Genomic DNA, 56,658 nt, shown 5'->3' with positions numbered 1-56,658 from the left:
GATTTCGCGGCCCGTCGCGTGGCGGAACTGGCCGAGGCGAACCTGTGCGGCTTCATTTTCAAGGCCAAGTCCCCGTCCAGCGGCCTGACCCGGGTCAAGGTCTATGGCGACAAGGGCTCCCCCGTGGAACGCGGCACCGGGCTTTTCGCCAAGGCCTTCCTGGACGCCTTTCCCCTGATCCCCGCGGAAGACGAAGGCCGGCTGCACGACGACAAACTGCGTGAGAACTTCATCGAACGCATCTTCACCTTGAGCCGCTGGCGCGAGGCCCTGGCCGGCGATGGCCGCCGCAGCCTGCTGGCCCGGCTGATCGCCTTCACCGCCAGCCACAAGCTGCTGCTGATGGCCCACAGCCCGGAGATGGCCCGGCAGCTCGGCCGGCTCACGGCCGAGGCCAAGGCCTGGCCCACAGACGGCCTCAGGATTTCCTACGAGACCGTGCTCATGCGCACCCTGGCCCTGCCGGCCACCACCGCCAAGCACGTCAACGTCCTCGAACACATCGCCGGCTATTTTAAAAAACACCTCGATGCCGGGGACAAGGCCGAGCTGCGCCAATGCATCGCCACCTACCGGGCCGGGCACGTGCCGCTGATCGTGCCCGTGACCCTGTGCGCCCACTACGCCCGCAAGTTCGAGGTCGCCTACCTCCTGGGCCAACACTACCTGCGCCCCCACCCCGTGGAGCTCAAACTGCGCAACCACGCCTAGGCCAAAGGACCCCCATGCTCAAAGCGCTGCTGTTCGTGTTCGTTTCGGCCTGCCTAGTGGGCCTTTCCCCGGCCGTGGCCCGGGCGGCCAAGCTGCCGAGCGCCCGGGCCACGGCCCATGTCGTCGGAAAATTGACGGAATCGGGCCGCATCCACGGCCTGGTGGTGGGCTACGTCAACCCGTCGGGCCGGGTGACCTACGGCTTCGGCCGGGCGGGCGCGGACAAGCGGTCCAAGGCCCCGGACGGGCGCACGCTTTTCGAGATCGGCTCCATCACCAAGGCCTTTACCGGCCAGATGCTGGCCCAGGCCGTCATGGAAGGCCGGCTGCGCATCACCGACCCCATCCGGCTCTACCTGCCCCAGGGCGTCATCGACAAGGATTCGCCGCTTTACTGGGTGAGCTTCCTGGACCTGGCCACCCACACCTCGGGCCTGCCCGAGGCGCCGGACAACCTGCCCTCCACGGACCCGCGAAACCCCATGGCCGGCTATTCCACGGCCCTGCTCCTGGACTACCTCAAAACCGCCACGCTCCTGTCCCCCGTCGGCCGGGACTTCTCCTACAGCAACACCGCCGCCGGGCTCACCGGCTACATTCTGGCCCGGCTGTGGAATTCGGACTACGAGACCCTCGTCAAGACGCGGCTTTGCGCCCCCCTGCACATGACCGACACCACCATCGCCCTGTCCCCGGAGCAGGCGGCGCGCATGACCCGCGGCCACGCCACCGACGGCCAGGTGGTGCCCAACTGGGAGGTCACGGGCCTGGAGGGGGCCGGGGCCTTCCGGTCCTCGGCCGAGGACCTGCTGACCTTCGCCGCGGCCAACATGGGGCTTGTGCCCACGCCGCTGTTGCCGGCCATGAAGCTGGCCCAGCTGCCGCGCAAGCACGTGCCGGCCATCCCGACCCTGTACATCGGCCTTTTCTGGAACGTCATGAACTTCGGCGGCAAGGAATTCGTGCTCCACGCCGGCCGCTCGGGCGGCTATTTCGCCATCGTGCTGCTGTCCCCCGAGGACCAGGCGGCGGTGGTGCTTTTGTGCGACACCGAGGGCGACTTTTCCGACCAGGCCTGGAAGCTGCTGTCCCTGGTGGCCGGCAAGCGCCTGCCCTGACACGCCGGCAAGGGTGGAACCGATCTTGCATTTTCGCCCCCGGCACCGGCCCGCCGGCCGGGTCGCGGCCGGCCCTGGCCCCGGGGCGCACCCTCGGGGGGAACAGACGTCTATTTACATGCAACATCCAAGAATCATTACTTTCCCTTGAACAATACGACCGTCTTTTTCAAGGGGACGTAACACGTAGGGAGAAACGGATGGCCGCACAGGACGATTCGGAAAAGCTCGTCGGCGTCAGCGGCGAATTGGCCTCGCTGCCCCTGGAACAGGCCTGCCGCTACTACCACAACTACCTCGACGCCTTCCAGATCGACCTGCCGCTGGCGGTGTCGTTCGTCAACCGGATGCTGGCGGAAGATATTGCCGCCGCGCCGCCCCTGGCCCGCCGGCTCCTCGAACAGGCCATCCGCTCGGCCGTGCACCTGGCCCCCCTCGACCCCAACGTCCTGGGCCTGGGCATCTCCTCGGGCCTGGCCCCCGGGGCGGACCTGATCGTCAAGGTCCTCGAAGGCACCCATGCCGAGCCGGAGGTCTTCGATACCCTGCGCAAGGCCACCTTCAAGTTCCAGGGCGAGGAGATCCGGGCCATCTGCGAGAAGGTCCTGGCCCGCCACCCCATGGCCGTGCGCTACGCCGACCTGCTTTTAAACCTCGATTTCTACGAGGGCCGGCCGCCAAGCCAGGCCCTGTCGCGCTTTCGCTGCCCCAAGGTGCTCGCGCCGCTGTGGCACAAGCGGCTTTTCGGCCACCACGCCGCCATGGGCGACGACGCCGGGGCCTGGCCGCTGTGGGAGACGGTCAAGCCCCTGGCCGACGATCCCTTCACCCAGGTCCGGGCGGCGGAGATGTTTTCCCGGGCCGGCGACCTGGAGGCGGCCCTGGCCCTGTACGACCGGGCCATCGCCGCCGAGCCCCTGCAACGCCCCTTGGCGCTGCGCCGGGCCGAGCTGGCCGCGCCTTTTCGGCCGGACCACGGCCTGGTCGACCGCAGCAAGGTGTGCGTGTACCTCTACAGCTTCAACAAGGCGGCCATCCTCGGCGAGACCCTGGACAGCCTGCGCGGCTGCGCCATTGGCCCGGCGCCCATCACGATCCTTCTCAACGGCTGCACCGACGACAGCCTGACCGTGGCCGGCCGGGCCAGGGAGCTTTTCCCGCAAAACCCGGTGGAGATCATCAACCTCCCCACCAACGTCGGCGCCCCGGCCGCGCGCAACTGGCTGCTGGCCCAGCCGGCCACCCGGCAGCACGAGTTCGTGGCCTTCCTCGACGACGACGTCTACCTCCAGCCGGATTTCCTGGCCCACATGCTCACCGTTGCCGCAACGGATGCGCGCATCGCCAACGTCGGCTGCAAGGTCGTCTTCCCGGGCCGCTTCCCGCTGCTCCAGTACCTCTACCGCCACGTCTCCCTGACCCATCCCGAAGCCATCCGGGTGAGCCTGCCCACGCCGTATCAGCAGTACGACATCGGGCTGTACGACGTGATCCGGGAAACCCGCGTGGTCATGGGCTGCCAGCACCTGCTGCGCACGGCTTCGCTTGCCGACGCGCCGCATTTCGACATCCGCTACTCGCCCTCCCAGATCGACGACACGGACCACGACCTGCAACTGTGCCTGGCCGGCTGGAAGGTGGCCTACTGCGGCACGGTGACCTGCGTGCACCGCCAGGGCTCGGGCACCTCGGTCAAAAGCCGCCTCAACCTGGCCAGCCAGGGCAGCATCATGGGCAACGACCTCAAGTTCCACTACAAATGGCTGGACCGCATCCGCGAGATGGAACGCCTCGACGCCCTGTCCCTGCACGCCTGACCCACCGCCAGGCGCCTGGGCGCCAAGGGGCGCCAAGCCGGCCCCGGGGTCGGGCCCGGGGCCGACGCCCGATGGCGCCGCCTGGACCGGCGTCGCATCGAACGTTGCCCCCTGGAGGCGGGCGAAACGTCCCGCTGCGGCGCTGCGGCCCCTTCCCCGCAAGCGCCCCTGCCGCCCTGTCCGGCCGGCCGGGCGCGGTGGCGGGCTTTTGCGAAGCCCTCATTATTTCCGGCAGGTTACGGAAAAAATACGATCCAGCGCAATTTTCCGGTTGACGGGCCGGCCCGGATTTGGCAGTTATGCGCCTCGGCAACGGCGGCCGCCCCGCCGCTCCGGACCGGACGGAAAAAAGATCGAGAAAGAATTTGACAACCGGGCCGGACGCAAGTAGAGAAGTTGGTCTTTGGTAACGAGGCGGCATAGCCAAGTGGTAAGGCAGAGGTCTGCAAAACCTCCATTCTCCGGTTCAAATCCGGATGCCGCCTCCACAGCCGATCCCGAGCGGGAATAACTCAGTGGTAGAGTGCAACCTTGCCAAGGTTGAAGTCGCGGGTTCAAATCCCGTTTCCCGCTCCAACGAATTTCAAAGGCCGGCCCCAAAGCCGGCCTTTTTCTTTGCCTCCGGCCCCACTTTGCGGTAGGCAGCGCATTGCCTACCAAAACGGGAGTCAATCGTGAGCCGCAGCCTTTCCCTCGACGCCCCCCTGGACAACCTGCTCGACCAGGCCCGGTCGCGCTACGACGTGCGTTTCGAACCCGTGACCATCGACGGCCAGACCCTGGAGATCCTCCAGATCGCCGACCTGGAAGCCCTGCTCGACCGACTCGTGGCCACGGCCGGCACCGGCCCCATCGAACTGCCCTACTGGGCCAAGATCTGGCCGGCGGCCATGCTGCTCGCCCATTTCCTGCCCCACCTGGGGCCGGGGGAGGGCCGCAGCCTGCTGGAACTCGGCGCGGGCCTGGGCATCTGCGGCCTGTTTGCCGCCAAGCGCGGCTTTCGTACGCTCATCACCGACATCCACCCCGACGCCCTGCTGTTCGCCAAGATCAACATCCTGCAAAACGGCCTGGCGGACACGGCCGACGTGGCCAGGGCCGATTTCTCCGCCGACCGCCTGGGCCGCCGCTTCGACGTGGTCCTCGGGGCCGAGGTCCTCTACCTCGAGGACCTCTACCGGGGCCTGTCCAAGTTCCTGCTCGCCCATCTGGCCGCGGACCCGGCGGCCGAGGTGGTGCTGGCCAAGGACTACACCCGCAAGGCCACCCGCTTCCTGGGCCTGGCCGACCGGGAATTCCACATCGCCGAGCGCGTGGTGGGCTACAAGGAAACCAACCCCGAAAACGGGGAGCCCGAGCGCAAACTCTGCCAGATTTTCCGCCTGCGCCCGCGCAAGCAGGCGTGAGGCCCCATTGGGAAGCTTCCCGGCCACGATCCGAGCGAAAGCCTCCGGCGGCCAAAGGGCTCCCGCCCTTTGGAATCCCTTCACCAAGACAAACGGCTTTGGCCCCGTGTCGCCCCATCGGGCCGACGCCTTCCCCACCCCTGCCCCCGAGAGCCAACCATGGATAGCAGCCGTATGAAAGGCCTGACCTCCCGGCCCAAGGGCCATACCCTGGAACAGGACAAGACCTGCCCGCCGGCCGCGACCGTGGCCCGGGCCCGCCAGGCCTTCGCCCGCCTGGGCCGGGGCGTTCTGGCCGAAACCCGGCGCATCGACACCGGCCGGCTGGGCATTCCGGTCTACATGAGCCTGTGCGGCGAGGCGGCCAAGGCGGTCATGCCCACCCGCAAACAGATGGGCAAGGGCGCAACCCCTGTCCAGGCCGAGGCCTCGGCCCTGATGGAACTGGCCGAGCGCTTCAGCTTCTTTTCCTATTTCGCCGACACCGACCGCTTCGTGGCCGCCACCTGGACCGAGGCGCAAGCCCTGTTCGGCGAGGCCCTGTTTCCCCTCGAACTGATGCTGCGCAGTGTCGACGACGCCCTGGACCCGGCCGCCGCCCGGCGCGTGCTCGACCTCGTCCCCTGGGACTTCGTCCTGGCCCGGGACCTGGCCGGCGGGCGCGAGGTGGCCGTGCCGCTCAACTGGTTCAAGCTCCTCAATGAATTCAACGGCTCCTCGGCCGGCAACTGCTACGAGGAATCGGTGCTGCAAGGGGCCTGCGAACTTATCGAGCGCCACGTCTGCGCCGTCATCGACCGGGACCGGCCGACACTGGCCACCATCGACCCGGCTTCCTGCGCCGACCCGGTCCTGGCCGGACTCCTCGCCGCCTTTACCCGGGCCGGGGTCAAGGTCTGGCTCAAGGACATGAGCCTGGGCCAGCCCGTACCGACCGTGGGCGCCATCGCCTACGACCCGGCCACCTTTCCCCAGGCCTCGGAGATCGTCTTCACCGCCGGCACGGCCACCTCGCCCACCAAGGCCGCCGTGCGGGCCCTGACGGAAGTGGCCCAACTGGCCGGCGATTTCGAGACCCAAAGCAACTACGAGGCCTCGGGCCTGGCCAAATTCACGACGCTCGAGGCGGCCGCCTGGGTCATGGACGGGCCGGCCGTCCCCCTAAGCGCCCTGCCGAGCCTGGAGGCGGCGGACATCGCCGAGGAACTGGCGACCCTGGCCGAACGCCTGGCCGGGCGCGGCACGCCCCTTTTCAGCGTGGACACCAGCCATCCGGAACTGGGGCTTTCGGCCAACTACAATTTCGCCCCGGGCCTGCTGTTTCGCGAGCGCACCCCGGCGGCCAGCCTGGGGCTTTTCACCGGCCGGGTCCTGGCCGAGCAGTGCGACCCGGACACGGCCCGCCACGGGCTGGCCGTCCTGGCCGAGCTCTACCCGCAGGCGGCCTTCCTCCCCTTCTACGAGGGCCTGGTCGCCCTGCGCGGCGACGACCCCGAAGCGGCCCTGCCCTGTTTCGCCCGGGCCGAGGCCCGGGAAACCCGCGACGAGGACAAGGCCCTGGCCGCCTTCTACCAGGCCCACGCCCTGTCGCGCCTGGGCCGGTTCGAGGCCACCGTCCCCCACCTGGACCGGGCCATCGGCCTGTCGCCGGACGTCAAGGAATACCACAACCTGCGCGGCGTGGCCCGGTTCAAGGCCGGGGACTACGCCCGGGCGGCGGCCGACTTCCAGGCCGCCCTGGCCCTGGACGCCGGCTCGGCCATGGACCTGGCCAACCTGGGGCTGTGCCTGGAGCGGCTGGGCAATAGGGAGATGGCCGCCCACCATTTGCAGGCGGCCCTGAGCCTCGATGCGGACATCGGTTTCGCCCGGGAAGCCCTCGGGCGTCTCGAAAATGCCGCCTTTTGAGGAATCCTGTCACAACACTGCGTAATTATGGACATTTTTGTCATAAGCAGGCCGTCATTTCCGCGAAAAGCATTGACATCGACGGCTGTTCCGGTTTACGTTAAAAAAATAACACGGGAGCCGCTGTACGAAAGGGCTTTCCGCTTCCATCGACCCATCGGGCACCAAGGGTGCTCTGATTCATGGGTGAGGCCCCCCGCGGCGCGGGGCGGCGCGTGGGAACCGCCCGGTTATGTGACGACGTTCCGGGCGCTCGTCTCATCAACCTGTTAAGGAGGATGCGCATGGCTACTGTTGAGTACAAAGGCAAAACGTTCGAGGTCGACGAAGACGGCTTCCTGCAGAAATTCGAAGACTGGACCCTGGAATGGGTTGACTACGTGAAGGACTCCGAGGGCATCAAAGAGTTGACCCCGGAGCACAACAAGGTCATCGAATTCCTCCAGGACTACTACAAGAAAAACGGCATCGCCCCCATGGTGCGCATCCTTTCCAAGGTCACCGGCTTCAAGCTCAAGCACATCTATGAGCTGTTCCCGTCCGGACCGGGCAAAGGAGCCTGCAAAATGGCCGGCCTGCCCAAGCCCACCGGCTGCGTCTAGGCCAGCACTTCCTCGAGGAAAAAAGGCGGCGAGGCGACTTGCCGCCTTTTTTTGCGCCCGGGGGCGGACACAGGCCTCGTCCCCGGACGGTGCCCCGACATCCGCCGCCGGTTCGCCTTGAGGCGGCCTGGGGGCTTTCGTGACAGCCCCGTTTTCACGGGGCGCGCCCCTACGCTTTGGGCTTGGCCGCGGGCTTCGGTTTGGCCTTGGGCTTCTTTTTGGATTTGGGCTTTTTGACCGGCAGCTTGCCTTCCTCGGCCAGTTGGAAGAGCTTGCGCTTTTTCGAGTCGAAGGTCAGGGCCGTCTTGATGGCGGCCAGGGCCACGGCGGCAATGGACAGGATGATCACCAGCCCCTTTTGCAGCTGCCATTTCTGCTGGTCCATCATCTGGGCCATCCAGCCCTGGCCCGAGCGCTGGAACAGGTAAACGAAGGCCGGCACCAGCACCAGCGACAGCCCAAGGCCCGCCACCTCCATCCACAGGAAGTTGCGGCCAAGCAGCATGCAGAAAAACGTCGAATCCCGCACGATGCGCAGCGTGATCAGCCGGGTGCGCAAGGTGCGGATGCGCTCGTCCACCTCGGGCAGGTATTCGCGGCTTTTGTGGAAATTGTCCGCCTCGTCCATGGTCGTGGTGCGCATCCAGTTGAGCTTGGTGGCGCTGAAATTGAAATCGTTGTTGAACTCGCGCAAAAGCGTGGGAAAGGGAAACCAGGCCGCCTCGCGCTGCACGCTTTTGAGGTCCTCGAACTGCCGGGCCTGGTTTTGCTGCATGGCCTTGACCTCGGCCTCGACCTTCTTGCGCACCGCTTCCTGGATCTCGGCCAGGCCACTTTCCAGCCGCTTGAAGGCCACGTAGTTGCCGACCTTGCCCAGGGCGGTCAGGGCCTGGACCCGGGCCTCGGCCTCCACCAGGTACGGCTCGCCGGCCAGGAAGCGTTCCCGCAACGATTCCCACAGCGTCCCCAGCGTGGCCAAAAGCGCCGTGGTCTCCTCCTGGGCCTGCTTCCAGATCCGCCACAGCGCCGCCAGGATGTGCTGGCGGCCGCGCTCCAGTTCGGGGTCGATCATCACCCGGTTGAACAGGGAGGGGTCGTTGGGAAGCAACTGGCCGAAAAGCTGCATGCCCTGGTCGGTGAACCCCATCTTCACCAGGCACACGCCCTGGCGGTAGACGGGTTCGGCCCAACGGGGGCTTTCCTTGAGCACGTCCCGGTACAGGCCGATGGCCTTGTGGACCTCGCCCTGGACCTCCAGGGACCGGGCCTGGAGCCACAGGAAATAGGCGCGCTGCAAGGCGGTGTAGCACAGCCGGCCGGATTCCTGCCAATAATACACGGCCTTGACCCAGTCGCCGGCCTCCATGGCGGCGAACCCCTGGAGCGACTTGGGCTGGTAGGCCCGGGGATACTTGGTCAGGGCCTGGACCATGAGGTTTTCGTAGTTCTCGTTGTTGCGTTCCTTAAGGGCCGTCAGCGCCTCCCAGTAATAGTCGCCCTCGCGCGGGCCGAGCTGCTCCAGGCCCGCCGGCAGGTCCTTGCCCCGCGACCGCCAGACCACCTCCAGCGTACGCAACTGGCAGGCCAGGTCGATTTCGAAAATGGCGGCCAAAAGCGTGTCCATGTCCTCCTTGCCGGTGACGCGCCTGGTCATCTCGGCCACGGGGTCGGCGGCCAGGGCGGCGTCGAGCTTGCCGGAAAGCTCCTCCAGGCCGTTTATGGACAGCCGGCCGAACCGCTCCCAGACGTCGGGCCGGGGGCCGGCCAAGGTCTTGGACGGGCAGTGCCGGGGTTCGTGGTTGCTTAAGCCGCAATAAAAACACAGCCGGGCATCGGCCACGGACAGGCGCGACGGCAGGGGCACGGCCAGGGAGCCGGCGGTCGGGGACTCCTCGCCGGCATCGAGCAGGCTCACGTTGCACCAGTCGTCGATGTTGCTGCCCCGGGACAGGGCCCGGGCCTCGTGGATGCAAAACTCCTCGCCCAGGAGAAAGGCCGAGCGGTAGCTCATGTGCGGGAAATCCGGGGTCAGCCGGTCCCAGTCCAGGCCCAGGCGGCGCGGCAGGTCCTTGCCGAAGGTGCGGCCCTTGGTCGGCACCAGGGCCATGACGCTCGGCCAGTAATGGCCGGCCTCGCCTTCTTCCTTGAGGCGCATGATCCGGGAGACGGTATCCCGGCACCAGGTCCGGAACACCCGCAGCCCCGGCGCCTCGAAGAGCAAAAACCCTTCGTGGCGCTGGAACTTGAGCCCCAGCCGGTCGATGACGTCGTAGAGCTCGGCCGCGATGTTGCGCCAGCCCTCGGCCGTGTCCCGGGCCAGGGGGTCGCCCAGGGGGCGCAGCACGCCGTACCAGGACAGGCCCGATTCGTAGGCCAGGCCGGGGTCGGCCTCGAAGCGCTCGAAAGTCACCCGGGCCAGGCCCGAGGCCGGCTTGATGGGGGCGCTGGACAGGCCCGGGTTGACGGCCAGCTGGGTCTTGAGCGCCGGGTGGATCAGGATGTCGAGCTGCTCGGGCGGAATGACGTGCTGGCGCGAGAGCTCCACGGAGATCGACAGGGTGCGGTCGAACTTCTGGCCCACGAGCAGCGAGGCCGGAAAGACCTCGATGAAAATCGGCATGGGGTTGACCCGGCCCCAGACATGGATGCGGGCCAGGGCCCGCAAGCCCTCGTCGCCGCCAAAAAACCACAGGGCCTGGCCCAGGGCGTCGGCCATGCGGAAGCCGCCGTAATCGAGCAGCATGCCGTCGAAGGCCGGGTCGAGCTGGCCTTCCCAGGCCACCCAGACGCCGATGCCGGTGTGCACCATGCGCGAAGAGGCGACATGGGGCAGCTTATCCAGGACATTGGTGATGTAAAGCGTGGACAACGGCGCGTTTCTCCCTTACTTGGCGGCCATGGACATCTCGAAAACCATCGCAATGCTCAAGGCCGAGCCGGGCTTTCTCGAAAAGGTCGGCATGGTGCTCGTGCACAACGGTGTGGCCCGGGCCACGTCGCGTAACGGTGCCCCGGTGGGCCGCCTCGAAGTCACCGTGGACCAGGACCTCGTCGAGGCCATACGCCGCGAGGGCGAGGCCATGCCCGGCATGTTCCGGGTCCTGGTCGAAGCCCGGGCCGGCACCTTCGTGCCCGGCGACGACCTGCTTTTCATCATCGCGGCCGGCGACATTCGTGAAAACGTCCTGGCCGGGCTCACCCAGACCCTGACCCGCATCAAGGCCGAGGCCATCAAGAAAAAGGAACTCGCGCCCTAGGGCGCCGTTTCCCCGGCCTCCCCGACCGGCCCGGCCGCCGCCGCGGCCAGGTCCAGCACCCGGGCCGCCTCTTCCGGCTTGTCGCGCTTGAGGCAGCCCTTGGCGTAGCACAGGGCCTTGCGGCGCAGCTCTTTTTTTATGCACGACGCGTGCCAGGGAGAAACGTCCTCCCGGCCAAGCAGCCCCAGCAGGGACCGGATGCGGTAGAGGTCCTGGCCGATGTGGCTGGCCGAGAGCTGGTCCGGCCGGCCGCCGTGGCGCACGGCCAGGTCCTCGGCCAGCAGGCCCACCGGGTGGCGCAGCAGGGCCCGCAGCCACAGGTCGTAGTCCTCGCAGGCCGGCAGGCTCTCGTCGAAGCCCCCGACTTCCTCGTGAAATTCCCGCGTGAACATGACCGTGGACGGGCTGACCAGGCAGCGCGTAAGGGCCAGCTCGAAAAAAAAACCGTCCGGCTTGGCCTGGGCCTTGCCGGGGTTGACCCGCTTGCCGCCGCGCATCCAGATCTCCCGGGTCTGGCTGATGGCCAGGCCCCGCTGCCGCATGAACGCCAATTGCCTGGCGGTTTTCTGGGGCAGCCAGGCGTCGTCGGAATCGAGCAGGGCCACATAGGCCCCGCGCGCCACGGCCAGGCCGGCGTTTCGGGCCGCCGACACCCCCCGGCCCGGATCGAGCCGCACCATCGTCAGCCGGGGATCGGCAACGGCCGAAAGCACCGCCGCCGTGTCGTCGGTCGAACCGTCGTCAACGACAATGACCTCCAGGGGCGCGTGGGTCTGGGCCAGGGCCGAGGCCACGGCCCGGCCGACCAGGCCGGCCCGGTCCCGGGTGGGGATGATGGCCGAGACCAGGGGGGATGCGGCGGCACTGCCGTTTTGCCGGTCCATGGCGCCAGTCTACATGCCCGGCCCCGGGCTGCCAAGGCCGGCCCTTTCCAGCCGCCCGGGCCTGGGGCATAGTGCCCGGGCCGCCTTTCCAGACGCCGCCCAGGGAGGTCCGCCGCCATGTCCGCCGTGTTCACCGATCCCGTGCGCGCCTATCGCCGGGGGCTGCTTGGCCGGCCCGGCGAGACGGCCTTCCAGGTGGTGGTGGCCCAGACCGACCTGTTCGTCCTGGCCGAGCGTGACCTGTCCCGGGAGGTCGCGGACTTCGTCTCCGCCCTGCGGGCCCAGCTTTCCACCTTCATCCTGCTGCGCCCGGATTTTCGCGAATCCCTGGCCCCGGTGGCGATCGGCCCGGACGCGCCGGCCATCGCCCGGGACATGGCCGAGGCGGCGGCGCGTTTTGGCGTCGGCCCCTTCGCGGCCGTGGCCGGGGCCTTTTCCCAGGCCGTGGCCGACCGTTTCGCTCCCCTTTCGCCCAATCTGGTGGTGGAAAACGGCGGCGACATCTTCCTGCGCTCGACCACGGCGCGCACCGTGGCCTTGCTGGCCAGGCCGGTGGAGGGAACGCGGCTGGCCCTGGAATTTCCCGTCTCGAAACTGCCGGCGGCGGTGTGCGCCTCCTCGGCCACGGTCGGGCATTCCCTGAGCCTGGGCCAGGCCGACATGGTGACGGTGGTGGCCGACCGGGGGGCGGTGGCCGATGCGGCGGCCACGGCCCTGGGCAACAGGCTGGTCAGCCGGGCCGACATCGAGGGCGTGCTGGCGGCGGCCGAAGGCATGCAAAAAAGCGGTGTGCGCGGGGCCTTCGTCCAGATCGGCGAGATGGTCGGGCTGGTCGGCGACCTGGAGCTGGCGGCGATTACGCCCTGAACGCTTCCCACGGGCCGCGATCCGTGTCATAACGGGGTAAAATCCACCCCAACCGGTTCGGCCACCATGCTCGATTCGGAAAAGACCAGGGAGCAGCTCCTCGCCGAGCTTGCCGCCGCCCGCCGGCGTATCGCCCGGCTCGAAGCCCGGGCCACTGCGCCGGACAGCGACTGCACGCCGACCAATGTCACGGCGGACTTCTATTTGAGCATCCTCGACGACGCCCCGGCGCTCATCTGGCGGGCCGGCCCGGACGCCAAATGCGACTGGTTCAACGCCACCTGGCTGGCCTTCACCGGCCGGGCCATGCACCAGGAAATCGGCGACGGCTGGGCCCAGGGCGTGCACCCCGGCGACTTCGACCGCTGCCTGGAGACGTACCTGCGCGCCTTTTCCGCCCGGGAATTTTTCGAGATGGAATACCGGCTGCGCCACGCAAGCGGGCAATACCGCTGGATCCTCGACATCGGCTGTCCCTTTCTGGAGCCCGGCGGCAGCTTCGGCGGCTACATCGGCTACTGCTACGACATCACCCAGCGCAAAAAGGACGAACGCTTCCGCCTGGACGTGGAGCGCATCATCCGCCACGACATCAAGACGCCGCTTCATTCCCTCAAGACCCTGACCCAGCTTCTGTTCGCCGACGTCAAGGACCCGGAACTCGCGCCCCTTCTGCCCACCCTCTACCGGGCCATCAACAACGTCATCAACCTCGTGGATTCCACGGACAAGGTCATGCAGCTCGAGCACGGCCGGTACGTGCCGCCGGCAACGCCCCTCGACCTGGCCACGGTGGTGCGCAGGGCCGTGGATTCCCTCACCCCCCTGGCCGGGGCCGCGGCGGTGGCCCTGATCGCGGACATTCCCCCCGCGGACCGCCATTGTCGGCCCTGCGCCGCCACCGGCGACGAGGTGCTCCTGGAAACGCTTTTCGCCAACTGCCTCAAAAACGCCATCGAGGCCTCGCCGCCCGGGGCGCAGGTGCGGCTTTCCTGCCACTGTGCCGGGAACACGGGCCGCGTCGACATCCACAACCAGGGCGCGATCCCCGAAGCCATCCGGCCCACCTTCTTCGACAAGTACGTGACCATGGGCAAAGCCCACGGCACCGGGCTTGGCACCTACAGCGCCCGGCTGATCGCCCGGGCCCACGGCGGGGACATCATCTTCACGACCTCGCCCGAGGCCGGCACGACCGTGGCCGTGCGCCTGCCCCTGGCCGCCGCCGAGGCCTCGCCGGGGAGCGCCCGCGACACGGCCGCCCCTTAAAAAAAACGAACGCCGGGCGCGTGTGCGTCCGGCGTTCGCCCGGCCAATGGCGGCCTCCCCCTAGCTGGTGATGGCGGATACTATGTCGTAGCGCGCCTTGTGGCCGGCGGCCTGACGGCACAACCGGCCGGGTCCCGGCGCGGGACAGTCCGTGGCGGGGTCGCAGCGAAAAATATCAGGCATGGATGCTCTCGATGGTCCGCTCCAGTTCGCGCCCCAGCGGGGTCTTGAGCGACAGGTGTTTCTCCAGGGCGGTGATGCCCTTGACCACCGTGGAATGGCGGCGGTTGAAGCGGTTGCCGATGTCCACCAGCGACAGGTCGGTGTGCTGGCGGGCCAGCAGGAAGGCGGTGTTGCGGGCCAGGACGTACTGGCGCTTGCGCGACTTGGACACGAGCTGGTCCGGGGAGAGGCGGTAGACGTCGCAGACGTAGGAGACGATGTCGTCCAGGGTCAGGGGCCGGCTGGACACGTCGTAGTGGCGCAGCACGTCCCAGGCCAGGTCCACGGAGATGCGGCAATTGAGCAGCCGGGCCTTGAGCACCAGGTTTTGCAGGCAGCTTTCGAGCTGGCGCACGTCGGCGTGGAGCTTGTCGGCCAGAAGCGTCGAGACGGCGTCGGGCAGAAGCACCTGGTGGATGGCCGCCTTGCTTTCCAGGATGCGCTTGCGCGTGGCCAGGTCGGGCTTGTCGATGACGGCCAGAAACCCGGAGGAGATGCGCGACAGGAGCTGGGCATCGAGGCCGGACAAGTCCTTGGGCAGGAAGGAGCTGGTGAAAACCAGGCGGCAGCCCCGGGAATTGAGGGCCTTGAGGGTATTGAGCAGTTCGTCCTGGATACGCGGCTTGTCACGGAAAAAGTGCACGTCCTCGAGCAGCAGCACGTCGACGTTTTCGCGGAAAGCGGCCTTGAACCGCTCCACCTGCTTGGTTTTGAGCGCCAGGACCAGGCGGTTGGCGAATTCCTCGGCCGACAGGTAGGCCACGCGCAGATTGCGGCCGGCCTCCAGGCCCGCGTGGCACAACTGGCGGCCCATGGACTGGATGAGGTGGGTCTTGCCCAGGCCCGGGGCGGAACTGATGAAGAGCTGGTCGGCGGACAGGGACATGTCGCAGATGCCCCGGCTGGCCACATAGGCCAGTTCGTTGCTCGGGCCGACCACGAATTCGTCGTAGCTGAAGCGAAACCGCGCGGCGTCGGTGTCCGGGGCTTTGGGGACCATGGGCAGGGTCAGGGGCTTGGGGGCGCGGGTGGCGCGCGGCGCGGCGCCGGTGGCGGTGGCGGTGATGCGGCCGGGAGCGGCCGCGGCCTGGGCCCGGGCTTCGACCACTTCCACCCGGGGGCGCGCGCCCATGACCACGGCAGCGGCGTCGGCCACGGCATCGGCCAACCGCTCCCGCACCCAGGACGCCACGAAGGCGTTGGGCGCGGCCAGTTCCAAGACTCCGTCGCGGGCCCGGGCCGCGAGCGGCTTGATCCAGAGGTTGTAGAGTCCGGGGCTTAAGGTCGTTTGGAGGAGCTGCTTGGTTTTGGGCCAGATCGTTTCCATGGGGGGCACCTTAAGGAGGGGCGGCCCCGGGGCAAAGGCTGATTAGGCGCCGGAATAAGGGGGTGGCCCCTTTGGTTCTCTACAACGCAACCAGCCGGCATTCCTAACGATTCCGGAGGACCCAGCCAGGACGGGGTTTTCGGGCGCTTGCGCGAGGCCGCACGGGGCAAGGCTTTGCGGCCGGGGGGGGGCCTTATGCACATTTGTGAAAGTGTTTTCCACAACAATGACTCGCGTTTTCTCAATTTTACGCACCGTGGATTTATTTTTTTCGTCTTCCAACAAGCTATTTTGGGGTTGACCAGCGGGAAAACCCGCCCCGCCCTTGCCGATCCGGCCCCACAGCCCCCGGGCGCTCATGCACACGACACGAACAACACCATAAATTCATTATAAAAAAAAGATTATCCCGCATCTGTGACCGTTTGGAAACGGAAAACGAAAAAAGCCCGTCACCAAAGGCACGGGCTTTTTGGGGGGCCAAAAGAGCGAAAATCGGGATTTACACGGAACTACGCGGAATTTCCGCCAGGCGCGGGAAGCGGCCGCAACTGAACCGTTCCTCCTCCGGGCAATAGCCCAGGCGCTCGCAACGCGCCCCGGCCCGGGCGAAGATGACCGGCAAAGCCTCCCGGCACAGCCCCAGCATGGCCATGGCCATGGCCCGGATCTCCCACTGGGCCCGCAGGCAGCAGCGCAGCTCGAAAAAATGCAGCAGCGACCGGCAGTTCATGGTGACCACAATCTTGGTCTCGCAGGCGTTGGGCAGCACGAACCGGGCGTCCTCGTTGGCCTTGGCGCCCCGGCCGTGGCGGGAAAGGATCTCCTGGAGCTCGGCATAGGCCGCGCCGGCCCGCTCCATGGCCGCCTCGAAGCGCTCCCGGGCCTCGGGGATGGCGGCGACGGCCGGCGGCAGGACGTAGTCGAAGCCGGCCGCGTCCACGTAGCGCTGGGACTGCTGGGAGTAGCTGGCCAGGCGATGGCGCACGAGCTGATGAGTCAGCGCCCGGGACACGCCGGCCACGGCGAAGCTGAACGACACGTGCTCGATGGGCGACTCGTGGCCCGAGGCCAGGATGCGGCCGACGAAATCGGCCTGCTTTTCCGGAGGGATTTCGCCCGCAAGCAGCCGCGGCCACAGGTCGGCCACATCGCCCGGGTGGTAGCATTGGCGAAAGGCGGCGTAGATCAGCGACAAGGCGTCGGGGGTGTGGGCGAGCAGGGTCACCGATTGGCTGATGGCGGGCATGTCAGTCGAGCATTCCTTTCTTGATGTGGGCATAGGCCTTGGCCGTGGCCACCCGGCCGCGCGGCGTGCGTTTGATAAGCCCGCACTGGATGAGGTAGGGCTCGTAGATCTCCTCGATGGTGCGGACCTCTTCACTGAGGGCCACGGCCAGGGTCTTCACGCCGACCGGCCCGCCCTCGTAGTGGCCGATGATGGTTTCCAGGATCTTGCGGTCCATCTGGTCCAGGCCGTGGGGGTCCACGTCCAGGCGGGCCAAGGCCTCGCGGGCGAGCTCCTCGTCCAGGGTGGCCGCGCCGGCCACCACGGCGAAATCGCGCAGCCGGCGCAAGAGCCTGCCGGCGATGCGCGGCGTGCCCCGGGAGCGCTGCCCCACCACCAGCGCCCCGCCGGGCGTGATGCCGATGCCGATGATGGCGGCCGCCCGGGAGACGATGCGCGAAAGCTCCTCGGGCGAGTAAAAATCCAGGCGAAAAATCACGCCGAAGCGGTCGCGCAGGGGGGAGGTCAAAAGCCCCAGCCGGGTGGTCGCGCCAACCAGGGTGAAGGGCTCGAGGTCGATGCGCACCGTGCGCGCCCCGGGTCCCTGGCCGATGATGAGGTCGAGCTTGAAATCCTCCATGGCCGGATAGAGGATCTCCTCCACGGCCGGCGGCATGCGGTGGATCTCATCAATAAAGAGGATGTCCCCCCGGCGCAGGTTGGTGACGATGGCGGCCAGGTCGCCGCAGCGTTCGAGCACGGGGCCGGTGGTGGTCACCAGGTTGACGCCGAGCTCCGAGGCCATGATCTGGGCCAGGGTCGTCTTGCCCAGGCCCGGCGGGCCGTAGAGCAGGCTATGGTCCAACGGCCGGCCCTGCTCCTGGGCGGCGCGCAAAAAAACCCGCAAATTGGCCCGCAGGTCGTCCTGGCCAATGAAATCATTGAGCCGCGACGGCCGGATGCTGTCGTCCGGGCCGGCGGCGGGGCCGGCGGATACTTGGCAATCGTCGTTCATGACTTCTCGGCGGCCAGGCGCTTGAGGGCCTGGCGCAACGCGCCGGCCACGTCGAGGTCGGGTTCGGCCTCGAGCACGGCGGTGGCCACGCGCCGGGCGTCGGCTTCAGGATAGCCCAGATTGGCCAGCCCCGCCACCACGTCGGCGGCAACGCCCGGGCCAAACCCGGCCGGCGCGGCCAAGGAAGCCGCCGTGGCCGCCTTGCCTTCGAGTTTGTAGGTCAGCTCGATGAAAATCCGCTGGGCGCTTTTTTTGCCGATGCCCGGCACCCGCGTCAGGGCCTCCATGTCGCCCGTGGCCACCAGCCGGGCCAGGTCGTCGGCGCCGTAGCACGAGAGGATGGCCAGGGCCGTGCGCGGCCCGAGCTTGGTGATGCCAAGCAGCAGCCGGAAGGTCTCTCGGTCCTCCAGGCTGGCGAAGCCGAAGAGCTCGAAGGCGTCCTCGCGCACTACGGTGTGGACGAACAGGGAGCAAGCCCCGCCCGTGGCCGGCAAGGCGGCGGCGGCCGGCGCCGGCAGCTCCAGTTCGTAGCCCAGGCCCCCGGCCGTCAGCACGATAACGAAGCGTTCGCGCCGGGCCACGACCCGGCCTTCGATATAGCCGATCATCGCGCCCCGCACAGGCGTGTCAAACGCCTCTGGTTCAGGTGGCACACGGCCACGGCCAAAGCGTCGGTCGCGTCCGCGGCGAAGGTTTCCCGGCATGCCAGCACCCTGGCCACCATGAAGGCCACTTGGGATTTCTCGGCCCGGCCAACGCCCACCAGGCTCTTCTTGATGACCGTGGGCTCGTAGGAAAATACCGGCAGCCCGGCCACGGCGCAAGCCGCCAGGGCCGCGCCCCGGGCCTGGCCGAGCTTGAGGGCCGTGCCCGGGTTTTTGGAGACGAAGACGTTTTCCACGGCCGCCTCCACGGGCTTGTGTACGGCAATGAGCTCGGCCACGGCACTGTAGATCACGCCCAGGCGGCGGCAAAAATCGGACTCGGCCGCCGTGCGCACGACGCCCGCGGCCACCAGCTCCAGCACGCCCGAACGCTCGCGCACGAAGCCGTAGCCCGTGACCCTGGAACCCGGGTCAAGCCCAAGCACGATCTGTTGCGCGGTGCCTTGCATCTCGTTTCATCCGTGAAGGGAGTCAGGGGTGGAGGCCTCCGGCGGCCAGAGGGCTTGAGCCGCTCTGCGCGCATGCCTCGGAGAAACCACTTTTCTCCAAGCCGTTAGGGCAACGTACGCCGCCCTCCCTTTCCCCCTTGCGAGGGGGTCCGGGGGGCATCATGCCCCCCGGCGGAGAGGTCCAGGAGAGGCAGCGCCTCTCCTGGCGGGGTCCAGGGGCAGCGCCCCTGGTTAGCCCAGCAATTCGTCGGGCAGATCGCCGTTGGTGTGGACTTTCTGCACGTCGTCGTTGTCTTCGAGCATGTCGATGAGCTTGAGCAGCTTCTGGCCGTTCTCGACGTCCAGGGACACGGTGTTGGCCGGCATCATGGCCACCTCGGCGTCCTCGGACACCATGCCGGCGGCCTCGAAGGCGGCGGTGAGGGCATCGAAATCCTCGGGGGCGCAGTGGACCTCCCAGACGTCGCCCTCGTCGGCGATCTCCTCGGCCCCGTGCTCCAGGCCGACTTCCATGAGGCTGTCCTCGGTAAAGGACGCCTTGGGGAAGGAGAACACGCCCTTTTTGGAGAACATCCAGCCCACGCAGCCGGCCTCGCCCATGGCGCCGCCGCCCTTGGCCAGGATGTGGCGCACCTCGGCCACGGTGCGGTTGCGGTTGTCTGTTGCCGCCTCGACGAGGATGGCCACGCCGCCCGGACCGTACCCTTCGTACATGACCTCGTCGAAGTTTTCGCCGGCCAGTTCCCCGGTGCCCTTCTTGATGGCCTGCTCGATCTTGTCCTTGGGCAGGTTGACGGCCTTGGCCGCGGCAATGGCGGATTTCAGGCGATTATTAAGGGCCGTGTCGGCCCCGCCGGCCCTGGCGGCCAGCATGAGTTCCTTGGTAACCTTGGTGAAAAACTTGCTCTTCTTGGCGTCCTGGACCGACTTGCGGGCCTGGATGTTGTGCCATTTGCTATGTCCGGCCATTGGGAATCCTCACTGCATGAAAAACCGGGCGCCCCGGTTGCTTGTCGTTGCGTCTCGCCTTGCCCTATCCGTTGGTGGCCGGCCCGCCGCCGGCGGGCAAGGGCGGCGGGTCGGGCTCGGGCAGCTCGGCGGCGCTGGGGCGAAAACCGGTGGCCACGTAGAAGATTTCCTTGCTCTCGGCCCGGGAGCTCTTGGGCTTGACCACGCGGACCTTGTCGAAATACGCCCGCAACCCCTTCTGGAAGGCCGGGGCGTCGGGACCCTGGAAAATCTTCACCACGAAGGCACCGCCGGGGGTGAGCCGGGCCAGGGCCACGCCCAGGGCGGCCTCGCACAATTCCAGCGACCGGGCCTGGTCGGTGAACTTCACCCCCGTGGTCTTGGGGGCCATGTCGGACAGCACCACGTCGAAGGGGCCCAGGCGGGCGAAGGCGTCGCGGATGTCCGGCCCCGGATCGAGCATGTCCCCGGTCAGGTAGGTGACGTTGCCCGGAAAGGCGACCCCGGCCTCGTTGAGGTCGACGGCCAGCACGCGGCCCGTCTGGCCGACGCGGCCGGCGGCGTAGAGCGTCCAGGAGCCGGGGCAGGCCCCGAGGTCGAGCACGGCCGCGCCCGGCACAAGCAGGCGCAGGGGCTTGTCGATCTCCTCGAGCTTGTAGACCGACCGGGCCGGGTAGTTGTCCTGTTTGGCCTTCTTGAAATAATGGTCGCGGTACGTTTTCATGGCGGCTGCCCGGGATACCGTTATCCGAAACAGGTTTCAAGGGAAAGACGTCCGTGGCGGCCGGGCACGGGCGGCCCAGGCAGCCCTTGCCCGGCGCGCCAAAAGCCTTATTTCCCGGCAAACACCAGCCAAAAGGACATCCCCGTGGCCGTCATCAGCCAAAAAACCTTGTTGCGCGCCCTGCACTGGGCCTGGTCCCGGGCCGAAAAGGGCCTGCCCGGCCAGGAATCGGCCGCTTCCCTGGCCGCCCGGCACATGGACCCGGCCGAGCCCCTGGAAAAACGCCTGCGCGCCCTGGCCAAAAGCCACAAGCGCCGGGCGGCGGCCACGGGATTTCTGGCCAATTGCGGCGGGTTGGCCCTGCTGCCGGCCGGCCTCGCCGCCAACCTGGCCGGCACGCTGTTCGTCCAGGTGCGCATGGTCCAGGCCATGGCCATCGTCTGCGGCCACGACCTGGCCGATCCCCGGGTACGGGCCCTGTGCGGGCTGTGCCTGTGCGGCTCCAAGGCGGCGGAAGTGGCGGCGGCCGGCGGCGCGGCCCTTGGCGGCAAGGTCACGGCGGCGCTTTTCGAGCGCCTTGGCGCCGACACCGTCCGGCGCATCAACGAACTGGTGGGCCTGCGGCTTGTGGCCCAACTGGGGGAAACGGGGCTTTTGGGGGCTTCCCGGCTCGCCCCGGTGGTCGGGGGTCTGGTGGGCGCCTCCATCAACGTGGCGGCCACGGCCGGCATCGCCCAGGCGGCCATGGCCCTGCTGGCCGACACCCCGGCCCGGCCCGCCCCGGCCGACTGAGCCGGCCGCCTTCCCCAAGCCCAACCGCCCAAGCAGGCGCCTGGGGCGTGGCCGGCCCCGCCCGTGAAACGCGGCTCGGCTTTTTCGCGGAAAACACCCTCCGGATCGCCTTTTCCGAAAAACCCCGGCCTGTTTTCGCGGCTGGCGAGCCCGCGTCAGTTTTTTTGCGGCAAGCGCCAGGACGGATCGTAGCGCCCCTGCCGGGGCCGGCGCGAGGTGGCGCCATGCAGGCCCCGGCGGATCATGTACAGGAGCCGGCGGGTGAATTTGGCCGCCCAGGCGTCGCAGGCCTTGTCCTCCCGGATGCGCTCGACCATGGTGGCGGCGGCCGGCGGCGTGCCTTCGCGCCGGGCGATGCGGCGGCGCAAGGCGTAATGGCCGAGTTCGTCGGCCAGGGCCATGGTCTTGCGGAAATCGCGCACGGACCGGTTGATGTAAATGTGATAGCGGTCGTCACGAAACAGCAAAAAACCCCAGCTATCGATGTCGTCGACCTCGGTGACCTTGAGGTCGGGCCGCTTTTCGGCCAATTCGAAAAGCCTGGCCAACAGTCCCGCCATACCCGCTCCTTTGCCGGCCGTGGCCGACCACAGGAAAATAACCCAGCCAGGGCATCCGTCAAGACGGGACGTTGTGGGACGGTTGCGGGACGGCGGCGCGAATGATAGAGAGATTGGGCCATTAGGGGCGTCCCGTCGCCTGATGTATCCAGGGCTAACGCCATGGCGCTGATCGAATTCAAACGCTGTCCCCACTGCGGCAAGCCCACCTGGCAGGAATTCATTCCCCAGGCCCCGCCGGCCCTTTCCTATTGGCGTTGCCGCGATTGCGGCGAACGGCGCGACGCCGAGCGCATCAGCGTCGGCAACGGGGCGCTGCTCAATCGCGGCCGCGTCCAGACCGAGGAAGTCTGCGCCGACGTGCTCATCGTGGACATCAGCCGGCGGGGAGCCCGGCTGCGCTGCCACGAGGACCTGCCCGTGCGCGTGCACCTGGGCCAGCGCCTGCTTTTCAACCCGCAGCTCCAACCCTTCGGCGAACTGGCCCGCTACCAGGCCGCCATCGTACGCTGGCTCAAGAACGACGAATTCGGCATCTGCTTCGAGCGCCCCCTGGCCGTGTCGCACCTGGACATCACGCGTATCGTCAAAAATTGAGGCAGGCGGCCGGCCAGGCCGTCACACCGGCGTTGCGCCCGGCCGCCCGAGGGGCTATCATGGCCCAAAGCCCCAGCCGGTCGGCGGCCAGGGCGCAAGGCAAGGCACGGCGCGGCCCATGCAGGACTACGAAAAGATTCGCCACGCGGTCAAAACCGGGGACAAGATCATGGAACTGGCCGCGTCGCTGGGCCTCGACCCCCGGCGCAACACCATCAAGGACCTGGCCGACAGGCTTCTGGAAAACGCCCTGGCCGAGCTGGACGCCGAATCACCCACCACGGACTGAGCGCCGGCCGGGCCGCCCAACCCCTTTGCGACCCTGCACCCTGTTGGTGCCCGGGTGCGGATGAGCCCAACCGCCCCACGCCCTTGCCGGCCCTTTCCCCTGTTTGTGGTTTGGTGCCGGGCGGGCCCAACCGGCCCACGCCCTGCCCGTCCCCGCACCCCGGGCAGGCCGCGCGTCGCGGGCCACGTGCCGCAGCGCCTTTCCGGCTCGGCCACAAAAAAAGCCCGGCGCGGCGCACCGGGCTTTTAGAAACGGAACACCCGCGCGGCGGCCGCCGGCTCAATTCTCGAGATCGATGATGACCGGGCCGAGAATGGTCGGCATGGGCCGCGACAGGAACTCCTCCCGCTTGATCTCCTTGCCGTCGTAGAGCATGCTTTCGATATGGATGATCTTTTGCATCCAGACATTGTTCTCGATGGTCTTGGGAATCTCCGTCTCGACGATGCGGGCGGTGATCTTGTCGATGTCGATCTCTTCCACGTCGCTAAACGAATAGGTGTGAATGTATTCCTCGTTGTAGCCGAAGCAATAGAGCAGGCTGTTCTTGACGAACGGCTGGAAAATCTTCTTGGCCGGGTAGTTCTTGACCTCGCAATTGATCTTGTTTAGGCTGACCCGGAGCTTTTCTTTTTCATTGACAATAATATAAACCACGGGGCGGTTGCTCTCCAGCAAGTCCTCGCCCGAGGAATGCAGATTGTTGTCCACGCCGTGAAAAATGTATTCGATGTAGCGTTCCCGGTTGGTCTCCCTGGCTTCCTTGACCACTTCCTTCTCGATGTAGGAATAAAAGACGCGCTGACCGAAACCCTTGATCTCGATGTTGAACTTCATCTTCCGCCTCCTGCGCAGATTCCATGGTGTTCCGGCCTCGTCCGGGAAACGGCCCCCGTTTTTCCGGCCCGACTATCCCGTTACCACTACGCGGCTTTCCCTTCCCGGTCAATTTGCCGCCGGCCTGCTGGCCCTTGTCCTGAGTGTTTGCGGGGCCATGGCCGGGCCGCCGCCGGCCGACCCGATCGCCGCCCTGCAACCGCTGCTCGGCCTGCCCTACCGCGACGACGGCGTGGACGATCCCGCCGGCCGGCATACGCTTTTCGCCGATCCGGCCGCCACCTTCCCCACGGCGGGCTATAATTGCAGCGGCTTCGTGACCACCGCCTCAAGGACCCTGCTGCGCCGCCCCCTGCCCCTGGCGGCCGTCAAGCGCGACCGCAAGGGCGATTCCGGCCCGGCCAGCCCGCGCGGCGAGGACTGGGATTTCGGCTACGACCTCGTGTGCAACGTGACCGAGGGCCTGCCCCGCCGGGTCCTGGCCCCGGGCGCCCCGGCCGGCGACCCGGCCGGCCTCGATGCCTCGTCCCAGCGCGGCTTTCCCCTGCACGACGCCGCCGCCTGGCGGGCCGCCCTGGACGGGCTCAAACCCGGGGAGATGGCCCTGGCGGCACTGAGCAAGAACATCAAGGGGCGGCTGTACTACTACCACGTGGCCCTGGTCGTGCGCGACGCCTCGGGCCGGGCGTTTTTCTACCACGCCACCCCGGGCCGGGGCGTCCATCGCCTGGAAATTTCCGCGCCGGCGGGCATGGCGGCCCTGCGGCAGGAATTCGCCGAAACGCGGTTCGGCGACAAATGGGTCCTGCTCGTGGCCTTCACCCCGCCGCCGGCTTGAGGCCCTCGACCAGGAAAAAAGTCAGGCTGGCGAAAAAACGGCCGGCGGCGTCCAGCTGGCGCTGCTCGGCCGCAAGGGCCGCGCCGGCCGAGGCCTCAAGGCGCCCGTCCGCCACGGCGCGCCCCACGGTGGCCAGCAGGTTGTAGACGGCCTCGGCCTCGGCCAAATCCCGCGAGACGAGGCTTCGGGGCGAAACGGCCGCAACCGTCAGGCCGGCCTCGGCCATGAGCCGGGGGAGCCGGCGGCCGACCCAGCCCGAACGAAAACTGTCGCACCAGGCCTCGCCCACGGCCCGGGCCGTCTCCCGCAACTCGGAATCGAACACGAAGGTGCCCCAATCCGGCTCCAAGGCCAGGACCCGGCCGCCGGGACGGGTGACGCGGGCCATCTCGGCCAGGGCCGCCCCCGGGTCCGGCACATGCTGGAGGGTGCGCTCCACCCGGCAGGCGTCGCAGCTCGCGTCGGCCAGTGGCAGCCGGGTGGCGTCGCCGGCCAAGGGCAGGCGCACCGCGCCGGGGACGGCCGCCGGCTCCAGCCGCGACAGCATGCCCAGGCTCGCGTCCAGGGCCACGACCAGGCCGCCCGGGCAGACCAACCCGGCCATGGCCGCCGCCTCGACGCCCAGGCCGCAGCCCACTTCCAGGACGCGCATCCCCGGGGCCAGGCCCAGGCGGGCCAGCGTCTCGGCCTTGACGGCGGCCATGCCCGGCAGCCGGCCAAGCAGGCGCAGGCAGTCGACAAAGGGCGCCTGGTCGCCCTCGTGGTCGAGGCCGGCGAACCCCGTGGCCAGGTAGGCGGTCATGGCCCCGGCCCTCACCTCAGGGGAAACAGCCGCAACCCGTCGGCGGCGTCCTCCAGGCGGTAGCCGAGCCCCTCGATGGCAGCGCGCAGGCTGTCGGCCAGGGCGAAGTCCCTGGCCTGCCGGGCGGCGGCGCGCCTGGCCACGAGCCCGGCCGCCTCGGCCGGCCAGTCGGCCTGGGCCACGGGCAGCCGGGACGGGTCGAGCAGCCCGAGCAGCGCGTCGGCCTCGCCCAGGGCCGCGCCCAGGCAGCGGGCGTCGGGGCCGCGCAGCCGGCCGGCCGAAAGCAGGCCGTTGGCGAAACGGCAAAAAGCGAACAGGCGCGGCCAAAACCGCGACAGGGTCAGGTCGTCGGCAACGGCCGCGCGCAAGGTCTCCCCGAGCCCCTCGGCCTCGGCCGCAACCGCGGCAGCGGGCTCGCCCGCACCGTCGGGCACGAGGCTGACGTTGGCCGCCAGCTCCTGGACGCGATTGCGGTTTTTCTCCCACATGCGCAGGGCCTCGGCCGCGGCGGCCAGGGGCTTTTTGTAGCCGGCCGAAAGCAGCCAGGCCCGCACGGCCAGGGGATGGACGCCCAGGGCCAGGCAGCCACCAAGCCCGGCGCCCAGCGCCTCCTCGCCCTCCCGGGCCCCGACCCGACCGCCCACCAGCCAGGCCGCCGGGGCGAGCCCCGCCCCCACCGCCCAGATGGAACGCAAATTTTCCAGGTGCGGAAAGGCCTTGTCCTCATCGGTCAGCACCACGGTCACGGCCGGCAGGGCCTTGGCCGCCGTGGCCGCCATCTGAAGGAACCAGCTCGGCCGCACGTTGCCCCAGGGCGTGGACAGGGCGTCGCCGGCCTTGAGGTCCTTGAGGCTCACGCGTTTGAGCAGCGTGAAATCCTGGGGATTGTCCTTGGTGTAGGCCAGCAGGTCCACGGTCTTGCCCAGCGCCAGCTTGGTCATGTCCAGCCCGAGCAGCCCGCCGTAGGACTTGTCCCGGGCCACGTCGAAATAGACGCTGCGCAGCTTCTCGTAGGCCAAGCCCTTGCCCATGAGCTTTCGGGTCATGGCCAGGGCCTCGTCCAGGCATTCGCCGGCCAGGGGAAAGACCGCGCCGGTCACGCCCAGGGAGACGGCCATGGCCGCCACCGTGTCCCGGGCCTCGGCGGCGAAGCGGCGGCAGGGCGTGCCCGCCGCCCGGGCCGCCTCCAGGCATTTGTCCTCCAGGTCGGCCAGGCCCACGGCCAGGCTCGGCCGGGCGCCCCCCCGGGCCAGCACCCGGCGCAGTACGTCGAGGGTCACCACCCGCCGCCAGGCGTCCAGGTCGCCGGGGTCGGCCAGGGGCGGGCCGAAGGTGAAAAGCCCGGGCGCCGCCCCGGCCGGGTCCAGGTAGACCGGCTCCGTGGCCCCCACGCTGCCAAGGGCCACGCCCTTTTTCTCGGGCGCCGCAAAAAGCGTGGTGGAAAGGTAGCGCTCGCCGCCATCGGCCAAGATGACGACAATGAGCCCCGAGGCCAGCCCGGCGGCCAGTTCGGCCGCGGCGGCCGTGGCCGCCCCGCCGCTCATGCCGACGAAAAGCCCTTCCTCCCGGGCCAGGCGCCGGGCCATGGCAAAAGCGTCCTCGTCCTCCACGGGCACGATGGCATCCAGGGCCTTCTTGTCGAAAATGCCCGGCGGATAGGACTCCTGCATGTTCTTGAGGCCCTGGATCTTGTGCCCGGGGTTGGGCTCCACCGCCACGACCTTGACGGCCGGGTTCAATTCCTTGAGCTTCTTGACCAGCCCCATGGCCGTGCCCGAGGTGCCCAGGGCCACGACCACGTGGCTGACGGCGCCGCCGGTGGCAGCGAAAATCTCCTCGGCCGTGCCGGCGTAGTGGGCCTCGATGCTGGCCGGGTTGTTGAACTGGTCCATGAGGACGTAGCGGTCGGGCTCCTCCCGGGCCAGGCGGTAGGCCTCCTCGATGGCGCCGTCGGTGCCGAGGTTGCCCGGGGTGAGCACGATTTCCGCGCCGTAGGCCCGCATGATGCGCTTGCGCTCCTCCGAGGCCGAAGCGGGCATCAGGAGCTTCAAGTTGTAGCCCTTGACAGCGCAGACCATGGCCAGGCCGATGCCGGTATTGCCGGAGGTGGCCTCGATGACGGTGCGGCCGGGCACGAGCTCCCCGGCCCGTTCGGCCGCCTCGATCATGGCCAGGGCGACCCGGTCCTTGATGGAGCCGCCGGGATTGCGCATTTCCACCTTGGCGGCCATGGTCACGGCCGGGTTGGGGCAGATGCGCGCAAGCCGCACCAGTGGCGTCTGGCCGACCAGGGAAAGGACGTTGTCGTGAATCATGGATGCCTCGTGGATGCGATCTCCGTGTCCCGGTCGGATCGTGGTAGGCAAAAAACGGCGGACCGGCAAGCCTGGCAGGATTATTGCTTTCCGAGCCCCATCGCGCCCAAGGACGGACCCATGCAAAGCACCTCGTTTCTGGCCGACAACCTCATGGCCTTGGCCTCCTCGGGCACGCCCGTGGCCCGTTGGCTGGCCGCCGGCTCGCCCAGCCCCGAAGACGTCTATACCCGCATCTTCAATAACCACCATGGCACCCTGGACTGGCGCATGGACGACGGCCGGGGCCTTTTCGAGGCCTTCCCGCCGGCCGTCCACTACCGGGACTGGCGGCCCACGGAAAAACTCCCCGGCGGCGCCACGGTCATCATCGGCACGGCCCTGGGCTACGGCCTCAACCACGTGCTGACCGGCGTACCGCCCTCCCACAAAATCCTGGTCATCGAGCCGCTGCCGGAGATGCTGCTGGCTTGCCTGAGCCAAACCGACTACCGGCCGTTTCTGGCCTCGGGCCAACTGCAATTTTTGCCGCCGGACAAGCAGGTGGTGGAGCAGGCCCTCACGACCCTGGACGTGAGCTTCCTGTACGCCCGCATCAACCTGCGGGCCGACGGGCCGAGCCTGCAACTGGGGCCGCAGTACGCCCGGGCCACGGCCCATGTGCGGGCCAGGCTCGAAAACCTCGGCGTGGAACTGTCCACGCTGCGTTTCAAGCAGGAGGTCATGGTCGGCAACGAGTTGCGCAACTACGCCCGGGCCATGCAGGACGGGAGCCTTTTGCGCGTGGCCGGCGCGGCCAAGGATTTGACGGTGGTGATCCTGGGCGCCGGCCCGTCCCTGGCCCGGTTCGGGGCGGCCTTGGCCGCCTACCGGGACAAGGCCCTGTTCGCCACGGCCCTGCAGACCCTGCCGGCCCTGGAGCGGCTGGGGCTCAAACCCCACCTGTGCCTGGCCATCGACTACGGCCCGGTCACCGGCCGGGGGATCGACAACCTGCGCGACCCGTCGTTTGCCGCCGACGTGCCGCTGATTTATTCCACGAAAATGCAGCCCGACGTGGTGGGGCGCTATCCCGGGCCGCGCCTGCCCCTGTGGACGGAAGGGGGGCTGGCCACCTACGTGCTCAAGGACCAGGAACTGGTGCTCGACGCCGGGGGCAACGTGGGCGTGACCCTGGAGCGGTTTTTCCTGTGGGCCGGGGCCCGGCGCTTCGTGCTGGTGGGCCAGGACCTGGCCTGGTCCGGTGACTCGACCCACGCCCCGGGCCACCACAACGCCGACCCCGGACGGTCGGACGCCCGGTCCGAGGCGACGCTGCAAAACCTGCATGGCCAGCCCATCCACACGGACCTGGCCTTCCTGGCGGCCAAGCGCGACCTGGAGCGGGACATCGCCGCGAGCGGCGCCCGCTTCTACAACCTCTACGGCGACGGGGCGGTCATCGAGGGGACGCACAACATCACGGCCGAGGACCTGGCGGCGCCGGGCTTTTTCGACGGCCAGGGCGCGGCCCGGCGGGTGTTCCTGGAGGCGCTCGGCCGGGCAGCCGGCCCCCGGGTGCGGCCGGTATTTTCGCAAAAAGCCGGCGAGTGGGCCAAATCCCTGGCCAATGCCACCCGGCGGCTGGAAAAGCTCGTGCGCAAGGCCCACAAGCACCAGGCCGAGATCCACCACCTGCTGTCGCAGATCCAATTCTTCCTGCGCCACGACCCGCTGTACCTGCCGTATATTTACAACGAAATCATGGAACTGGCCGGCATCATCCAGACCCGGACCCACTACGGGGTCAAGGAATTGACGGAGTTCCAGGACATCCGGCGCCGCGTCCTGGAAAAGACCCGGGAAATAGACGCCTGCCTGGGGCCGTCGGGTTCCTGGGCGGCCTAGCGGCGGCCGCCTGCCCAATCCTTTCGGTTGGTTGGCGGTTGGACAGTCCGTCCGAGATGCCATAGTTGCGGCAAACCACTGCGAGGCTGGCACGAACACTCTCTTGCGACAACGAAAAATCCATTCACGAAAGACATTCCACTCTAACAGGCCCGGCCGGACGACAACCATCAACAATTTTTTCCTGATCCGATCGCTTCCCCGTAGGCAACGGCCTCCATTGCTTACAAATCAGTCATTGCCACAACATCATTCTTTTTCGTTGCTTTAGTAGCACAAACGCACTGCCTGCCCACCAAGCAACTCCCTCTTCCCGCGCCAACGGGCACCCCTTGTTTTTTTTCCATGGACTCATTACGAATCCAAACGGTTTCTTGTTTTGATTATATACATCAAAAGTATGGTACCGGGAGAGAGGTGAAACATGGCATTTTCAAGCGTCCTGGCGAAGCATGGGCGATTCGCCCGCCTTGCACGGCTTCTCACGGCCCTGGGCTGTCTGCTCGTCCCCGTTTCGGCCCAAGCGTTCCTCCTGCCGGACACCGTGCAAACGAAATGTTACGACACCACGCAGCAAATCCCCTGCCCGACCAGCCCCTCGGCCGATTTCTACGGGCAGGACGGCAACTATCTCGGCGCGCCCATGGCCTTGACGGACAACGGCAACGGCACGGTCACGGACGCCAACACGGGCCTTGTGTGGCAGCAGACGCCGGACCGGACGGGACTCAACTGGGACAACGCCGGCGCCTACTGCGCGGCCCTGGACACGGGCGGCCACACCGACTGGCGCCTGCCCAGCCGCCGGGAGATCGCCACGCTCGTCAGCTACAACAGGGATATCCCGACTTTTGCCAATCTCTTGCAAAGTACGAAGTCGAACGAATCCTTCTGGACCTCGACCACGTACATCGTCGACACCACCCAGGCCTATGCCTTGGCCAACGGGACCGCCTACATGGAACTGCGCTCCAAGGACACCGCCTCCACCGGCCTCGCCACCCGGTGCGTCCGGGGCGATGCCCTGCCGGCCTTCACCCCGACGGATAACGGCACGACCATCACGGACACGAGCACCGGCACCATGTGGACGAAAAATTCCGTCACCACGGGGAAGACCTGGCAGCAGGCCCTCGGCTATTGCGAAACCCTCGAGGCCGGCGGGTACACGGACTGGCGCATGCCCAACATCTCGGAACTCTACAGCCTCTTCGACGATACCCGAACCAACCCCGCCCTGCCGGTCGGTTTTGGCAACGTCGGCAACCCGCCCGTCTTCTGGTCGTCGACCTCGGAGAACGATTTGCCGGATTACGCCATGGTCATGGGGGTCTACAACGAAGGCCGATCCTTCCGAGGGAAAAAAGCCACCGGCGTCGGACCGAACGAAGACTCACTGCCCATGCTCATCTGCGTCCGCTCCGGCCCGTCCCTGGCCCCGACCCTCGGCAGCTACGCCGCCGGCGCCGTGACCGCGCCCGCAGCCGGGGCTTCGCTGTACTTCGCCGCCAACGCCACCCTGCAATGGAACGCCGCGGCCATCCCCGGCGCGACAGTGGACCTTTACGCCATCAACGATTCCCTGGGGCAGCTCGACGACACAAGCCCCGACGCCGCCCTCGCCGCCACCCTGTCGGCCATCAAGTTCGCCGGCGGTGTCGCCAACTCGGGCTCCTACACCTTCTCGCCCAACGCCCTCAACGTCTTTGCCTCCACGGTGAAAATCCTCGTGGTGTCCAATTCCGGGAACTGGGGCATGACCCAGGGCACCTTCAGCGTTGCCTCCGCCATCGCGGCGCCCGTGGCCGCCGCGGCCACGGGCGTGACCCCCACCAGCTTCACGGCCAACTGGGCCGCCGTCGGCGGGGCCACAAGCTACCTGCTCAGCGTCTATGACGCGACGGCCAAAGCCTACGTGTCCAACATCAAGAACCTCGACGTCGGCAACGTCACCACGTACGCCGTGACCGGCCTCACCCCCGGCCACACGTATCGCTACGGCGTGAAGGCCAAGGATGCCTACAGCACGTCGAACGGTTCCAACGTCATCGAGGTGAAAAGCCCGGCCGGCAACGGCGTGCCCACCAACCTGCTCCTGCTCGACAGCGGCAACTGAGAGCCACCTGCCGCCAACGCGAACGGGGGCCGGGGATTGTTTCCCCGGCCCCCGTTTTCATGGGCCAGCCCGACGGAACCCCACGGCCCCGTGTCGCAGCTTCACTCCGCCCTAGGCCCGCTCCCGGACGATGCGCCGCAGGGCCGCCGCCGCGGCGGCCGGATCGTCGGCCGAACACACGGCCGAGACCACGGCCAGCCCGGCCACGCCCGTGGCCAGGACCGAGGCGGCGTTGGCCAGGCTGATGGCGCCGATGGCCACCACCGGCACCTCGGCCAGGGCGACCATGCGCCGCAGGCCCGCAAGCCCCTGGGGCGCGCCGGCGTCTTTTTTGGTGGCTGTGGCGAAGACCGGCCCGGCGCCCAGGTAGTCCACGGGCAGCCCGGCGGCGGCGCGCGTTTCCGCCTCGCCCGTCACCGACAACCCGATGAGGGCATCCGGGCCGAGCAGCGCCCGGACATCGGCCGGGTGCATGTCGTCCTGGCCCACGTGGACCCCGTCGGCCCCGGCGGCCAGGGCCACGTCCAGGCGGTCGTTGACGAGCAGCGGCACGCCGCGCGGCCGCGTGACGGTCATGACCGCCCGGGCCAGTTCCACGAATTCCCGGGTGGTCGCGGCCTTTTCGCGCAACTGCACCATGCCCGCGCCGCCGGCCACGGCCGCCGCCACCACATCCAGCAGATCGCGGCCCGCAAGCGCCGGCCGGTCCGTGACCAGGTAGACGCCCAGGTCGAAAGGAGGCCGGCTCATGCCACCAGCCGCGCCCCGGCGGCGATGTCGGCCTCGGTCAGGCCGTAGGCGGCGTCGAGGAACCGCACGAAAAAGCTGCCCGGCCCGGCCGCGCCGGTACCGGCCACGGCCCCGGCCGCGGCCATGGCGGCCATGGCGTGGACCGTGGCCGCAAACGGGTCGCCGCCAAGCGCCGCGAACGCGCCGACAAAGGCCGTGGCCGTGCAGCCCAGGCCCGTCACCAGGGGCATCAAGGCATGGCCGCCGGCCAGGTCCAGGCGCCGGCTGCCGTCGGTGACCACATCCACCGCGCCGCTGACGCAGACCACGCAGCCGAGCTTGCCGGCCAGGCGCGCGGCGGCCTCGGCCGCCTCCTGGCTGTCGTGGCGGCTGTCCGCGCCCTTGGCCCGGGCGTCTTCCCCGGCCAGGGCCAGGATCTCCGAGGCGTTGCCCCGGATGGCGGCCACCGGCCCGGCCTCGAGCATGGCCCTGGCCACCGCGCGGCGCCGCGAGGTGACGCCGGCGGCCACGGGGTCGAAAACCACGGGCACGCCGGCGGCCCGGGCCGCGTCGGCCGCGGCCAGCATGGCGGTCACGTTCTCCTCGCCCGGCGTACCCATGTTGCACACCACCGCCCCGGCCAGGGCGGCCAGTTCGGCGGCGTCCACCGCATGGTGGGTCATGGCCGGGGAGGCGCCCAGGGCGAGCAGGGCGTTGGCCGTGGTGTTGGTGACGACATTGTTGGTGATGTTGACCACAAGCGGCCTGGCGGCGCGCAAGCGGCCCAGGTCGCGAAAAACGGCGGCGGCAAACGTCATGGCGCAATCCGTGCGGTTGTGGTTGTTGGGGCCTAAGCCCCTGGCGGCGCGAACCTATCCGGTCCGGGGACGGTTGGCAACGCGGCCAGTTGCCGCTTTTCCTTTTCCCCGAATTTTCGTATGAAACAAACATGCCGAGAAGCAACTCCCGCATACCCGCCTTGGCCATCGTCGCCTGGACGCTGCTTCTCGGCATCCTGTTCGTCATCCAGGCCCACACCCATAAGCGGCACAACCACGACATGATGCTCGAGGCGGCCAGGGCCTACTTCGACCTGATCGTCGTCACCCGCCAGTGGAATGCCCGCCATGGCGGCGTGTACGTGTTCCTCGACGAGGACACCGCCCCCAATCCCTACCTGCCCGAGGAAGGCCGCAGCCTCGAAGCCGTTGGCGGCCAGACCCTGGCCCGGGTCAACCCCGCCTTCATGACCCGGCAGATTTCCGAACTCTCGGTGCGGGAAGACCATCCGCGCCTGCACATCACCAGCCTTTCGCCGTTGCGGCCGGAGAACGCCCCCACGGCCTGGGAGCGCCTGGCCCTGGAACGCTTCGAGGCCGGCACGCACGAAGTGGCGCAACTCGACAGCGCCGCGTCCCCGCCGCAGTTCCTGTACATGGCGCCGCTTTTCGTGACCGAACCCTGCCTGCCCTGCCACGCCAAGCAAGGCTACAAACTCGGCGACGTGCGCGGCGGCATCAGCGTCCTGCTGCCGGCGGGGCGCTACCTGGCCGCCCAGAACACCGGGCTGGCCGAGGCCGCCATGCTGTTTCTGGTGATCTGGGCCGTGGGTTCGCTCGGCATCGGCTTCGGCGCCTCGGCCATCCTGCGGGGCCGGCAGCGGGCCGAGGAGGCCAGCAAAGCCAAAAGCGTCTTCCTGTCCATCCTCAGCCACGAGTTGCGCACCCCGCTCAACGGGCTCCTGGGCATGCTCGACCTGACGCTGTGCACGGGGCTTACCCCCGAACAACGCTCGTTTCTCGAGGACGCCCGCAAGTCGGGCCTGGTCCTCAACGAACAAGTCAAGGAACTCCTGGAGCTTTCCGGCCTGACCAGCGGCCTGGCCGGGCGTGAGGTGACCCTTTTCTCGCCGGCGACGCTCTTGGCCGACGTTCTGGAGGTGGCCGGGACCGAGGCCCGGCGCAAAGGCCTGTGCCTCACCTTCCAGGCACGGCCGGACCTGCCCTGCCAGTTGCGGGGCGACGGCGCCCGTTTCGCGCGCGTCATCGAAATCCTGGTCGGCAACGCCATCAAGTTCACCCCGTCCGGCCAGGTCTCGGTGACCCTTTCGGCCACCTCCCCGGACAAGGGCCGCCTCCACCTCGTCGCCACCATCGTCGACTCCGGCCCGGGCATCGATCCCAAGCGCCTGCCCGGCCTGTTCGAACCCTTCGCCGCCAAGGAAAACGTCCTTGTCCGGTCCACGGGCGGCCTCGGCGTCGGCCTGGCCATCGCCCGGGCCCATGCCGCCATCCTGGACGGCAACCTCGGCGCCACCAGCCTGCCCGGCCATGGCGCCAGCTTCACCCTGTCGGCGCCCTTCGACCTTCCCGACGCCCCCAGCCCCGTCGCCTAACAAAGCGAGACCCAGGCGGCGAAACACCTCCCCGGAGCAGGCACGCTAGGCCTGCCGGACGCCCTTTGCCCGCACCCGCCCGGCGGCGCCCCACCTCGGCCCCAAGCCTGTGCCCGCAGACAGCGGCCGCCGCAAAAAAACGGGGCCCCGCCAAGCGGCGAGGCCCCGTCCCAATTATCGGCATCCGGCCGGATCAAACAAAGGCCAGGGCGCCGTCGCGCACGTCCACGGTGACGGTCTGGCCGTCGGCCACGACGCCGCCAATGAGCGCCTTGGCCAGGGGTGTCTCAATGTGGGCCTGGAGGTAGCGCCGCAGGGGCCTGGCCCCGAAGACCGGGTCGTAGGCCGTCTCGGCGATGAAGGCCTTGGCCGCCTCGGTCAGTTCCAGGCCGATCTTGCGGTCGGCAAGCCTTGCCCGCAGCCCGCCGAGCATGAGCTCCACGATGGCCGCGATCTGTTCGCGCAAAAGCGGCTTAAACAGCACGGTCTCGTCCACGCGGTTGAGAAACTCCGGCCGGAAATGGCCCCGCAAGGTGTTCATGACCGCCTCGGACACGCCCGGCTTGAATTCCCCCGAGGGCTCGATGCCGTCGAGCATGTACTGGGCGCCGATGTTCGAGGTCATGATAATGATCGTGTTCTTGAAATCCACGGTGCGGCCGTGGCTGTCGGTCAGCCTCCCGTCGTCGAGGATTTGCAGGAGCGTGTTGAACACGTCGCCGTGGGCCTTTTCGATCTCGTCGAAAAGGACCACGGAGTAGGGTTTGCGGCGCACGGCCTCGGTGAGTTGCCCGCCCTCGTCGTAGCCGATGTAGCCGGGGGGCGCGCCGATGAGCCGGGCCACAGTGTGGCGCTCCATGTATTCGGACATGTCCAGGCGCACCATGTTGTCCTCGGAGTCGAAGAGCGCGGCGGCCAGCGTCTTGCACAGCTCGGTCTTGCCCACGCCCGTGGGGCCCAGGAAGATGAACGAGCCGATGGGCCGGCTGGGGTCCTTGAGCCCCGCCCGGGCACGCAGCACGGCGTCGGCCACGGCCGTGACCGCCTCGTCCTGGCCCACCACCCGGCCGTGGAGCACGTCGGCCAGGCGCAGGAGCTTTTCGCGCTCGCTTTCCAGAAGCCGCGTCACCGGGATGCCCGTCCAGCGCGAGATGACCATGGCCACGTCGTCCGGGCCGACCTCCTCGCGGATCAGGCGCGTGCCGCCGGCGGCCTTGGTAATGGCCTCCTCCTGGCCGGCCAAGTCCCGCTCCAGGGCGGCCAGCCTGCCGTAGCGCAGCTCGGCGGCCCGGTTGAGGTCGTAGGCCCGCTCGGCCTCCTCGATGGCCAGCTTGGTCTTTTCGATGTCTTCCTTGAGCCGGCGCAGCACGTCCACCGCGCCTTTTTCCTTTTCCCACTGGGCCAGGAAGCCGGCCTGGTCCTCCTTGAGGTTGGCCAGCTCCTCCTCGAGCTTGCCCAGGCGCTCGCGGGAGGCCTTGTCGGTCTCGCGCTTGAGCGCCTCGCGCTCGATTTCGAGCTGCATGACCTTGCGGTTGATCTGGTCGAGCTCGGCCGGCAGCGAATCGATCTCGGTGCGAATGAGCGCCGCCGCCTCGTCGATGAGGTCGATGGCCTTGTCCGGCAGCTGCCGGTCGGCGATGTAGCGGGCCGACAGCACGGCCGCCTCGACAATGGCCGAGTCGCTGATGCGCACGCCGTGGTGGACCTCGAAACGCTCGCGAAGCCCCCGCAGGATGGAGATGGTGTCCTCGACCGTGGGCTCGTCCACGAACACCGGCTGGAAGCGCCGCTCCAGGGCCGGGTCCTTCTCGATGTACTTGCGGTACTCATCGAGCGTGGTCGCGCCGATGCAGTGCAACTCGCCCCGGGCCAGCATGGGCTTGAGCAGGTTGCCCGCGTCCATGGAGCCCTCGGTCTTGCCCGCGCCGACGATGGTGTGCAGCTCGTCGATGAAAAGGATGATGCGCCCTTCCGAGGTCTGGACCTCCTTGAGCACGGCCTTTAAGCGCTCCTCGAATTCGCCCCGGTACTTGGCCCCGGCGATGAGCGACCCCATGTCCAGGGCGAAGATGGTCTTGTCCTTGAGGCCCTCGGGCACGTCCTTGTTGACGATGCGCATGGCCAGGCCCTCGACGATGGCCGTCTTGCCCACGCCCGCCTCGCCGATGACCACGGGGTTGTTTTTGGTGCGCCGCGAGAGAATGCGGATCACGCGGCGGATTTCCTCGTCGCGGCCGATGACCGGGTCGATCTTGCCCTTTCGGGCGGCGTCGACCAGGTCGCGGCCGTACTTGGTCAGTGCCTCGTAGGTGCCCTCGGGGTCGGCCGAGGTGACGCGCTGGCCGCCGCGAATCTCGGTCAGGGCGGTGAGTATCCGGTTCTTGTCGATGCCCAGCGCCTTGTTGACCTGGCCGGCGATGGTCGCCGGCGGCTCGTCGCAAAAGGCCAGAAACAGGTGTTCGACGCTGACGTATTCGTCCTTGAGGTGCTTGGCCAGGTCTTGGGCCTTGACCAGTATCTCGTTGAAGCGCGGGGTGACGTAGACCTGCCCGGGCTGGGCGCCGGGGCCGCTGACCTTGGGCAGCCGGCCCAGGGCGCGCTCCAGTTCGGCCAGGTAGGCCTCGGTATTGTAGCCGGCCTTGTCCAGGATACGCGGCACCAGGCCCTGCTGCTGGGTGAGCAGGGCATAGAGCAGGTGTTCGGCGTCGATCTGCTGCTGGCCCAGGCGCACGGCCACGGCCTGGGCCTCGCTGATGGCCTGTTGGGATTTCTGGGTGAACTTGTTGAGATCCATATAGGGCAACCTCCTCCGTCAGTACGGCAGAGATAAGAGCGATGTTGTTTTATGCAAGAGGCCAGCCCTAGACGAGCCGGCTCATTTCGCGCACCTTGTTTTCCAGGTATTCGATGCGCTCCAGAAGATCGACCACGATGCTCGCGCCCAGGACCGGCAGGTCGAAATCCCGGCTGATGCGGTCGAATTTGCGCAAGCGATAGATGTCGCGCGGCCGGAACAGATAGGCGTCCGCCGTGGTGCGTTCCGGGTTGATCCAGCCAAGCTCGATGAGTTCGCCGACGATGGTCGGATGCAGTCCCGTCAGTTCCTGGACCTGGGCGAAACTGAGGCGCTCGGACCGGGCGGGCACGGTGGCGATGACGATTTGCGTGATGTCCATGACGACCTCGCTTGCGGCGCTAAAACGACCGGGGGCTGAAATCCGTGGAGGCGGCGGCAAGCTGTTCCCAAAGCTCGCGCTGGGCGTCGGTGACACCGGCCGGCACCTGGACCATCAGGCGCACCAGCTGGTCGCCGCGCTTGCCCTGCCCGCCCAGGCCCTTGCCGGAAAGGCGCAGCTTGCGCCCGGACGAGGAGCCGGCCGGAATGTGCATCTCCACCGCGCCGTCCAGGGTCGGCACCCGCACCTTGGCCCCCAGCGCCGCTTCCCACGGGGCCAGCGGCAGGTCGAGGATGACGTTTCCCTCCTCGAGCTTGAAAAGCGCATGGGGCAGGATCTTGACCTTGAGGTAGAGGTCCCCGGCCTTGCCGCCGGCCCGGCCGGGATTGCCCTGGCCGGACAGCCGGATCTTGCCACCCTCGCGCACGCCGGCGGGGATGTTGACGTTGAGCGTCTTGGTGCCCAGGCGCGGCGACCCGTCCGGGCCGATGGCCTGCTCCTGGAGGGTGATGGCCTTGGCCCCGCCCTTGTAGGCCTCCTCCAGGGTCAGCTCCAGGGTGGCGTTGGCGTCGGAGCCGCGCGTCGGCCCGGGCGCATAGCCGCCGCCACCGCCGAAACCGCCGAAGCCGCCGAAACCGCCGCCCAGGTCGCTGAAATTGCCGCCCCGTTCATAGCGGGTGCGGCCGCCGCCGGCGCCGCCGAAAATCGTCTCGAAAAAATCCGAAAAGGCGCCGGCGTCGAACTGTTGCCCATTGAAACTGTAGCCCCCGCCCTCGAACCCGGACGGGCGCTGAAAATTCTGGCCGTGCTGCCAGTTGGGGCCCAGGGAATCGTAGAGCTTGCGCTTTTCCGGGTCCTTGAGCACCTCGTAGGCCTCGTTGAATTCCTTGAACTTCTTCTCGGCCTCGGGGTCGTTGGGGTTGAGGTCGGGATGGTGCTTTCGGGCCAGCTTCTTGAAAGCCTTGGAAATTTCTTCCTGGCCGGCGGTCTTGCTCACACCCAGGAGCTTATAATAATCCTTATATTCCACGCTCATAGTGGCTACTTCCCCCGTTGGTCCGGCTGGTTGCCCGGCAAGTTTACATAATAAGTCGCACCGCGATTCCGTCAACCATCCCGGCGGATTATCCCGGCGGTCCCGGCCGTTTCCGTTTTATACCAGCCCGGGGCCAAAGGCCAGCATCCGCGCGGTTTTCCCGCCTGTCCGCTTGCCAAGCCCCGGCCTTGCCGCTAGCCTGCGCCGCCATGTCGAAAAAGGATCCAGCGGACGCCAACCGGCCCTTTGCCGAGGCCCTCAAGGGCCTCAAGGTCGCCAAGAAAAAACACGCCCCGGACGTGGTGGCCAAGGCCGTGGCCAAGGCCGAAGCGCCGCCCACCCCGGCGGACACCGACGAAACCGCCTTTTTCCGGGCCATGAGCGGGGTCGCCCCCATGGACCGCGAGAAGACCAAGGGCCGCGACGTCCACCCCGCCGCCCCGCCGCCCACGCCCCCCTCCCCGGCCGACGAGGAGCAAAAAGCCCTGGCCGCCCTCCAGGACCTCGTGTCGGGCAAGGTGGAATTCACCCTGGAATACAGCGACGAATACGTCCAGGGCTTCGTCACGGACCTCGACCCCAAGGTCTACCGCCAGTTGCGCGCCGGCCAGTTCTCCCCGGAGGCCCACTTCGACCTGCATGGCTTAAACGCCGACCAGGCCCAGTTGTCGCTTCTGCATTTCGTGCGCGAGCACTACCTCTCGGGCAAGCGCTGCCTGCTCCTGATTCCCGGGCGCGGCGCCAATTCCCCGGGCGGCATCCCCGTGCTCAAGGAAGAGCTCAAATCCTGGCTCACCCGCGATCCCCTCAAACGGGTGGTCCTGGCCTTTTCCACGGCCCAGCCCCGCCACGGCGGCGCCGGCGCCCTCTACGTGCTGCTGCGCAAATTCAAAAAGATCAAGGGCAAGGTGCGTTTCGAAAAGGACTGGCCGGATTTCGGCTAATTCCAAAACATAACGTCAGTTATGTTTTATAAATCTACTGCCAGAGTAGCATGCCAGATGAAACGAGTTCCGCTTATGCAGGAGCATCGGGACAAGGGAGGCCGCCGGTGAAACCGCCCATCGGGCGCGACACGCGATTGTGCATGTCCCTGGCCGCGCGGCCCGGCAATTTCGGCTCGCGCTTCCACAACCGGCTCTACGAACTGCTAAGCCTGGACTACGTCTACAAGGCCTTCACCACCACGGACCTGCCGGCGGCCATCGGCGGCGTGCGGGCGCTTGGCGTGCGCGGCTGCGCCGTTTCCATGCCGTTTAAGGAAGCGGTCATCCCGCTGCTCGACGGCCTTGCGGCCTCGGCCAAGGCCATCGATTCCGTCAACACCATCGTCAACGACGAGGGTGTGCTCACCGGCTACAACACCGACTACCTGGCCGTGCGCGAACTGGTGGCCCGGGCCGGCATCGCGCCCGCGACGCCCTTTGTCCTTCGCGGCAGCGGCGGCATGGCCAAGGCCGTGGCCGCCGCCCTCAAGGGCCTGGGCTTCGGCCACGGCTGCATCGTGGCCCGCAACACGGCCACGGGGCCGGCCCTGGCCGCCGCCTACGGCTACGCCTGGCAGGCCGAACTGGGCGGTTTGTCCGCGCCGCTGCTGATCAACGTGACCCCGATGGGCATGCGCGGCCCCGAAGAGAACGCCCTGGCCTTTCCCGAGGACCGCATCGCGGCCTGCGAAACGGCCTTCGACGTCGTGGCCATGCCGGCCGAGACACCGTTTCTGGCCCGCGCCCGGACCCACGGCAAACGGCTGCTCACCGGCGACGCGGTCATCGTGTTGCAAGCCCTGGAACAGTTCGTCCTGTACACCGGGGTCCGCCCTTCGAACGACCAGGTCGCCACGGCCGCCGCGTTCGCGCGAAGCGCCGCCTCGTGTCGCGCTCTCGAAATTCGTGCATACGAATTTCGAGAGCAACAGACTTAAATAATTATTTTTTAGCGAACGCCACACGAGGCGCCGCCCCGTCGTGGCCTCTTAGCGGCAGGTGACCTTGCCCACGGCCGTGCTTTTTCCGGTGCGCAAATCCAGCGACATGTCCTGGGCGGCCGTCTTCCCGGCCGGGCAGGCCGCCTTGGCCGTGCCTGCCCCCTTGCCTTTTTGCGCTCCCGCCACGGCCGCGTAGCGCAGCGCCCCCTTGGCGACGCTGGCGCCCGGCAGGACCGTGGCGTCGAGAATCTGCTTCTGCTGGGTCAGGTTCACGGCCAGCAGGCCATGGACGGCGTCGGCCTGGCCGTTGCGGATAAAGAGGATGTCGCCCGACAGCCCGGCGAAGGTGAAGTCGCCGTCGTTGGGGATTTCAAAAAGCGGCGAGCCTTCCAGGCTTTCGCAGACCGCGTCGGGGTTGTCGGCCCCGCCCCGGGCCAGCACGCGCAGGTCGTGGCCGTTGGAGTAGGCCGCCAGGCGTTCGAGCACGGCGTAGCGGTCGTAGAGGTAGCAGGTCTTGTTGTGGTAGGTGTGCACCGTGACGGCATCCGTGCCGGGCAGTCCGGTATGCTGGCCGGAAGCGATGGTGGTCGCACCGTATTCCGCGGTCATGGGCTTGACGCTGTCCACGGTGATGATGCGGTAGGTTTTCCCGTTACGAACAAAGGAATTGACAATACTGCCCTGCACTTGCACCTTGACATTGAGGTCGTCGCTCAGAATGGACGTCGCGTCGAACGGGATATAAACGACTTCCGGCTCCTGGGGATCGACGAAGTTGATACCGCCCATGGCGCTCTGTTGAAACATGCCGTACAGGGTTTTCTTGCTGCCTTCCTGCTCGGGCGCGGCCAGCAGCGGGTCGGTGCCGAGGCACAGGGAAAGCAGGACGAGGGACACAATCCGGGAGATCGGGCGACGCATGGTGGCTCCTTGGCTGGGGTGACTCCGGGTATCAGACCGCGGCGTTTTTGCAAATGCGCCCGTTGCCCCGGCATGGTTGAAAAAAAACGCCGGCGGCGTATTACTGGCTCCATGGGAGGGCCGCATGGACAGTCCGCAACCCGGCAATCCGCGCTCGCGCGTCAAAGACATTCTGATCCTTGTCCTTTTTTGCATCGCGCTGGGGGAATTCGTCCTGCTTGCGCGGCAACCGGCCCCGCCCCCGCCGCCACCCGCGCCAAAGCCCACGGCCCAAGCCCCGGCCCCGGTCCCGAACGCCGAGGCCGTGCGCGTCATCGGCGTGGGCATGGACCCCGAGCGCGGCCGCTATCTCCTGGCGGCCTTCGACCGGCCCGTGGCCGGAGCCGTGGAGGGTTCGGCCCCCAAGGCACCGCCGGCCGGGCTGGAACCGGCCCTCGCCGGACAATGGGCCTGGGTGTCGCCCTGGATGCTGCGGTTCACGCCCAAGGACGGCTTCGCCCAGGCCACGACCTACACCCTGTCCTTTAAGGGCGCCGATTTCCTGTCACCGCCCCAGTCGCTGACCGGCCAGGAGGTCTGGAAGACCGCCTACGGCGCCTTCGAGGCCACGCGCCTGACCGCCCACCTCGAACCGGCGCCCGAAGGCGGGGCCATGGTCGTGGTGCGGGGCGAGGCGGTCTTCAACCGCAACGTCGACCCCAAGGTCCTGGCCGACAACATCGCCCTGCTCGACCCGAACTCGCCGGACAAGCCCGTGGCCGTGTCCCTGACCACCACCTATCCCTCCAAAAAGATCGGCTTCGTCTCGGACCCCATCGTCAAGACCGCCCAGCAACGCGACGTGAAGGTGGCCATCACCACGGGGTTGCGGCCGGAAAAGGGCGACGTGGCCCTGGCCCGGGAGGCCGTGGCCGTCATCCCCGTGGCCCTGGACCCGCACCTGCGCCTGCGCGACATCAAGGCCGCTTCCGAGGAAGGCGCGGCCACGGTGCGGCTGGCCTTTTCCACGCCCGTGCCAGCCGATGACGCCGCCGCCGGCCATATCACCATCGACCCGGGGGTGGAAACGACCCTGTCCGCCGACGGCGCGGACCTGCTCGTCAGCGGCGAATTCGAACCCGGCCGGGAGTACACCGTCACCGTGGACAAGGGGCTCACAGCCGGCGACGGCGCGGTCCTGGACGAAACGGCCAGCCGCGTCGTGCGCATCCCGGACCTCGATCCCTCGGTCGACTTCAAGGACCAGGGCATGTTCTTGTCCCGCAACGGCTACAAGAACCTGGCGATCAAAAGCATCAACACCAACGCCGCCGAGCTGTCCATCGACCGGGTCTATTTCAACAACCTCTTTCCCTTCTTCGCCACCGACTATTCCGTCTTCGACGACGACTACGGCGGCGGCTCGGTCAATACGAGCTTCGGCGACCGCCTGGTCAGCGAACGCGTTCCCCTGCGCTACAAGAACAATGCCTCGGTGACCACCCCGGTCAACCTGGAAAAATACATCCAGGGCCACGAACCGGGCCTGTACCGCGTCGCCCTGACCGTGCCCGGCAAGTTCCAGGGCGCCCAGCGCTACATCCTGGTGACGGACATCGGCATCGTGGCCAAGCAGGGCCAGGGCGACCTGCTTGTCTGGACCGCCTCCTACGCCAACCTCGCCCCCGTAACCGGGGCGTCCGTCAAGGTGCTCTCCTACCAGAACCAGGAACTGGCCGCCGGCACCACCGACGAGCGCGGGCTTTTTGCGGCCAAGGTGCCGCCCAAAACCCTCGGCGACAAGCGGCCCTACCTCATCGTCGTGCAAAAGGGCGCGGACGTGAGCTACCTGCTCTACGAGCGCTTCCGCGTGGACACCACCGGCCTCGACGTCTCGGGCGCGGTCATGCCCACGGCCGGCTACACGGCCTTTCTCTACGGCGAGCGCGACATCTACCGCCCGGGCGAGACCCTGGAAGGCCTGGCCGTGGTGCGCGACGCGCGCCTGGGCGTGCCGCCGTCCATGCCCGTGACCGTGCGGCTCAACGACCCGCAAGGCCGCAAGGTCGGCGAACAGGCCGTGGTCACCGGGGCCGAGGGCATGGTCAGCCTGCGCCAGGCCCTGCCGACCCAGTCCCTCACCGGCGCCTACACCCTGGAACTGGTGGTCGGCGAGACGGTCATCGGCCAGTACCGCTTCCAGGTCGAGGAGTTCGTGCCCGACCGGATAAGCGTTTCGGTCAAGGCCGGCGAGGAAGCGGCCGAGCCCGGCGCGAACCTGCCCTTTACCGTCAGCGGCCAGTACCTGTTCGGCGCGCCGGGCGCGGACCTGGCCGTGGAGGCCAAGGTGCGCCTGGTCAAGGCGCCCTTTGCCCCCAAGGGCTTCGCCGACTACGTCTTCGGCGACCCGGAGCGCAGCTTCGAGGACACGGAAATCCTCCAGGAGGCCGGCAACCTCGACGCCAACGGCCAGGCGGCCTTCGAGGCCAGCCTGCCCGAGGACCTCTCGCCCCCGGCCGCCCTGGAAGCCATCTTCACCGCCCGGGTGCGCGAGGGCGGCGGCCGGGGCGTGACCGGCCTGGCCCGGATGCCGGTCCATGTCTACGCCGCCTACCCCGGCCTCAAGCGCCTGGCCAGCGAGGCGGCCACCCCGGGCAAACCCCTGCGCTTCGACTACGTGGTCGTCGCCCCGGACGGCAGCCTCGTCGACACCCCGGAACTGTCGGCCACGCTCTACCGCGACGCCTGGCAGACGGTGCTGCGCAAAAACCCGGACGGCGCGTTTACCTACGAATCCGTGCGCGACCCCAAGGCCGTGGAAACGCGGACCCTGGCCGCCAAGGGCGGCAAGGGCAACGCCAGCTTCACCGCCCCGGCCTTCGGCAGCTACCGGCTGGTGCTGGAAGACCCTGGCACCGGCGCCTCCACCCAGCTCGAATTCTACGCCGGCGGCTTCGGCTATTCGCCCTGGGCCGTGGAAAACCCGGCGAGGCTCGAACTCAAGCCCGACAAGGCCGAATACGCCTCGGGCGAGACGGCCCGCTTCCAGGTGCGCGCCCCCTTCGCCGGCAAGCTGCTGGTGACCGTGGAGGGCTCGGGCGTGCGCGACGTGCAGGTCGTGCCCCTGGCCGGCAACACCGGCGAGATCCTCATCCCGGTCAAGCCCGAATACATGCCCGGGGTCTACGTGACAGCCACCCTGGTCAAGAAGGTCGGCGACGTCACGCCCGAATCGCCCTCGCGGGCTTTCGGCGCGGCGCCCATGGCCGTGGACCGGGCTTCGGGCAGGTTGCCGCTGTCCATAACCGCCCCCGCCTCCATGCGCCCGGGCGGCAAGCTCACGGCCGAGGTGTCGGCCCCGGCCGGCAGCATCGTGACCGTTGCCGCCGTGGACGAGGGCATCCTCCAGCTCGTGGCCCAGAAAACGCCCGACCCCTTCGCCTTTTTCTATGCCAAGCGCCAGTTGCAGGTGGAGACCTTCGACACCTTCTCGCTGCTTCTGCCCGAGGTGCCGCCCGTGATGGGCAAGGCCCTGGCCGGCGGCGGCGATTCCCTGGAGGACCTGTCCAATTTCGTGCGCTCCCAGAGCCCGGCCCTGCGCACCGTGGCCTTCTGGTCCGGTCCGGTGAGCGTCGGCCCCACGGGCAAGGCCAAGGTCTCCTTCGACATCCCGGAATTCCAGGGCCAGGTCAGGCTCATGGCCGCCGGCATTTCCGGGCGCAGGTTCGCCGCGGCCGAGGCCAAGACCTTCGTCAAAAGCCCCCTGGTGCTCCTGCCGTCCTTCCCCCGCTTCCTGGGTTTCGGCGACGCGGCGGCAATTCCGGTCACGGTGCGCAACGACACCGGCAAACCCGGCACCTTCGCCGTGTCCCTGACCGCCGCCGGCCCGGCCCGCGTGGCCGAGCCCACGCGAAGCGCCGCCATCGCCAACGGCGCCGCCGTCACCGTGTCCTTTCCCGTCACGGCCGGCGAGGCCGAAGGCGTGGCGGAACTGTCCGTGGCCGTTTCCGGCAACGGCGAGTCCTCGGCCGATACGGCCCGCCTCCCCGTGCGCTCACCCTTGCCCGCCCGCACCACCGTGCGCTCCGGCGCCCTGGAGGCGGCCAGCCTCACCGTGCCGGAACTGGTCTCGGGCGAATTCGTGCCCGGCACGGCCAAGCTCGACGTCACCGTGGGCCGGTTTGCGCTCATCCGCTTCACCGGCAACCTCAAGGCCCTTCTGGCCTACCCCTACGGCTGCCTGGAGCAGACCGTGTCGCGGGCCTTTCCGCTGCTCTATTTCGCCGACCTGGCCCGGGCCCTCGACCCGGGCGGCTTCGAGGGCCAAACGCCCCAGGCCATGGCCCAGTCGGCCATCCGGCGCGTCACCGGCATGCAGCTCTACAACGGCGGCTTTTCCATGTGGCCCGGCGGGGACACGCCGCAGGCCTGGATGAGCCTCTACGCCGCCCATTTCCTGGCCGAGGCGCGAGGGGCCGGCTACCCCGTGGACCAGGGCGTGCTGTCCCAGGCCCTGACCTTCGCCGGCGAAACCGGCCGCCAGGCCGACCTGGCCACGCCGGACGGACTGACGCTGGCCGCCTATGCCCTGTTCGTCCAGGCCAAGGCCGGCCGGGCCGACATCGGGGCCATGGACAACCTGCGCGACACCCGGGCCAAGTCCCTGCCGGCCGAGGCCCGGGGGCTGCTCGGCGCGGCCTACGCGGCCGTGGGCAACTCCCGCGCCGCCGACACCCTGGTCTCCGGGCCGATCCCGGGCGGCGAGACGCCCAAGCAGACCGGCGGCAACCTGTCCTCGCCGCTGCGCGACAAGGCGCTGTTCCTGTCGGCCCTCATCGACGCCGCGCCCGCGGACCCGCGCATCGCCAGCCTGGCCCTGGAGGTGGGGCGGCTGCTCGAGGGCGAGCCCTACCCCTCGACCCAGGAAAACGCCTTCGCGCTGCTGGCCCTGGGCAAGTTCTACGCCCGCCAGCAGGCGAGAAAACCCTTCTCGGGCATGCTCTACGCCGGCACGGGCCTGCTGTCGGATTTCTCCAGCGACAAGGTCTTAAGCCTTCGCGGCCTGCCGCAATCGGGCGACCTGCGCATCGCCGTGGAAGAGGGCTTCGAGCCCGGGGCCTGCTACTACAGCGTGCGCACCCGGGCCGTGCCGACCCCGGCCGCCTATGCGCCCCAGTCGGCCGGCCTGGCCGTGGAGCGGACGTTTCTTTCCCGCGACGGCACGCCGCTGCCCGCCGGGGCCAGCCTGCCCCAGGGGGCGCTGGTGGTGGCCAGGCTGGCCGTGCGGGCAACCAAGGGCCCGGTTGCCAACGTGGTGCTGGAAAACCTGCTGCCGGCCGGGCTCGAGGTGGAAAACCCCAGGCTCGCCACCACCGAACGCCTGCCCTGGATGGAGCCGGGCGGCGAGGACACCGCGCCGGCCTACCTCGACATGCGCGACGACCGCACCCTTTCCTTCCTCGATTTGCCGGACGACAAATGGCACGTGTCCTATGCCCTGCTTCGGGCCGTCACGCCGGGCAGCTTCACCGTACCGCCAGCCCAGGCCGAGGCCATGTACGCCCCGGAACTGCGCGCCGGCGGCCCCATTTCCAAACTGACCGTCAATGCGGCGGCCAAGTAACCACCGTCATGGAAAAATTCGCCCGACTCGTCAGCACCTGCGTCAAAAACGGCATCACCGACCTGCATATCCGCACCGGCCAGCCCGTGGCCGTGCGCAAAAACGGCCACCTCCACTTCCAACGGGAGATCATCTTCGACGCCGCCGACATGGACGAGCTCATGCGCCGCATCACCACCGAGCGCCAGCGCCGCCAACTGGCCGAGCGCTGGTCCGTGGACTTCTCCACCTATCTCCAGGACGCCCAGATGCGGCTCAACGCCTTCTACTCCGCCGACGGCCTGGGCCTGGCCGTGCGCTTTCTGCCGTCGCGGGTGCCGGACTTCGAGTCCTTAAACATCCATCCGTCCCTTCGCGACCTGTGCTCCCTGCACCACGGCCTCATCCTCATCTGTGGCCCCACGGGCAACGGCAAGTCCACCACCATCGCGGCCATGATCCGCGAGATCAACCAGACCCGCTCGGCCCACGTCATCACCCTGGAAGACCCCATCGAATACCGCTTTTTCTCGGACAGGGCCCTCATGGACCAGCGCGAGCTCGACGCCCATTTCCCGAGCTTCGAACAGGGGCTCATGGACGTGCTGCGCGAGGACGCCGACGTGATCATGGTGGGCGAGCTGCGCGACCCGGAGACCATGCGCCTGACCATCAACGCCGCCGAGGCCGGCCACCTGGTCATCGCCACCCTGCACGCCGGCACGCCCGAGGAAGCCATCCTGCGCATGTGCAACGCCTTCGGCGAAGGTTCCCAGGATTTCGCCCGGGCGCAAATCGCCTCGAGCCTCGGGGCGGTCGTCGTGCAGCGCATGGAGATCCTGCCCCGGGTGGGCTTCCGGGCCCCGGTCATGGCCATTTTGCGGACCAACAATTCGGTGAAAAACATCATCCGGGAAAACCGCCTCAACCAGCTCGAAAGCATCATGCAGGCCGGCCGCGGCGAGGGCATGTTCACCTTCGACCGCTACCGCGAGGATTTCCTGGACAAGAAAACCAACCTCACGCCCCCCACCGTGGCCTTCCGCCCGGGCCAGGGCACGGCGCCCCCCGTGCGCCCCGTGGAAGTGCCGCCCCAACAGCCGCTGCGCCAGCCCATGGAGCCGCGCCAGGCCATGGAGCCGCGCGAGGCGCCGTTTTCCGTGTCCCAGCCCCCGGCCGCGCCCACGGCCCAGCACGCGCCGCACATCGATGAGGGCGCCGCCTCCGGTCCCTACCGTATCGACGACGACGTGCCCCTCGAGGAACTCGTGGAGCAGATGCGGCGCAACATGTCCTAGCCCGACTCGTCCCTGGTTTCGTCCAGGCGCAGGACGTAGCGGTTCTTGCCCAGGCGCTTGGCCTCGTACATGGCCGCGTCGGCCAGTTCCAGGCCCCGTTTGAGGCTGGGGGAGCAGCGCAGGCACACCGCGACGCCGATGCTGCAGCCCAGGCCGTAGCCGATGGCGGCGACACCGGAGACGATGCGCACGGCCATGGCCGCGGCCGCCTCGCGGACATGCCCGGCGGGGGCGGCCAGGCAGACCACGAACTCGTCCCCGCCGAGCCGGCCGGCCACGTCGGTTTCGCGGATGTGCTGGCGCAGCACCCGGGCCACCGCGGCCAACACCCGGTCGCCCTGTTCGTGGCCGTGAACGTCGTTGACCAGCTTGAAGCCGTCGAGGTCGACGAAAAGCACCGCCAAGCCGAGTCCGGGTTCGTTTCGCGCCCGGCATTCCAGCTTTTCGGCCAGTTCCTGGAACCGCCCCCGGGTGGGCAAACCGGTGATGGGATCGGTCAGGGCCTGTTCCTCGCGGTCCCGGGCCGCCAGCAGACAGGCCCGAACCTCGCCCATCTCCCGGATGATGACCCCTTCGTCGTAGGGGCGCTCCCCCGTCGCCAGCGCCACCGAGGCCGTGGCCAGGTTGCTGACGTCGCGGTCGAGCCGCCGGGCCAGCCACAGCGAAGCGGCCAGGCCGAGCAGCAGGCACAGCAGCCCGCCCACGCCAAAACGCACCAGCAGTTGGCGCAGCGGCCTGACAAACGCTTCCTCGGGCACGGCGATCACCACCGTCCAACTCCAATCCCCCACCGCCGCCCGGGTCAGGACCAGCGGAGACGTTCCCGGCTCGCCGCCCGCACCCTGTTCACCGGCCGCGCCCTCCCCGGCTGGCCCGTCCCGGCGCGCTTCCCCCGCGGCACCCATGTGCCTGTAGGAAGCGATCCCCGTGTCGCCGGCCAGGATGGACGCGGACCATTCCAGGGGCAGGCGTTGCTGCTGCAAAAAGGCCCGCAGTTCGCCAACCGGCGTCATGGCCCGCAGGGCGTAGCGGGGACGGCCCGCGACGAAGACGGGAACACCCACGGCCACGAGCGGTACCGGCGTGAGCGCGCCCACATAGGGCCCCGACACCAAGGGCAGGCCGGTGTCGATGATTTGCCGGACCCCGGCCGGATCCCGGCTGTCGGGCAACGCCTCCCCGTAAGGATATTGGGTGCTAAACAGGATGGCCCCGGTCCGGTCGATCAGCGCGATGGCTTCCAGGGCCGATTCATAGGGCGCCATCCGGGCGGCGTGGCTGTAAATGCCCTGGATATCGCCTTGCCTGGCGGCGTCGCCGTGGGCAATGGCCGCCAGCATGGAGACCCGGGCCGACAGGTACCGGTCCAAGGTCCCGGCAATGGCCTCGGCCCGGTGCTGCAGGGCGACATTTTCCGCCTCGCGCTGCCGTTCGATCACCACCAGCAAGGTCAGCACGGAAAAAAGCGTCATGGGCACGGCGGCCAGCATGGCCAGCAGCGCAAGCCAGGCGCGAAAACCGATTCGGGGCGGTCCGGGATGCGACATGGCCTTCTCCATGCAGGAATGCCCTGGGACGACGGGTCTTTTCCATTCTAACCCGAGCCGGCCGTCAGACGCAACGCCGTTGTCCGTTTACACTGTCACGAAGGCGCACCGGCCACCCGGGCAGCGATCGCCTGCCCCAGAAAGGCCGCGACGCGGCGAAGGACCGCCGGATGATACAGCATGGCGATATGCGAGGCCGGCGGCGTGGCTTCCTCGCGCCAGGCCCTGCGCCCGAGGGCAAGCCCGCCAAGGGGCACGACCAGATTGTCCACGGGCGAGGCCAACGACAGCAAGGCCGCGCCCGGCGGATCGGGCAAGGCGGCCACGGCCACGGCCACCGGGCCGTGGGGCGCAAGCGACCGGCCCAACCGGCCCACGGCCAGGGCGGCCAGAACGCTGCCGCCATGGGGGGCGCCCAGGGTGACCAGGGCGCAAGTGCGCCCGGCCAGGTCCGGCTCGGCGGCGAGCCGCCGCGCCAGCAGGCCGCCCAGGCTGTGCCCCACGAAACACAGGGGGGTTTCGCCCGGCACCAGGGCGCGCACGCGCCTGGCGAGCTCGCCGGCCCGTTCTTCGAACGTCGCGCCCAGGCTGTTGTAGCCCAAGCACAGCACCCGGGGCAGCCCGACCCGGAGCAGGGCCGGGCGCAGGCCCCAAAACGCGGTCGGGTTGTGGTAGAGCCCGTGCAGGCAGAGAACCACCGGTCCCTGCCCCCGGCGGTCCCGACAGGTCAGGCGTTCGAAGAGCCGTCCGAAGGGATAGCTCAGGCAAACGAGCACCTGGCCGCCAAGGGAAGTGACCAGCCCCCAGGCCAGACAGGCGAGGCGCCGGCCGTGACAGGCCGCCCAAAGCCTGGGCGGCGGCGGCTGTTTCAGACAGAAATACGTGAAAATTCCGTATGTTACCATGGAAAAGGCGAGAAAGGCCCCCGCCAGCGACCACAGGAACAGATGGAGTATCGTCATGGGCGGACCTCGGAAGCGACGGCGCAACCCCTCATTATCGTACTGAAATTCCAATTGAAATAAATAACTTTTGCCAGGCCGAAAAAAATCGTTGACGGCGGGGGCCGGGGTGCGTAGATACCGTGTCTCGCCGGGCGGGCGGGTAGCTCAGCTGGGAGAGCATCGGCCTTACAAGCCGAGGGTCACAGGTTCGAGTCCTGTTCCGCCTACCAGAGATACATGCGGGGTCGTAGTTAAGCTGGTTATAACGCCGGCCTGTCACGTCGGAGGGCGCGAGTTCAAGTCTCGTCGGCCCCGCCAGGAAATCCAGGGAGTTAGATGAAAATCTGACTCCCTTTTTCTTTGCCGAAGGATTTTCCCCCACACTATCCCCCACACGCAACGTCAAAATCGGTCCTACTCGATATTAAAAGACGGGTATATTCAGGTCGCCGCCCCTGCCCCCCTCCCCTCCTCTAGAAACCTCCTGGCAGGGAATGCTCTCCACCACCATGCTCAAGAACCTGAAGCGGGAAAAGCCGTGGGCAGTCCTCAAGGTGTCTCGCCGCGAGTACGAAGCGGCCAAGCCTTGGAAGCGGGCCGGGGTTTCTCGTGCTGTTTTTGAGGAATTAGTCTTCGACCTATCGGACGGGTTTGTTGACCACTGCCACATGGAAGTCGATGCCGAAAAACTGGTGGAAGGGATGTTCGGGAAAGTGGAATAGCTCGCCCGGCCTACTCGGCGTAAAATTGCGCTCAGTGCCGCGTCCACCGTCGAGTTGACGCAGGATCAACTTGCCAGGCCGCCACAGGGAAGAATCCTTCACTCTCGGCCTGCGGGTATTCGCCAAAACCGGCGGAAACCTCCCAGGCTCCAAAGCCATGCCCCGCCGCAAAGGGGGTCCGCAGTCCTGACACCCTTGGAAATTCCGTCAGAAACTCTGACCCTATTCCGTCGCCATCACCGACGCTATTCCCGGCCCCGCCCCGGCCATGGTCTTTGCTCCTCAAAACTGAGGATCAAACCAGCCCCAGGTCCAGACCGACCGCATTAGCGCCCGATACAGCCCCGTTTTCTCGGCAGACGGTGCAAAGGTCACGCAGACGGCAAAAACGCACCAGACGGCCAACTACAGCGCCACAGCGGGTTTTCCTCAGATTTGAGGATTACCAGTGGGCGGTTAGGCTTTGCTCACCAGATTTGGGGAGCAAAACAGCGGACTCCGCAAAATTGCGGCGTCATCATGGAGACGGTGAAGGCCGCCAAGTCCTTCATCGAAGCGGAGTTGGAGAAGTATGGGACGTGGGAGGAATTTCGTTCCTCTGTATGCGGAGGAACGATTCTTCCGATGATCGACAACGGCCAAGCCTTCGCCAAGGTCAAAGGAGCTGGACCCGGAATCGAAACCATCCACGCTTTCCTCGGCAAGCAGTGGTCTCGCTACCTTATCGAGAACACCCTTTCCGTCATCCGCCAGGAAGAGGACGCCGCCCGAAAGAAGGCCGAAGCCTACGAGGCCGCACAACGGGCCAAGGAAGAGAAGGAGAAGCGGCAGGCAGCGTCACCGATGGGAGGACAGCGCAGAATTGTGCCGTCGCCTGCCGGGTCAGCCTCCGCAGGATTGCGGGCGTCGAGTGCCATGCCGACCGGCGTAAAATTGCGCCCGTCGAAAGCCGTGATTTCAAATCGCACCTTGTCGCCATGGAGAAAGGGCAGAATCGTGCACGCTGGGCAAATGGGGTTCAGGGTTGCATTATCCTGGTGGTCGGGAAATGGTGGGAAATCCCACCTTTTGGCATGGTGGTCAAAAACTCCGAAATCGGAGGTTGGTAGAGTCCACGGAGGTGGTGTAAATTCTGGGGTCGTCCAGGCCGGGGGGGGGTACCTCCAGCCTGGACGGGATGTGCGAGGTGGCCATCGGGCCGATTGGCTGTAAGGTGAAGTTGCGAAGCCGCACCTGCAACCAAAGGAGACCACGATGGCCGAGGACAGCATGGCATTAATCGAGCTGATGCAAAAGGCCGACGGCGGCGATTTTTTGCGCTCCCTGGCGGAAGCTGTTTTGCAGCTTCTCATGGAAGCCGATGTGGACGGCCTGATCGGAGCCAGCCGCCATGAACGAAATCCCGAGCGAGTCAGCTACCGCAACGGCTACCGGGACCGCAGCCTTGATACCCGCGTCGGCTCCCTGCAGCTACGCATCCCCAAGCTGCGCCAGGGCAGCTACTTTCCGCCCTTCCTGGAGCCGCGCAAGACCAGCGAGCGCGCCTTGGTGGCCGTCATCCAGGAGGCCTGGATCGGCGGCATATCGACGCGGCGCGTGGATGATCTTGTCCAAGCCATGGGCCTTTCCGGCATCTCAAAGTCCCAGGTGTCCAAGCTGTGCAAGGACATCGATGAACGGGTCCATGCCTTTCTTTCTCGGCCGCTTACGGGAGAGTGGCCCTACTTGTGGCTGGACGCGACCTACCTCAAGCAGCGCGAGGGCGGCCGGGTGGTCAGCGTCGCCGCCATAATCGCCGTGGCGGCGAACACCGAAGGCCGCCGGGAAATCGTGGGGCTGCACATCGGCCCCAGCGAAGCCGAGCCGTTTTGGTCTTTTTTCCTCAAAGGCCTTCTTCGTCGAGGGCTCACCGGCGTGAAGCTGGTCGTCTCCGATGCCCATGAAGGTCTCAAAACCGCCATTGCCAAGACGTTCGGGGCCACATGGCAGCGCTGCCGGGTCCACTGGATGCGAAACGCCTTGGCTCGCGTCCCTAAATCGCAGCACGCCATGGTTTCCGCCGCCCTACGGCAGGCCTTTTTGCAGCCAGACGCAGCCAGCGCCAGTCAGACCTGGCGGCATGTCGCTGACCAGCTTCGCGGCAAATGGCCAAAACTCGCCAGTTTCATGGACGAAACCGAGCACGACGTGCTGGCCTACATGACCTTCCCGGCACAGCACCGGGTCAAGCTGCACAGCACCAATCCGCTGGAAAGGCTGAACAAAGAGGTGAAGCGGCGAGCGGACGTGGTCGGCATTTTCCCCAACGAGCAGTCCATCATCCGGCTCATCGGGGCCATCTTGCTGGAGCAAAACGACGAGTGGCAGCTGCAAAGCCGCTACATGCAGGTCGAGGCCATGGCCGAACTCAACACCCAATCCAACGAGGCGCAGCCAGCCCAAATTCCACCCAGGGCAGCCTGACCGATTGCCACCTCAAGCACGCTGGAATTTACACCACGTTGACGGTCGTGACCCGGAGGTTTCGCTTGGGCCGGCGAATAGGTCCGAAATCGGACCGTTTCCAATCTTACGAATTTGCAACTTTGACGGCCTGGCCAAATGGGGTTCCCGCCCCCATTTCAAAGTTGACGATTCTCAACTTTTGCCACGCGCCATATCCGCCCGCAGGATCGACGCCAGCCCCGCCCATGGCACTTTGCCCGGACAGACAGCCAGGACGCGAAAACAGGGCGCTACGGACCTCGGCGGCAGCAAGTAAGCCGCGAACGCAGACGAACGCAATCGAACGCCATTTCAAAAACGGCGATTCGCCGTCTTTAAGCAATTCCAGTCGCTTGTCATCCTGCCGGGGGGACAGATGGGGGACAGGCCCGCAAAAGGAAAGCGGCCCGCTCCCGCGAGGGAACAGACCGCCCATTGTTCAGGATTCTGAACTTTCGTGCCTGCACTCAGACCTTCACCGTACCAGCCTCCACCGTTTCGGCTTTCGCCTCAGCCTCGACCAGGGCGGCATATTCCCGCAACTGGACGTACAGAGGCGGGCGGTCACGTCCGTCAACGTGGTGTAAATTCTGGTGTGCTTGAGGTGGCCCTCGGTCAGGCTGCTCTTGGTGGAATTTGGGCTGGCTGCGCCTCGTTTGGTTGGGTGTTGAGTTCGGCCATGGCCTCGACCTGCATGTAGCGGCTTTGCAGCTGCCACTCGTCGTTTTGCTCCAGTAAGATGGCCCCGATGAGCCGGATGATGGACTGTTCGTTGGGGAAGATGCCGACTACGTCCGCCCGCCGCTTCACTTCTTTATTGAGCCTTTCCAGCGGATTGGTGCTGTGCAGCTTGACCCGATGCTGCGCCGGGAAGGTCATGTAGGCCAGCACGTCGTGCTCGGTTTCGTCCATGAAGCTGGCGAGCCGTGGCCATTTTCCACGAAGCTGATCGGCGACATGCCGCCAGGTCTGGCTGGCGTTGGCCGCATCCGGCTGTAAAAAGGCCTGGCGCAGGGCGGCCGAGACCATGGCGTGCTGGGACTTGGGAACCCGGGCCAAGGCGTTTCGCATCCAGTGGACCCGGCAGCGTTGCCACGTGGCCCCGAACGTCTTGGCCATGGCGGCCTTGAGGCCTTCATGGGCGTCGGAGACGACAAGCCTCACGCCGCCAAGTCCCCGACGAAGAAGGCTTTTGAGGAAAAAAGACCAGAACGGCTCGGCCTCGCTGGGGCCGATGTGCAGTCCCACGATTTCTCTGCGGCCTTCGGTGTTCGCCGCCACGGCGATTATGGCGGCGACGCTGACCACCCGGCCGCCTTCGCGCTGCTTGAGGTAGGTTGCGTCCAGCCACAAATAGGGCCATTCGCCGGTCAGCGGCCGAGAAAGAAAGGCATGGACCCGTTCATCAATGTCCTTGCACAGCTTGGACACCTGGGACTTGGAGATGCCGGAAAGGCCCATGGCCTGGACCAGATCATCCACGCGCCGCGTGGAGATGCCGCCGATCCAGGCTTCCTGGATGACGGCCACCAAGGCGCGTTCGCTGGTCTTGCGTGGCTCCAGGAAGGGCGGAAAGTAGCTGCCCTGGCGCAGCTTGGGGATGCGCAGTTGCAAGGAGCCGATGCGGGTATCAAGGCTGCGGTCACGGTAGCCGTTGCGGTAGCTGACTCGCTCGGGGCTTCGCTCGTGGCGGCTGGCCCCGATGAGGCCGTCCACATCGGCTTCCATGAGAAGCTGCAGGACGGCTTCCGCCAGGGAGCGGAGAAAATCGCCGCCGTCGGCCTTTTGCATCAGCTCGATTAATGCCATGCTGTCCTCGGCCATCGTGGTCTCCTTTGGTTGCAGGTGCGGCGTCGTAACTTCACCTTACAGCCAATTGACCCGATGGCCACCTCGCCCATTCCGTCCGGGCCGGAGGCTCTCCCCCGGCCTGGACGACTTCAGAATTTACACCACCTCCGTGGACGCTACCCATTTCCCTTCACTCTCCCTGAAAATTAAAAGGGCCGCAGACTGGAAAATCAGTCTACGGCCCTCAAAATAGAGCAAAGGAATATCGTGACTAGTGGGAGAAAACTTTTTCCACTAGTGGAAATATATTTCCCCTAGTCGTCCATTACCGTTGCCACCCCTTCTCAGTTTTATAGCTCTCAAGTTTTTTCTCAATGTCTGCCCTTGGATTGACTGACATTTGAACGTCTGGCTGCGTATAGTCATCTGGAGCCCGCCAGCAGGTTCCGGGAGTAATTAACGGACCACTTACACCCTGCCGTAAAAAGATATGATTTTCACCAAAATCTCTGTATCTTTCCGCCAATGCAACCAGAGCAGGCGTATCAGTCGGTCGTATTTTCTTTTTTAAGCTGTAAATAAACGTAAAAATAGCAGCCCACATATGACACACAGGCTTATACTTCTTCCAATATT

48 protein-coding genes and 4 tRNA genes (2 of these 52 only partly in view) are annotated in these 56,658 nt (G+C 67.3%); 27 read left to right on the top strand and 25 right to left on the bottom strand.

What is annotated here, in order from left to right; all coding sequences use genetic code 11:
• From ACP59X_RS06880 to ACP59X_RS06845, 8 genes are all read left to right on the top strand, one after another.
• Positions 1–711, top strand: the 3' portion of a protein-coding gene (locus ACP59X_RS06880; RefSeq protein WP_428566829.1) for a YbgA family protein. 249 nt of this gene lie to the left of the window's left edge; 711 of the gene's 960 nt are visible here — the last part of the coding sequence; its start codon lies beyond the left edge, outside the window; its stop codon occupies positions 709–711.
• A gap of 14 nt (positions 712–725) precedes the next feature.
• Positions 726–1,829, top strand: coding sequence for a serine hydrolase domain-containing protein (locus ACP59X_RS06875; protein WP_428566826.1), 1,104 nt, complete (start codon positions 726–728; stop codon positions 1,827–1,829).
• Between the two features lie 200 nt (positions 1,830–2,029).
• Complete coding sequence (locus tag ACP59X_RS06870) at positions 2,030–3,646, top strand: glycosyltransferase (RefSeq protein ID WP_428566823.1); 1,617 nt, start codon at positions 2,030–2,032, stop codon at positions 3,644–3,646.
• A gap of 413 nt (positions 3,647–4,059) precedes the next feature.
• Positions 4,060–4,134, top strand: a tRNA-Cys gene (locus ACP59X_RS06865).
• Between the two features lie 13 nt (positions 4,135–4,147).
• Positions 4,148–4,222: transfer RNA gene (locus tag ACP59X_RS06860), tRNA-Gly, on the top strand.
• A 98-nt stretch (positions 4,223–4,320) separates the two neighbouring features.
• Positions 4,321–5,052, top strand: coding sequence for a class I SAM-dependent methyltransferase (locus ACP59X_RS06855; protein ID WP_428566818.1), 732 nt, complete (start codon positions 4,321–4,323; stop codon positions 5,050–5,052).
• Between the two features lie 159 nt (positions 5,053–5,211).
• Positions 5,212–6,960: a YcaO-like family protein gene (locus ACP59X_RS06850; protein WP_428566813.1), complete on the top strand. Its 1,749-nt coding sequence runs from the start codon at positions 5,212–5,214 to the stop codon at positions 6,958–6,960.
• Positions 6,961–7,244: 284 nt separating this feature from the next.
• Complete coding sequence (locus tag ACP59X_RS06845) at positions 7,245–7,562, top strand: TusE/DsrC/DsvC family sulfur relay protein (protein ID WP_006921540.1); 318 nt, start codon at positions 7,245–7,247, stop codon at positions 7,560–7,562.
• A gap of 169 nt (positions 7,563–7,731) precedes the next feature.
• On the opposite strand, the gene ACP59X_RS06840 is transcribed toward ACP59X_RS06845, so the two are convergent.
• Positions 7,732–10,431, bottom strand: coding sequence for a tetratricopeptide repeat protein (locus ACP59X_RS06840; protein ID WP_428566808.1), 2,700 nt, complete (start codon positions 10,429–10,431; stop codon positions 7,732–7,734).
• A gap of 28 nt (positions 10,432–10,459) precedes the next feature.
• Here ACP59X_RS06840 and ACP59X_RS06835 point away from each other — a divergent pair, with 28 nt between their 5' ends.
• Entirely contained in the window at positions 10,460–10,819 is a 360-nt protein-coding gene (locus ACP59X_RS06835) for a molybdenum cofactor biosynthesis protein MoaE (RefSeq protein WP_428566803.1), read from the top strand.
• On the opposite strand, the gene ACP59X_RS06830 is transcribed toward ACP59X_RS06835, so the two are convergent.
• Positions 10,816–11,703 (bottom strand): glycosyltransferase family 2 protein, encoded by an 888-nt coding sequence (locus tag ACP59X_RS06830; protein ID WP_428566800.1) that lies wholly within the window; start codon positions 11,701–11,703, stop codon positions 10,816–10,818. The genes ACP59X_RS06835 and ACP59X_RS06830 overlap by 4 nt on opposite strands.
• A gap of 117 nt (positions 11,704–11,820) precedes the next feature.
• Between ACP59X_RS06830 and ACP59X_RS06825 the strand changes: the two genes are divergently transcribed.
• Positions 11,821–12,570: a UPF0280 family protein gene (locus ACP59X_RS06825; protein ID WP_428566796.1), complete on the top strand. Its 750-nt coding sequence runs from the start codon at positions 11,821–11,823 to the stop codon at positions 12,568–12,570.
• A gap of 66 nt (positions 12,571–12,636) precedes the next feature.
• Complete coding sequence (locus ACP59X_RS06820; RefSeq protein WP_428566793.1) at positions 12,637–13,839, top strand: PAS domain-containing sensor histidine kinase; 1,203 nt, start codon at positions 12,637–12,639, stop codon at positions 13,837–13,839.
• Positions 13,840–13,899: 60 nt separating this feature from the next.
• Here ACP59X_RS06820 and ACP59X_RS06815 read toward each other — a convergent pair whose 3' ends face one another.
• The 8 genes from ACP59X_RS06815 to ACP59X_RS06780 form a co-directional block, all read right to left on the bottom strand.
• On the bottom strand, positions 13,900–14,022 hold the full coding sequence (locus ACP59X_RS06815; protein ID WP_428566787.1) for a hypothetical protein: 123 nt from the start codon (positions 14,020–14,022) through the stop codon (positions 13,900–13,902).
• Complete coding sequence (locus tag ACP59X_RS06810; RefSeq protein WP_428566784.1) at positions 14,015–15,388, bottom strand: chromosomal replication initiator protein DnaA; 1,374 nt, start codon at positions 15,386–15,388, stop codon at positions 14,015–14,017. The genes ACP59X_RS06815 and ACP59X_RS06810 overlap by 8 nt, the downstream gene beginning before the upstream one ends.
• Before the next feature lie 502 nt (positions 15,389–15,890).
• Positions 15,891–16,637 carry an FAD-dependent thymidylate synthase gene (thyX, locus tag ACP59X_RS06805; RefSeq protein ID WP_428566779.1) on the bottom strand — a complete coding sequence of 249 codons (747 nt, stop codon included), beginning with the start codon at positions 16,635–16,637 and terminating at the stop codon, positions 15,891–15,893.
• A 1-nt stretch (position 16,638) separates the two neighbouring features.
• Positions 16,639–17,631 carry a Holliday junction branch migration DNA helicase RuvB gene (gene ruvB / locus ACP59X_RS06800; protein ID WP_428566776.1) on the bottom strand — a complete coding sequence of 331 codons (993 nt, stop codon included), beginning with the start codon at positions 17,629–17,631 and terminating at the stop codon, positions 16,639–16,641.
• Positions 17,628–18,239, bottom strand: a complete 612-nt coding sequence (gene ruvA, locus ACP59X_RS06795; protein WP_428566773.1) for a Holliday junction branch migration protein RuvA — start codon at positions 18,237–18,239, stop codon at positions 17,628–17,630. Before ruvA ends, ruvB begins: the two co-directional genes overlap by 4 nt.
• Complete coding sequence (gene ruvC, locus ACP59X_RS06790; protein WP_428566770.1) at positions 18,236–18,745, bottom strand: crossover junction endodeoxyribonuclease RuvC; 510 nt, start codon at positions 18,743–18,745, stop codon at positions 18,236–18,238. The genes ruvA and ruvC overlap by 4 nt, the downstream gene beginning before the upstream one ends.
• Before the next feature lie 231 nt (positions 18,746–18,976).
• Positions 18,977–19,714 (bottom strand): YebC/PmpR family DNA-binding transcriptional regulator, encoded by a 738-nt coding sequence (locus ACP59X_RS06785; protein ID WP_428566767.1) that lies wholly within the window; start codon positions 19,712–19,714, stop codon positions 18,977–18,979.
• Between the two features lie 64 nt (positions 19,715–19,778).
• On the bottom strand, positions 19,779–20,438 hold the full coding sequence (locus ACP59X_RS06780; protein ID WP_428566763.1) for an RlmE family RNA methyltransferase: 660 nt from the start codon (positions 20,436–20,438) through the stop codon (positions 19,779–19,781).
• 144 nt (positions 20,439–20,582) lie between these two features.
• Between ACP59X_RS06780 and ACP59X_RS06775 the strand changes: the two genes are divergently transcribed.
• Positions 20,583–21,230: an EcsC family protein gene (locus ACP59X_RS06775; RefSeq protein WP_428566760.1), complete on the top strand. Its 648-nt coding sequence runs from the start codon at positions 20,583–20,585 to the stop codon at positions 21,228–21,230.
• Positions 21,231–21,385: 155 nt separating this feature from the next.
• Here the strand turns inward: ACP59X_RS06775 and ACP59X_RS06770 are convergent, their stop codons facing one another.
• Entirely contained in the window at positions 21,386–21,790 is a 405-nt protein-coding gene (locus ACP59X_RS06770; RefSeq protein ID WP_428566756.1) for an ImmA/IrrE family metallo-endopeptidase, read from the bottom strand.
• 162 nt (positions 21,791–21,952) lie between these two features.
• On the opposite strand from ACP59X_RS06770, the gene ACP59X_RS06765 reads away from it, so the two are divergent.
• The gene (locus tag ACP59X_RS06765; RefSeq protein WP_428566752.1) at positions 21,953–22,387 is read left to right on the top strand and encodes a PilZ domain-containing protein; all 435 of its coding nucleotides are present in this window, start codon (positions 21,953–21,955) and stop codon (positions 22,385–22,387) included.
• 118 nt (positions 22,388–22,505) lie between these two features.
• Positions 22,506–22,676, top strand: coding sequence for a hypothetical protein (locus ACP59X_RS06760; RefSeq protein ID WP_428566748.1), 171 nt, complete (start codon positions 22,506–22,508; stop codon positions 22,674–22,676).
• Positions 22,677–22,955: 279 nt separating this feature from the next.
• Here ACP59X_RS06760 and ACP59X_RS06755 read toward each other — a convergent pair whose 3' ends face one another.
• On the bottom strand, positions 22,956–23,513 hold the full coding sequence (locus ACP59X_RS06755; protein ID WP_428566745.1) for a hypothetical protein: 558 nt from the start codon (positions 23,511–23,513) through the stop codon (positions 22,956–22,958).
• Between the two features lie 157 nt (positions 23,514–23,670).
• Here ACP59X_RS06755 and ACP59X_RS06750 point away from each other — a divergent pair, with 157 nt between their 5' ends.
• Positions 23,671–24,351, top strand: coding sequence for a hypothetical protein (locus tag ACP59X_RS06750; RefSeq protein WP_428566742.1), 681 nt, complete (start codon positions 23,671–23,673; stop codon positions 24,349–24,351).
• On the opposite strand, the gene ACP59X_RS06745 is transcribed toward ACP59X_RS06750, so the two are convergent.
• Together ACP59X_RS06745 and ACP59X_RS06740 are read right to left on the bottom strand one after the other, a co-directional pair.
• Positions 24,332–25,153, bottom strand: a complete 822-nt coding sequence (locus ACP59X_RS06745; RefSeq protein WP_428566739.1) for a methyltransferase domain-containing protein — start codon at positions 25,151–25,153, stop codon at positions 24,332–24,334. The two genes, ACP59X_RS06750 and ACP59X_RS06745, sit on opposite strands and share 20 nt — an antisense overlap.
• A gap of 11 nt (positions 25,154–25,164) precedes the next feature.
• Positions 25,165–27,468 (bottom strand): cysteine synthase, encoded by a 2,304-nt coding sequence (locus ACP59X_RS06740; protein ID WP_428566736.1) that lies wholly within the window; start codon positions 27,466–27,468, stop codon positions 25,165–25,167.
• A 120-nt stretch (positions 27,469–27,588) separates the two neighbouring features.
• Here ACP59X_RS06740 and ACP59X_RS06735 point away from each other — a divergent pair, with 120 nt between their 5' ends.
• Complete coding sequence (locus ACP59X_RS06735; RefSeq protein ID WP_428566734.1) at positions 27,589–29,355, top strand: 6-hydroxymethylpterin diphosphokinase MptE-like protein; 1,767 nt, start codon at positions 27,589–27,591, stop codon at positions 29,353–29,355.
• 424 nt (positions 29,356–29,779) lie between these two features.
• A complete protein-coding gene (locus ACP59X_RS06730; protein WP_428566729.1) occupies positions 29,780–31,471 on the top strand; it encodes an Lcl domain-containing protein in 1,692 nt (563 codons plus the stop codon).
• 111 nt (positions 31,472–31,582) lie between these two features.
• On the opposite strand, the gene thiE is transcribed toward ACP59X_RS06730, so the two are convergent.
• Positions 31,583–32,221, bottom strand: a complete 639-nt coding sequence (thiE, locus tag ACP59X_RS06725; RefSeq protein ID WP_428566727.1) for a thiamine phosphate synthase — start codon at positions 32,219–32,221, stop codon at positions 31,583–31,585.
• Positions 32,218–33,018 (bottom strand): hydroxyethylthiazole kinase, encoded by an 801-nt coding sequence (gene thiM / locus ACP59X_RS06720; protein WP_428566724.1) that lies wholly within the window; start codon positions 33,016–33,018, stop codon positions 32,218–32,220. Before thiM ends, thiE begins: the two co-directional genes overlap by 4 nt.
• Before the next feature lie 131 nt (positions 33,019–33,149).
• On the opposite strand from thiM, the gene ACP59X_RS06715 reads away from it, so the two are divergent.
• Positions 33,150–34,595, top strand: coding sequence for an ATP-binding protein (locus ACP59X_RS06715; protein WP_428566721.1), 1,446 nt, complete (start codon positions 33,150–33,152; stop codon positions 34,593–34,595).
• A gap of 193 nt (positions 34,596–34,788) precedes the next feature.
• Here ACP59X_RS06715 and clpB read toward each other — a convergent pair whose 3' ends face one another.
• From clpB to ACP59X_RS06700, 3 genes are all read right to left on the bottom strand, one after another.
• Positions 34,789–37,389 carry an ATP-dependent chaperone ClpB gene (clpB, locus tag ACP59X_RS06710; protein WP_428566718.1) on the bottom strand — a complete coding sequence of 867 codons (2,601 nt, stop codon included), beginning with the start codon at positions 37,387–37,389 and terminating at the stop codon, positions 34,789–34,791.
• Between the two features lie 67 nt (positions 37,390–37,456).
• Positions 37,457–37,771 carry a chaperone modulator CbpM gene (locus ACP59X_RS06705; protein ID WP_428566715.1) on the bottom strand — a complete coding sequence of 105 codons (315 nt, stop codon included), beginning with the start codon at positions 37,769–37,771 and terminating at the stop codon, positions 37,457–37,459.
• 19 nt (positions 37,772–37,790) lie between these two features.
• Complete coding sequence (locus tag ACP59X_RS06700) at positions 37,791–38,807, bottom strand: DnaJ C-terminal domain-containing protein (protein ID WP_428566711.1); 1,017 nt, start codon at positions 38,805–38,807, stop codon at positions 37,791–37,793.
• A 209-nt stretch (positions 38,808–39,016) separates the two neighbouring features.
• Between ACP59X_RS06700 and ACP59X_RS06695 the strand changes: the two genes are divergently transcribed.
• Together ACP59X_RS06695 and ACP59X_RS06690 are read left to right on the top strand one after the other, a co-directional pair.
• Positions 39,017–39,751 (top strand): Smr/MutS family protein, encoded by a 735-nt coding sequence (locus ACP59X_RS06695; protein WP_428566707.1) that lies wholly within the window; start codon positions 39,017–39,019, stop codon positions 39,749–39,751.
• Between the two features lie 107 nt (positions 39,752–39,858).
• The gene (locus ACP59X_RS06690; protein WP_428566705.1) at positions 39,859–40,731 is read left to right on the top strand and encodes a shikimate 5-dehydrogenase; all 873 of its coding nucleotides are present in this window, start codon (positions 39,859–39,861) and stop codon (positions 40,729–40,731) included.
• Positions 40,732–40,782: 51 nt separating this feature from the next.
• On the opposite strand, the gene ACP59X_RS06685 is transcribed toward ACP59X_RS06690, so the two are convergent.
• Positions 40,783–41,655 (bottom strand): hypothetical protein, encoded by an 873-nt coding sequence (locus ACP59X_RS06685; RefSeq protein WP_428566701.1) that lies wholly within the window; start codon positions 41,653–41,655, stop codon positions 40,783–40,785.
• A 124-nt stretch (positions 41,656–41,779) separates the two neighbouring features.
• On the opposite strand from ACP59X_RS06685, the gene ACP59X_RS06680 reads away from it, so the two are divergent.
• Together ACP59X_RS06680 and ACP59X_RS06675 are read left to right on the top strand one after the other, a co-directional pair.
• Positions 41,780–47,257 (top strand): alpha-2-macroglobulin family protein, encoded by a 5,478-nt coding sequence (locus ACP59X_RS06680; RefSeq protein WP_428566698.1) that lies wholly within the window; start codon positions 41,780–41,782, stop codon positions 47,255–47,257.
• Positions 47,258–47,265: 8 nt separating this feature from the next.
• The gene (locus tag ACP59X_RS06675; RefSeq protein ID WP_428566694.1) at positions 47,266–48,534 is read left to right on the top strand and encodes a type IV pilus twitching motility protein PilT; all 1,269 of its coding nucleotides are present in this window, start codon (positions 47,266–47,268) and stop codon (positions 48,532–48,534) included.
• Here the strand turns inward: ACP59X_RS06675 and ACP59X_RS06670 are convergent.
• The gene (locus ACP59X_RS06670) at positions 48,531–50,081 is read right to left on the bottom strand and encodes a sensor domain-containing diguanylate cyclase (protein ID WP_428566690.1); all 1,551 of its coding nucleotides are present in this window, start codon (positions 50,079–50,081) and stop codon (positions 48,531–48,533) included. The genes ACP59X_RS06675 and ACP59X_RS06670 overlap by 4 nt on opposite strands.
• 95 nt (positions 50,082–50,176) lie before the next feature.
• Positions 50,177–51,043, bottom strand: a complete 867-nt coding sequence (locus tag ACP59X_RS06665; protein WP_428566685.1) for an alpha/beta hydrolase — start codon at positions 51,041–51,043, stop codon at positions 50,177–50,179.
• Positions 51,044–51,179: 136 nt separating this feature from the next.
• On the opposite strand from ACP59X_RS06665, the gene ACP59X_RS06660 reads away from it, so the two are divergent.
• From ACP59X_RS06660 to ACP59X_RS06640, 5 genes are all read left to right on the top strand, one after another.
• Positions 51,180–51,255 (top strand) — tRNA-Val (locus ACP59X_RS06660).
• An 11-nt stretch (positions 51,256–51,266) separates the two neighbouring features.
• Positions 51,267–51,343, top strand: a tRNA-Asp gene (locus ACP59X_RS06655).
• 191 nt (positions 51,344–51,534) lie between these two features.
• On the top strand, positions 51,535–51,747 hold the full coding sequence (locus tag ACP59X_RS06650; protein ID WP_428566680.1) for a hypothetical protein: 213 nt from the start codon (positions 51,535–51,537) through the stop codon (positions 51,745–51,747).
• Positions 51,748–52,266: 519 nt separating this feature from the next.
• Entirely contained in the window at positions 52,267–52,959 is a 693-nt protein-coding gene (locus ACP59X_RS06645) for a hypothetical protein (RefSeq protein WP_428566676.1), read from the top strand.
• Positions 52,960–53,001: 42 nt separating this feature from the next.
• Positions 53,002–54,210, top strand: coding sequence for an IS256 family transposase (locus ACP59X_RS06640; protein WP_428566674.1), 1,209 nt, complete (start codon positions 53,002–53,004; stop codon positions 54,208–54,210).
• Between the two features lie 106 nt (positions 54,211–54,316).
• Here the strand turns inward: ACP59X_RS06640 and ACP59X_RS06635 are convergent, their stop codons facing one another.
• From ACP59X_RS06635 to ACP59X_RS06625, 3 genes are all read right to left on the bottom strand, one after another.
• Positions 54,317–54,667 carry a hypothetical protein gene (locus tag ACP59X_RS06635; RefSeq protein ID WP_428566671.1) on the bottom strand — a complete coding sequence of 117 codons (351 nt, stop codon included), beginning with the start codon at positions 54,665–54,667 and terminating at the stop codon, positions 54,317–54,319.
• A gap of 179 nt (positions 54,668–54,846) precedes the next feature.
• A complete protein-coding gene (locus tag ACP59X_RS06630) occupies positions 54,847–56,055 on the bottom strand; it encodes an IS256 family transposase (RefSeq protein WP_428558936.1) in 1,209 nt (402 codons plus the stop codon).
• A 292-nt stretch (positions 56,056–56,347) separates the two neighbouring features.
• A protein-coding gene (locus ACP59X_RS06625) for a hypothetical protein (RefSeq protein ID WP_428566669.1) crosses the window boundary here: on the bottom strand, positions 56,348–56,658 show its final stretch. 409 nt of this gene lie beyond the right edge of the window; 311 of the gene's 720 nt are visible here — the last part of the coding sequence; its start codon lies beyond the right edge, outside the window; its stop codon occupies positions 56,348–56,350.

The sequence above is a fragment of the Solidesulfovibrio sp. DCME genome (assembly GCF_049995385.1).
Classification (GTDB): Bacteria; Desulfobacterota; Desulfovibrionia; order Desulfovibrionales; family Desulfovibrionaceae; genus Solidesulfovibrio.
Note: the sequence above shows the minus strand (reverse complement) of the source record. Positions and strands in the feature narration are given on the sequence as shown.

Coding starts and splice junctions, on each gene's coding strand:
- ACP59X_RS06875 (WP_428566826.1), top strand. CDS start 726: ATGCTCAAAGCGCTGCTGTTCGTGTTCGTTTCGGCCTGCCTAGTGGGC.
- ACP59X_RS06870 (WP_428566823.1), top strand. CDS start 2,030: ATGGCCGCACAGGACGATTCGGAAAAGCTCGTCGGCGTCAGCGGCGAA.
- ACP59X_RS06850 (WP_428566813.1), top strand. CDS start 5,212: ATGGATAGCAGCCGTATGAAAGGCCTGACCTCCCGGCCCAAGGGCCAT.
- ACP59X_RS06845 (WP_006921540.1), top strand. CDS start 7,245: ATGGCTACTGTTGAGTACAAAGGCAAAACGTTCGAGGTCGACGAAGAC.
- ACP59X_RS06835 (WP_428566803.1), top strand. CDS start 10,460: ATGGACATCTCGAAAACCATCGCAATGCTCAAGGCCGAGCCGGGCTTT.
- ACP59X_RS06830 (WP_428566800.1), bottom strand. CDS start 11,703: ATGGACCGGCAAAACGGCAGTGCCGCCGCATCCCCCCTGGTCTCGGCC.
- ACP59X_RS06825 (WP_428566796.1), top strand. CDS start 11,821: ATGTCCGCCGTGTTCACCGATCCCGTGCGCGCCTATCGCCGGGGGCTG.
- ACP59X_RS06820 (WP_428566793.1), top strand. CDS start 12,637: ATGCTCGATTCGGAAAAGACCAGGGAGCAGCTCCTCGCCGAGCTTGCC.
- ACP59X_RS06815 (WP_428566787.1), bottom strand. CDS start 14,022: ATGCCTGATATTTTTCGCTGCGACCCCGCCACGGACTGTCCCGCGCCG.
- ACP59X_RS06810 (WP_428566784.1), bottom strand. CDS start 15,388: ATGGAAACGATCTGGCCCAAAACCAAGCAGCTCCTCCAAACGACCTTA.
- thyX (WP_428566779.1), bottom strand. CDS start 16,637: ATGCCCGCCATCAGCCAATCGGTGACCCTGCTCGCCCACACCCCCGAC.
- ruvB (WP_428566776.1), bottom strand. CDS start 17,631: ATGAACGACGATTGCCAAGTATCCGCCGGCCCCGCCGCCGGCCCGGAC.
- ruvA (WP_428566773.1), bottom strand. CDS start 18,239: ATGATCGGCTATATCGAAGGCCGGGTCGTGGCCCGGCGCGAACGCTTC.
- ruvC (WP_428566770.1), bottom strand. CDS start 18,745: ATGCAAGGCACCGCGCAACAGATCGTGCTTGGGCTTGACCCGGGTTCC.
- ACP59X_RS06785 (WP_428566767.1), bottom strand. CDS start 19,714: ATGGCCGGACATAGCAAATGGCACAACATCCAGGCCCGCAAGTCGGTC.
- ACP59X_RS06780 (WP_428566763.1), bottom strand. CDS start 20,438: ATGAAAACGTACCGCGACCATTATTTCAAGAAGGCCAAACAGGACAAC.
- ACP59X_RS06770 (WP_428566756.1), bottom strand. CDS start 21,790: ATGGCGGGACTGTTGGCCAGGCTTTTCGAATTGGCCGAAAAGCGGCCC.
- ACP59X_RS06765 (WP_428566752.1), top strand. CDS start 21,953: ATGGCGCTGATCGAATTCAAACGCTGTCCCCACTGCGGCAAGCCCACC.
- ACP59X_RS06760 (WP_428566748.1), top strand. CDS start 22,506: ATGCAGGACTACGAAAAGATTCGCCACGCGGTCAAAACCGGGGACAAG.
- ACP59X_RS06755 (WP_428566745.1), bottom strand. CDS start 23,513: ATGAAGTTCAACATCGAGATCAAGGGTTTCGGTCAGCGCGTCTTTTAT.
- ACP59X_RS06750 (WP_428566742.1), top strand. CDS start 23,671: ATGGCCGGGCCGCCGCCGGCCGACCCGATCGCCGCCCTGCAACCGCTG.
- ACP59X_RS06745 (WP_428566739.1), bottom strand. CDS start 25,153: ATGACCGCCTACCTGGCCACGGGGTTCGCCGGCCTCGACCACGAGGGC.
- ACP59X_RS06740 (WP_428566736.1), bottom strand. CDS start 27,468: ATGATTCACGACAACGTCCTTTCCCTGGTCGGCCAGACGCCACTGGTG.
- ACP59X_RS06735 (WP_428566734.1), top strand. CDS start 27,589: ATGCAAAGCACCTCGTTTCTGGCCGACAACCTCATGGCCTTGGCCTCC.
- ACP59X_RS06730 (WP_428566729.1), top strand. CDS start 29,780: ATGGCATTTTCAAGCGTCCTGGCGAAGCATGGGCGATTCGCCCGCCTT.
- thiE (WP_428566727.1), bottom strand. CDS start 32,221: ATGAGCCGGCCTCCTTTCGACCTGGGCGTCTACCTGGTCACGGACCGG.
- thiM (WP_428566724.1), bottom strand. CDS start 33,018: ATGACGTTTGCCGCCGCCGTTTTTCGCGACCTGGGCCGCTTGCGCGCC.
- ACP59X_RS06715 (WP_428566721.1), top strand. CDS start 33,150: ATGCCGAGAAGCAACTCCCGCATACCCGCCTTGGCCATCGTCGCCTGG.
- clpB (WP_428566718.1), bottom strand. CDS start 37,389: ATGGATCTCAACAAGTTCACCCAGAAATCCCAACAGGCCATCAGCGAG.
- ACP59X_RS06705 (WP_428566715.1), bottom strand. CDS start 37,771: ATGGACATCACGCAAATCGTCATCGCCACCGTGCCCGCCCGGTCCGAG.
- ACP59X_RS06700 (WP_428566711.1), bottom strand. CDS start 38,807: ATGAGCGTGGAATATAAGGATTATTATAAGCTCCTGGGTGTGAGCAAG.
- ACP59X_RS06695 (WP_428566707.1), top strand. CDS start 39,017: ATGTCGAAAAAGGATCCAGCGGACGCCAACCGGCCCTTTGCCGAGGCC.
- ACP59X_RS06685 (WP_428566701.1), bottom strand. CDS start 41,655: ATGCGTCGCCCGATCTCCCGGATTGTGTCCCTCGTCCTGCTTTCCCTG.
- ACP59X_RS06680 (WP_428566698.1), top strand. CDS start 41,780: ATGGACAGTCCGCAACCCGGCAATCCGCGCTCGCGCGTCAAAGACATT.
- ACP59X_RS06675 (WP_428566694.1), top strand. CDS start 47,266: ATGGAAAAATTCGCCCGACTCGTCAGCACCTGCGTCAAAAACGGCATC.
- ACP59X_RS06670 (WP_428566690.1), bottom strand. CDS start 50,081: ATGTCGCATCCCGGACCGCCCCGAATCGGTTTTCGCGCCTGGCTTGCG.
- ACP59X_RS06665 (WP_428566685.1), bottom strand. CDS start 51,043: ATGACGATACTCCATCTGTTCCTGTGGTCGCTGGCGGGGGCCTTTCTC.
- ACP59X_RS06650 (WP_428566680.1), top strand. CDS start 51,535: ATGCTCAAGAACCTGAAGCGGGAAAAGCCGTGGGCAGTCCTCAAGGTG.
- ACP59X_RS06645 (WP_428566676.1), top strand. CDS start 52,267: ATGGAGACGGTGAAGGCCGCCAAGTCCTTCATCGAAGCGGAGTTGGAG.
- ACP59X_RS06640 (WP_428566674.1), top strand. CDS start 53,002: ATGGCCGAGGACAGCATGGCATTAATCGAGCTGATGCAAAAGGCCGAC.
- ACP59X_RS06635 (WP_428566671.1), bottom strand. CDS start 54,667: ATGGGCGGTCTGTTCCCTCGCGGGAGCGGGCCGCTTTCCTTTTGCGGG.
- ACP59X_RS06630 (WP_428558936.1), bottom strand. CDS start 56,055: ATGGCCGAGGACAGCATGGCATTAATCGAGCTGATGCAAAAGGCCGAC.